This is a genomic window from Salinivibrio sp. PR6, assembly GCF_001995955.1.
Classification (GTDB): domain Bacteria; phylum Pseudomonadota; class Gammaproteobacteria; order Enterobacterales; family Vibrionaceae; genus Salinivibrio; species Salinivibrio siamensis.
This window is the reverse complement of record NZ_MUFA01000001.1, coordinates 173015-230685: the sequence shown is the minus strand read 5'-3', so window position 1 is coordinate 230685 and position 57671 is coordinate 173015. Positions and strand designations below refer to the sequence as shown.

The window sequence follows — 57671 nt, the reverse complement described above, 5'->3', positions numbered from 1 at the left end:
CCCGGCCAATGGTCAGAATACCCCTTTGCTAGGGCAGTTTTACTTGTTTTTGGCCGTGATGTTGTTTCTCGCCACGGATGGGCATCTAAAAATGCTTAACCTGGTAGTGATGAGTTTTGACACCTTACCGATTGGCGAAATGATTGGTGCCGCCGACTACCGTAGTTTGGCACAGTGGTTTGGCATCATGTTTAAAGTAGCACTCAGTATTTCCCTGGCCGGCGTCATTGCCTTGCTGGTGGTTAACTTGTCTTTTGGTGTGATGACGCGGGCTGCGCCGCAGCTAAACATTTTCTCTCTTGGCTTCGCTTTTGCATTGTTAATGGGGTTGCTGATCAGCTGGTATTTGCTGTTCGGTATGTTGACGCATTACAACAATCATTGGGAAACAGGGTTGAACCAAGTTTGTTCGCTGATTCGAATTAACTGTGGATAGAAGCTGATGGCAGAGAGCGACGGTCAGGAAAGAACAGAAGACGCCACGCCCCGAAGGCAGGAGCAGGCGCGGGAAAAGGGCCAAGTACCGCGCTCAAGAGAACTGGCTTCCGTGGCAGTGTTAGTGGTCGGGGCGATCAGTTTGATGTGGTTCGGGCAAGCGCTGGGTGAAGCCCTAATGGCATTGATGACGCGCCTATTCTCCTTGTCACGTGCAGAGATCTTTGATAGCTCAGAGCTGATGCTGGTGGTGGTCGGTGAGCTACTGCATTTGATTCTGCCACTTGGGCTGATCTTGATTGTGCTATTTATCTCCGGCCTCGTGGGGGCAGCCGGGCTCGGTGGTGTGAGTTTCTCTTGGGAAGCCGCACGGCCTAAGCTGTCGAAAATGAGTCCGCTTTCTGGGTTCAAGCGTATGTTTGGTACCCAAGGCTTGGTTGAGCTATTGAAGTCTGTCCTCAAAGTGCTGTTGGTCGCGGGCGTGGCAGCCTATCTGGTTTATGTGAACCTGGAAGACTTCTTTGAGCTGACCATTGATACCTTTCCCAGTAATCTCTATCACGCGCTCGACATTTTACTGAACTTCGTATTGCTCGTGTGTTGCTCACTGTTGGTTGTGGTGGTCATTGATGTGCCGTTTCAAATTTGGCAACACAATGAGCAGCTTAAAATGACCAAGCAAGAGGTAAAAGACGAGCACAAAGAAACTGAGGGTAGCCCAGAAGTGAAAGGGCGTATCCGAATGTTACAGCGTGAGATGGCGCAACGCCGGATGATGGCGGACGTTCCTCAAGCCGATGTGGTTGTGACTAACCCCGAACACTACTCCGTGGCGCTACGCTACAATAGTGATATCGATAGTGCGCCCGTCGTGATAGCCAAAGGCTCGGACTTTACTGCATTGAAAATACGAGAAATTGCGGCTGAATATGACATTGCCATTGTCCCCGCTCCCCCTCTGGCGAGGGCATTGTATTTTAGCACCGAGCTTGAGCAACAGATCCCTGACGGTTTGTTTACCGCCGTCGCGCAGGTCTTGGCGTATGTCTTCCAGCTTAAGCAATACAAAAAAGGACGGGGTCGACGACCCACTCGTCCTGATGACGCTTATTTACCTATCCCTTCCGACTTGCAACATGACTAAGCGTTGCCGAACGCGGCAATGTCAGCGCAGTGCCAAAATGCTGACACTTTATTGTCTTTTTTTGGCGTAAAACTTGCTTCCTCTGCATTCCCGTTTTGATTATACGCGGCACCAGGCCCGCGTTCACCAATCATGGATTTGAACGCTTAACATGTTAAAAGCCAACTGGCGATTGCCATTTTCTGACAAAGTGCCTTACCACAGGTTAGGAGCGATGCCGGCTATCGGCGCGCCAGCACTGGTATTAGCGACCTTAGCGATGGTGGTTCTGCCTGTCCCACCAATGCTGCTCGACTTAATGTTCTCATTTAACATTGCATTGTCGCTCGTGGTCTTGCTGGTCACCATTTATACACGGCGCCCACTTGAGTTTGCGGCTTTCCCAGCGGTGCTTTTGATTGCAACGTTAATGCGGCTGGCGCTTAACGTTGCTTCCACGCGTGTGGTTTTGCTTTATGGGCACGAGGGCCCGGATGCAGCAGGCCAAGTGATTGGTGCTTTTGGCTCGGTGGTCATTGGTGGTAACTATGCTGTGGGCTTGGTGGTCTTTCTTATCCTGATGATCATTAACTTCATGGTCGTCACCAAAGGTGCGGGCCGGATTTCAGAAGTGACCGCGCGTTTTACCTTGGATGCATTGCCGGGTAAACAAATGGCGATCGATGCCGACTTGAACGCAGGGCTTATCGACCAAGAACAAGCACGGTCACGACGCCAAGAAGTCACGCAAGAAGCGGACTTTTATGGCTCAATGGACGGTGCGTCTAAGTTCGTTAAAGGCGATGCCATCGCCGGTATTTTGATCCTTTTCATCAACATTGTGGGTGGCTTGTCTATCGGGATGGGCCAACATGGCTTGGGTTTTTCCGAGGCGTTGGAGGTATATACCTTACTGACCATTGGTGATGGTCTGGTTGCACAAATACCGTCGTTGCTGCTGTCGATAGGCGCCGCCATTATGGTGACGCGACAAAACACCGAAGAAGACATGGGACAACAGGTGGTATTCCAGCTGTTTGATAACCCGCGTGCGTTGATGATTGCCACCGGTATTTTGACGGTGATGGGGCTAGTACCGGGGATGCCTCATTTGCCTTTCTTGCTGCTGGCAGTGATTTGTGGTGGCCTGGCGTACTGGAAATACAAGCAATATCAAAAAGCACAGCAAGCGCCGGAGCAAACCGATCTTCCCGAAGCCGCGCCTGCTAAACCGAAAGAGTTATCGTGGGACGATGTGCAGCCGGTGGATGTTATCGGACTGGAGGTTGGATATCGTCTGATTGCCATGGTCGATCGTGATCAGGGCGGAGAGCTGCTCGACCGAGTCAAAGGCGTACGTAAAAAGCTCTCGCAAGATTTTGGTTTTTTGATCCCACCGGTACATATTCGCGACAACCTTGAACTGCCACCCCATAACTATCGCATCACCTTAATGGGGGTCGCTGTCGGAGAAGCCGAAGTCCACCCTCAACATGAACTCGCGATCAACCCAGGTCAAGTTTTTGGCCCTATCGACGGCGAGCCAACCCAGGATCCGGCTTTCGGCCTTGAGGCGGTTTGGATTGAGCCAAGCCAACGAGAGCATGCTCAAGCACTCGGTTACACCGTAGTTGACTCTGCCACTGTGTTGGCCACCCACCTTAGCCAGATGTTGACCAACAACGCCGAGCGTTTATTGGGTCACGAGGAAGCGCAAAATCTGGTCGATATGTTAGGTAAGCAAGTACCGCGCTTGGTTGAAGGACTGATCCCGGATCAAATTCCGCTCAGTGTGCTAGTCAAAGTACTGCAAAACTTACTGAGTGAAGCGATCCCTATTCGTGATATTCGCACTATCGTGCAAACCATGGCTGAGTATACCGGTAAGAGTCAAGATCCTGACATTTTAACCGCAGCGGTCAGGATTGCATTGCGTCGTCTGATCGTTCAAGAAATCAATGGCAGCGCCCCTGAACTGCCAGTCATTACGCTTGTTCCTGAACTGGAACAGATGTTGCATAAAACTATGCAGGCATCCGGTGGCGAGTCGACAGGGATTGAGCCGGGTCTGGCTGAGCGGTTGCAGTCTTCGTTGGCAGAAGCGACGCAACAACAAGAGTTGCAAGGAGAGCCGGCCGTATTGCTAACGTCTGGCGTGCTACGAGCGACATTGGCGAAATTTGTTAAAAACACAATACCGACGCTACGCGTCTTGTCTTATCAAGAAGTGCCTGATGAAAAACAAATTCGTATCGTCAATGCGGTTGGCAACAATTAACATCGTTTATGAGTAGGGCAGTGCTTTGAAAATAAAACGTTTTTTTGCAAAGGATATGAGAGCAGCGTTAAGCCAAGTGAAAGAAGAACTTGGCGCTGATGCGGTGATCATGTCTAACAAAAAAGTGACAGGCGGCGTAGAAATTGTCGCGGCGGTTGATGCGGATACAGAGCCAATGCCTGATAAGCCCGCACCAAAAGCGCAGCAACAATCTGCTCAGGCTTATTCTCAGGCTCACCGCCAACTTGCGGATGATCAAGTGCAACTGCGTCAACGGCAACAGGCAGGTGGTCGTCAAAACGGTCATACTAAGCGCCCACCTCGTTTTTCTGCCATGTTGGATGAGTACCGTGACCAATCTCAGCCCGCGGAACCAGAAACAGAAGCTGATTCGTTGAGCGCGTTGCTACAACGCCAACAAAAGCAGCCAGCACGGAGCCCATCGCCATCAGGTGCTGACGAGCGGCCCGCCGCGCTAGGACGCGGTTATGAGCCTCGTCGGCAACTTAAAAGTAGCAGTCGTTCTGGCTGGCAAACGGCTGCCAATAAGTCGAGCGGTCCGCATGCATCTCCGTCAACGTCCAAGCCTAAGCTAGATCCATCCCGGTTTGAGGCACGTCAATCTCAGGCTTCTCATCAAGAAATTGATGCAATGCGTCAGGAGATGGCATCAATTCGAAGCTTATTAGAACACCAATTGTCGGGGCTTATGTGGCAAGAGGTAGAGCGGCGAGAGCCGTTACGCGCCATGCTTATCAAACGCTTAGAGCGTATGGGACTGTCTTCTGAGCTGGCGGATCAACTGGCCTGTTATATCCCAGAAGAGACACCACCGAATGAGGCGTGGCAAGCGCTCCTTGACCTGGTTGCGGATCAGGTGATCACGGTTGACGAGAATATGCTAGAAACCGGCGGCGTGATTGCACTTCTTGGTCCGACAGGGGTCGGGAAAACCACCACGATTGCTAAGCTGGCGGCGCGAGCCGCGATGGAATTTGGCCCGGAAGATATTGCCTTGGTGACCACAGATACATTCCGTATCGGTGCCCATGAACAGTTAGCCACGTACGGCCGTATCCTTGGTTGCCCCGTTAAAGTGGCTAAAGATGCCGATGAGCTTGCCGACATCCTTTATCAGCTGCGTCATAGACGCTTGATATTGCTAGATACCGCCGGGATGGGGCAGCGTGATCTTCGCTTGTCGGAACAGCTCGATACCCTGATGCAAAATAGTGGCTCGCATATTCGTAGCCTACTGGTGTTACCGGCGACATCACAACGCCGCGTATTGCAAGAAACCATTGAACATTTTCGCCGCATCCCGTTATCGGGATGTGTTCTGACCAAACTCGATGAATCGCTCAGCCTCGGTGAACTGTTGTGTGTCACCATCGAAAATGCCCTGCCTGTGGCCTACTTAGCCGACGGGCAACGTGTGCCGGAAGATATCCGCCAAGCCACGGGACAGTTCCTGGTTGGCAAAGCCAGTGAAATGTTGGAGTCAGGTGCGGATCAGCACAATCACTTCTGGAACAGTGATGTCCCAGAGTCGAATGGGGCGGACTTTTATGATTGAGACAAGCATGCAAGATCAAGCAAGCGGCCTGCGCCGTTTAACCAATCCGTCACGCACCAAGGTTATTACCGTAACCGGGGGAAAAGGTGGCGTAGGAAAAACCAATGTCACGCTGGGAATGGCCGCGTCTATGGCTCGCCAAGGGAAAAAAGTCATGGTATTGGATGCCGACCTTGGCCTCGCCAATGTGGATGTGTTACTTGGCCTAAGAGCGGGCAAGAATTTGTCTCATGTACTTCAAGGCGTCTGTGATCTGAAAGATATTATTCTCGAAGGTCCGCACGGTATGAAAATCGTACCAGCATCGTCTGGTCTTCAAGGTATGACGGAGCTCACACCGGCGCAACATGCTGGTTTAATTCGCGCTTTTGGTACACTCGAAGAAGAGGTTGATGTACTCTTAGTGGATACTGCCGCGGGGATTTCAGACATGGTACTGAGTTTCTCGCGCGCCGCACAAGATGTCGTCATTGTGGTCTGTGATGAACCTACATCAATTACTGATGCGTATGCATTGATTAAAGTACTCAGCCGTGAACATGGTGTGACACGCTTTAAAGTTGTTGCAAATATGGTCAGAAGCTACCGTGAAGGACGAGACTTGTTCACAAAATTAACGCGAGTCACTGAAAGGTTTCTCAATGCTAATCTAGAATTAGTAGCATGTGTTCCCGTTGACGAAAGGGTGAGGCAAGCAGTGAGAAAACAAAAAGTTGTCATTGACGCATTTCCTCGCTCGCCCGCATCATTGGCAATGAATGCGCTGGCGAACAAAGCGCTGACTTGGCCGGTGCCACGAAATCCGGGAGGCCATCTGGAGTTTTTTGTTGAGCGGTTGCTTATCAAAAATGATGACGCAGGAGAGTTAGTTCGTGAATAGAGCGCTCACGTATAGCCGCACAGGGGCAGATCGCCAAGCGGTACTTGAGCGTTATTCGAGTTTGGTCAAGCGCATCGCGCATCACTTGATGGGGCGCTTGCCACCGAGTGTTCAAGTAGAAGATTTGATCCAAGCTGGTATGGTCGGCCTCCTTGAGGCACAGCAAAATTATGACCCCTCCAAAGGGGCGAGTTTTGAAACTTATGCCGGTATTCGAATTCGCGGTGCTATGCTGGATGATATGCGCCGCGGTGACTGGGTGCCACGGTCTGTCCACAAGGCGAGTCGTTCAATCAGTGATGCTATCGCATCGCTAGAAAAAGCGTTAGGTCGGGATCCAACCGACGTGGAGGTTGCAGAAAAGCTTGATATGAGCTTAGAGCAGTACCATCAGGCGCTTAACGATGTAAACTGTGGGCGTTTGATCGGGATGGATGATCTGGGCGTCTCTGAAGATGCATTCACAACAGAGAGTCGCCGTAATGACAACACTCCCTTTCAGGGTGTTGCGGAAGACAGTTTCAAAGCCGCATTAGCGGCGGCGATCAAAAGTCTTCCTGAAAGAGAGGCGCTGGTGCTATCTCTTTATTATGATGAGGAATTAAACCTCAAAGAGATAGGAGCAGTGATAGGGGTCAGTGAATCCCGGGTCTGTCAGATTCAAAGTCAGGCTACGCAACGTTTGAGAGCTAAGCTATCCGCTTGGCATAGTGAGTAAGTAACTGTTTCGACAATAAAACGAGACCTCACCGGAGGCAACCTTGGATAAAAACATGAAAATTCTCGTTGTTGATGATTTTTCAACAATGCGCCGTATCGTAAAGAATCTTCTTCGTGACTTAGGTTTCAACAATACCGTTGAAGCGGATGACGGCTTAACCGCGCTGCCAATCCTCAAAAAAGGCGGTATTGATTTTGTCGTGACCGATTGGAATATGCCTGGTATGCAGGGGATTGACTTGCTTAAAGAAATCCGTAAGGACGGCGATCTTAAGCACCTGCCTGTATTGATGATCACCGCTGAGGCGAAGCGCGAGCAAATTGTAGAAGCCGCGCAAGCAGGGGTGAACGGTTACATTGTTAAACCTTTTACTGCCGCTACGTTGAAAGAAAAGCTCGATAAGATTTTCGAGCGTATGTAATTCGCAAGCGCACAGTAAGAAGGAACCGCCATGATCAATCTGGACCAAGCGAAACAATTGGTCGCGTATCTTGAAAACGGAGAGCAAGATAACGCTAATACGCTTCTTACCGAAATAGCGAAAGAAGCGCGTGACCCACTGTTTAATGAAGTGGGGAAGCTCACCCGCCAATTACATGACTCAATTACTGACTTTCGTTTGGATCCTAGAGTGAGTGATTTGGCCAACGTGGACATCCCTGACGCTCGCGACAGGCTCACGTATGTCATGCAGAAAACCGAATTGGCCGCCAACAAAACCATGGATTCGGTTGAACGAACCATGCCGATAGCAAGCGAGCTGCAAGACAACTTGCAAGCTGTTCGTCCCAACTGGAACAGCCTGATGCGCGGTGAGATTGCCTTGGATGAGTTCAAGTCGTTGTGTCACAACATTGACGAACTCTTGACCCAAGTAGAAGGGGGCGCGACAGAATTGCACGCGCACCTGACTGAAATCCTCATGGCACAAGACTTTCAAGACTTAACCGGCCAAGTGATTCGGCGCGTGATTGAATTGGTGCAAGAAGTTGAGCAACAGCTGGTAGAAATACTTACCGCCTTTGGCATGGATAGCGCTGCGATTGACGCAGCACCGGCGAAAAAAGCAGATGATACCACCGATAAGTCAGCCCCTGAGGGTCCTGTGATTCACCCTGAAGAGCGCGATGACGTGGTTCACAGCCAAGATGATGTTGACGATTTATTATCGAGTTTGGGTTTTTAGAGGTGCGCTATGAGCTTTGAGATGGATGAAGAAATCCTTCAGGACTTTTTGATTGAAGCGGGAGAGATCCTCGAGCAGATGTCTGAGCAGCTGGTCGATTTGGAGCGTGCCCCTGATGATGCAGACTTACTAAACAGTATTTTCCGTGGCTTCCACACGGTAAAAGGTGGCGCGGGCTTTCTTGGCTTAAATGCGCTGGTCGATACGTGCCACGGTGCTGAAAACGTCTTTGACAACTTACGTAATCACGGACGTGAGCTGACATCAGATGTGATGGACACCATTTTGCAGGCGCTGGACACTGTCAATGATCAATTCGCCGCGGTACAAAACCGCGAAGAGCCAGTGCCAGCCGATAGTGCCTTGCTCGAAGCACTGCACCGCTATGCGAAACCCGCGAGTGAAGATGAGGCTGTGGCGGAAGAGCCTGCACCTGAACCAGACCCCGAGCCAGAACCCGAACCCGAACCTGAGGCGTCTGAAAGTGACGCATCAAGCCAGGACGACAGTGCGATCAGTGGCGACTCAGTGGATGAGATCACCCAAGATGAATTCGACAAGTTGCTCGATCAGCTCCATGGTGAGGGAAAAGCACCCACGGCGTCTGATTCAGCATCAGAAAAGCCTGAGGTGGTGGAAAGCACTGAGGCCGATAGCGGCGATATTACCGACGACGAGTTCGAAAAACTGCTTGATGATTTGCACGGTGCAGGTAAAGGCCCTGCTGGAGGGGCAAGCGACACCAGCAATGAAAGCCCATCAGCGCCATCGGATAAGCCCGCTTCGGCGTCGTCCCAATCTGGTGGTGATGAGCTGATTGATGACGACGAGTTTGAAAAGCTCTTGGATGATTTGCACGGTAAAGGCAAAGGCCCCGCCGCCGAAGCGGAGAAAGCGAAAGCGGATGCCGATAAGGTGGATGCACAAGCCAAACCTCAGCCAAAGTCGGAGCCTGCGCCCGCACAAAAAGCGAGCAAGCCTGAGCCCGCGAAAGAAAGCACACCGAAAAGTGCCGGCGCGGGTGCTAAAGCGCCTGCTGCGGCAGAAAAGGCACCTGAGAAGAAGCCACCGGCCGCCCCTCAACAAGAGCAAACGGTACGAGTTAATACCTCCACGCTTGACGGTATTATGAATATGGTCGGTGAGCTTGTGTTGGTGCGTAACCGCTTAGTGAGTCTGGGCCAAAGCAGCAACGATGAAAGCATGGCCAAGGCGGTTACCAACCTAGATGTGGTTACTGCCGACTTGCAAGGCGCGGTGATGAAAACGCGTATGCAGCCAATTAAAAAAGTATTTGGCCGCTTCCCCCGCGTTGTCCGTGACTTAGCACGTAGCTTGAAAAAAGAAATCGTCCTGGAAATGCAGGGCGAAGAAACCGATCTGGATAAAAACCTGGTCGAAGCGCTGGCTGACCCTATGGTCCACTTGGTACGTAACTCGGTGGATCACGGTATTGAAATGCCTGATGAGCGTGAAAAAGCGGGTAAACCTCGTGTCGGTACCATCACCCTCAAAGCGTCACAAGAAGGGGATCATATTCTCCTGACCATTGCTGATGACGGTGGCGGTATGGATGCTGAAAAGCTGAAGAGCATCGCGGTTGACCGTGGTGTCCTTGATGCAGAAGCGGCGGCTCGCTTAAGTAATAGTGAAGCGTACAACCTGATTTTTGCTCCTGGCTTTTCAACCAAAACCGAGATTTCCGATATTTCTGGTCGTGGTGTGGGGATGGATGTGGTGAAAACCGGCATCACCAAGCTTAATGGCTCGATTAATATCGACTCTGAGCTCGGCCGAGGGACGGTTCTGGAAATCAAGGTACCATTGACACTGGCGATATTGCCAACCCTCATGGTCGGCGTCGGTGATAACCCGTTTGCGTTCCCTCTGTCGAATGTCAGTGAAATTATCAGTTTGGATATGTCCAGAACCAATACGGTTGATGGCCAGCTAACCTTAATCGTACGCGATAAAGCGATCCCACTGTTCTTCTTGCAAGATTGGTTGTGTAAAGGATCAACTGATATCGATAAAACCAAGGGGCATGTGGTGATCGTGCAAATCGCGCATCAACGCATCGCGTTTGTGGTAGACACCTTGTTTGGTCAAGAGGAGGTGGTCATTAAGCCACTTGACGAACTACTTCAAGGGACGCCGGGAATGGCAGGGGCAACCATCACCAGTGATGGTCATATTGCTCTGATCTTGGATGTGCCCAACCTGTTGAAACATTACGCAGGTTAATTTGAGAAAAGGACGCCCATGGCAGTAAAAGTATTGGTGGTAGATGACTCCAGTTTCTTCCGTCGCCGTGTTAGTGAAATCATCAATGCCGATCCGAGAATGGAGGTCATTGATAGTGCAGTGAATGGCAAGGAAGCGGTGGAAAAAACCGCCCAACTCAAGCCTGACGTTGTCACTATGGATGTGGAGATGCCAGTACTTGATGGTATCTCGGCGGTGCGCCAGATCATGGCGCAAACGCCCACACCAATTTTGATGTTTTCATCGTTGACGCATGATGGGGCGAAAGCCACGTTAGATGCACTTGAAGCTGGGGCGCTCGACTTTCTTCCTAAAAAGTTTGAGGACATCGCTCGCAATCGCGAAGAAGCGACCAGTTTACTGCAACAGCGCGTACTCGAAATTGCGCGTAAACGGCCGGTACTTCGACGTGCGACGCGCCCATCCTCCCCAGGCAGTACTGGGCAAACGGCTTCGCCATCGGGCGGTGTGCGCACGCCTGCGCGCCCAGCGTCCCGCCCTGCGGTGGGGACGAGTGCGCCGTCTAAGGCGCCAGCGCGATTTACCGCCACAGGTAAACGTTACCAATTGATGGCGATTGGTACGTCGACCGGTGGCCCCGTTGCGCTGCAAAAAGTACTGACCAAGCTACCCGCAAATTTTCCGCTGCCGATTGTTTTGATTCAACATATGCCTGCCACATTCACATCGGCGTTTGCGCAGCGCCTGAATGGACTGAGCAAAATCACTGTCGTTGAAGCGAAAGATGGGGACACGCTCAAACCTGGGCACGCCTACCTGGCGCCGGGAGGGATGCAAATGATGATTGATGGCAGACCAGGCGCGGCACGTCTAAAAATTCTCGACGGCGGCGAGCGGATGAATTACAAGCCTTGTGTGGATGTGACCTTTGGCTCCGCCGCTAAAATATATGGCGATAAGGTTCTGTCGATGGTGCTCACCGGTATGGGCGCAGATGGTCGAGAGGGCGCACGTATGCTAAAAAGCGCGGGGTCAACTAYCTGGGCACAGGACGAGGAAAGCTGTGTCGTTTATGGCATGCCGCAAGCAGTGGCGAAAGCGGGTATCTCGTCGGAAGACTTACCGCTGGAGAGGATCGCCGAACGCATCATGGTTGAGCTGAATTTAAAATAAGGAGTGGGGCTTGATAGTCTGGAGTATCGCCAACCAAAAGGGCGGTGTTGGTAAGACAACCACCACGGTGACATTGGCAGGATTGATCAGTGAACGTAAGAAACGTGTCCTGCTAGTGGATACGGATCCACACGCTTCTCTCTCGACCTATTTGAATTTTGATTCAGAGCAGCTGCCAGCGAGCTTGTTTGATTTGTTTCAACTACAAACTGTCAATAAAGAGACGGTGAAGCCGCTCATTGTCAAAACACAGTTTGAGAATATGGACTTAATTCCTGCACACATGTCGCTGGCGACGTTAGACCGTGTGATGGGGAACCGGGGTGGCATGGGGTTGGTGCTAAAAAAAGCATTGGATGCATTGGCTGACGAATATGACTATGTGTTGATTGATTGTCCACCTATTTTGGGCGTGATGATGGTCAACGCGTTGGCGGCCAGTCATCGTGTATTGATCCCGGTTCAGACCGAGTTTTTGGCGATGAAAGGGTTGGAACGTATGATGCGCACGTTGCAGATCATGCAAAAGTCTCGTAGCTCTAACTTTAATCTCACTATCATTCCAACCATGTACGACAAGCGTACGCGGGCATCGCTGGAAACCCTACAGGAGCTTAAAATTCGCTATAGCGATCAGGTCTGGGCCTCAGCCGTGCCTATCGATACTAAGTTTCGAGATGCAAGCTTAAAGCATATGCCAGCGTCTTTCTATGCGAAAAATTGCCGTGGTGTATTTGCCTACAAAACTCTATTAACCTATTTGGAGCGACTGGAGCAGGATGAACAAGCATAATGCCCTATCCAGTGGTCAAGCGCTCGACGATTACTTTGAGGCCCTGCTGGATGACTTAGGTGAGGTAGCCCAACCAGGCAAACAGCCTGTAGAGCCCGCTCGTGCCACGCCGGAGGTGTCGTCTGCATCGTACCTCGGTGATGCTTCCCCACGGCTTCAGCCACAACCTGTCACGGAGGCAGTAACACCAGAACCGGTCGCGTATGCTGAACCAGAACGTGACTTGGCGGAAGTTGAGCGGTTACTTGCCCAGCTCAAAGTCGATGAAGAGGCGGAGCTGGAAGCGAAAACGGCGACCCAAACTGAGGAAGACGTTGCCCAAGAGACGGCCGAGCAGGTTGTCGATCCTGTTGTGGAAGAGGCACAAGAGCAAACCCTTGAAACCTATACCATGGCCGATTGGGGGCTTGATGTTGAGGAGCAGGTTCAGGTAGACGAGGCGGTCCCTGAGGTAGAAACTCTTACCGAGACCGAGACCGAGACCGAGACCGAGACCGAGACCGAGACCGAGACCGAGACCGAGACCGAGACCGAGACCGAGACCGAGACCGAGACCGAGACCGAGACCGAGACCGAGACCGAGGAAGAGGTCAGCGTAGAGGCCGACGCCGTTGCCCCTGAAGCCGATATCGGGGTGACTGAAGAGCTTGAGCAAGCAGCCCACACGCAGGAAACGGTGGAGGTTGACACCCAAGCGGGAGAAGATCTTCCTCCTACTCAATGGGAAAATGCTGAAACGGAAGCAGAGTTTCAGGTATTATTCTTTGAAAGCATGGGCGTGACCTACGCGGTCCCTTTAGCCGAACTTGGCGGTATTCATCAATTGGGCGAGTGCAATCGCCTTATCGGTCGGCCTGATTGGTATCTAGGATTACAGACAGAAAAGCAACAACAGCTTGATGTTGTCGATACCGCTCGCTGGGTGATGCCAGAAAAACTGGCAGATAATCAGCACAGGGACGACTATAATTATATTGTGATTCTGGGCGATAGTAAGTGGGGGCTGGCGTGTGATCAGTTACTCGGCACCCAGGCGCTCAGTGGCAAAGCGATTCGCTGGCGAAAACAAGCGGGAAAGCGGCCTTGGCTAGCGGGCATGGTAAAAGAAAAAATGTGTGCTCTGATCCATGTTCAAGCATTTATTGCTATGTTAAATCAGGGGATTGACGCCAAGGCGATGGCGTAATAACTAGTTACACAGCGCGTAAAGAGGAAAATCAATGTCTCAGGTAGCTGAAGTTCAAAAAGAAGGCGTCAATGACGAGGTGTTGCAGTGGGTTACTTTTCAGCTTGAAGAAGAGACCTACGGCATTAATGTGATGCAGGTGCGTGAAGTGCTGCGTTACACCGAAATTGCACCCGTACCGGGCGCCCCTGACTATGTATTAGGTATTATCAACTTGCGCGGCAACGTCGTCACCGTGATCGACACGCGTTCACGTTTTGGCTTAGCCTCTACCGAAGTGACGGATAATACCCGCGTGATCGTTATCGAAGCCGAGACCCAAGTGATTGGTATTATGGTTGATAGCGTCGCGGAAGTGGTGTATCTGAAAACATCAGAAATCGATACCACGCCAAGTGTTGGCACTGAAGAAAGCGCTAAGTTTATTCAAGGCGTGAGCAATCGCAATGGCGAGCTTCTTATCTTGGTTGATCTCAACAAGCTGTTGACCGACGAAGAATGGAATGAGATGGCAATGCTGTAATGATGGAGCTTGTGCTGACGTGGTCGCCTGTTGCTGTGACGGTGGTGTTTGCCATCGTTGCTTTATGGCGCCTTCGCGCAGAAAAGCGTGCCAGGCAGCGACTAGAGAATAAGCTGCAAGCTATGGAAACCGTGCTCAAGAGTGCGCGTCAACGCCATGACAGCTTAGCGAAGCAATTTAATGAATTGCGGGCAGGTAGCATGGGGATGGGGCAGAAGCTTGCCGATTTATCTGCCAATGTGGATGAGTTGTTAGAAAAGCATGTTGAGCTTGAAATGCAGGATTCGGAAAGCCGTCTCTATAGTCGAGCCAGTAAAATGGTTGATTTGGGCGCGGATGTTGACGAGTTAATGCAAGAGTGTGATCTCCCCAAAGCAGAGGCCGAATTGCTGCTTAATCTGCGTAAACGACAAGCTGCCAATCAGCAGCGCTAACCACCCAAGCTTTCCGATACCCTATACCAAGGTGTCTATCGGTGTATGTCCCTGCCAACCTGGCGGGGTCTTTCCTTCCAGTACCCAAGCGTACGCAATCAATTCGGCAATCACTCGATAGAGCTCAGGTGGAATCTCATCATCTTTATCTAATCGGTCTAGCCAGGTGAGTAAATGAGCATCTTGATGAATGAGTGCACCTTGTTCACTCAAGGCCTCAATCAGCTCCAGTGCGAGTTTATCCGTGGCTTTTGCTTTGACTTTTGGGGCATGGTAGCCGTCATACCCGAGAGCCACTGCTCGTTTTTTATCTTTCATCATTAAACCCTCATGGAAATGCCAGCGGCTGGCACATCACCCTCTGATTCTGGTCCGGTTTCATCGATCTCTTCACTGATCGCTATATCTAAGGCAATCGCTTGATGCGCAAACCGCTCACTGAGCCAGTCAAGCGTTTGATGAATGCGGTGTTTGAGTGTCGTTGTCGGTGCGGTCAGTGTGAGTGCTCTTTCGTGCTTGGACAAGGTTAAGTCGGCACGGACAAATTGGTGCCTAACGGGAAGATATAGGCGAACGTGCCACTGAACCGTTTCCTCAGTGGAGGGAGACGTTTGTTCACCTTGTTTTTTTGCCGTGACACGAACGGGCGGCCGCTGGAGATCGGAAAAAGGTAATACCCATTGCCACTCGCCAGGGCGTGATGACTCAGCCACTCTTTGCTCGGCCATCAGTCTTAATGCACCCGTAAGATGATCGCCCTCTGACTGGGGCGAGAGCCATTGCTTGAGTAGTGTGGCAAGCAACTTATCGGCAGGGCGTTGTGTGAGCCACTGGACAATGGTGTCTGAACTGGTTCCCTGTTGATGGCCGGGAGTGGGAAGCGTCCAAGCGGTAAGTAGTGATTGCATTAACGCTTGGGTTGATGCCGGTTGTTGTCTCATGGTGGTAGTCAGTGCAGGTAACAAATGTAACTGGGCTAACACATCGGCCAACCCTGTGCTGGCCGCGGTATGAATTAGGGTAAATTGTGCCTGCGACAGCGCGCGGCCATCGATTGATGGCAAGGACGGTGAGGCGATGGCTGCGGGTTTTACCATCAAATGCTGTAGATTGGTTGGTGCAATCTTCATGGTTTCTCACAATTATTTACGCGAGTCACACTTTGCAACCCTGTGGTAACTAACAGTCATTTTGACCATTGTGGTACTATGCGTCCACCTTTGTAACACAAGCAGGATGCAACATTTGTCATGTTGGAAGTGAAACAGCTTTGCTGTGTTCGTGATGACCGAGTGTTGTTTGATGCGCTGACATTCTCTCTGGCTCCTGGTGATCTCGTACAAGTAGAAGGCCCAAATGGAGCAGGCAAAACCACATTATTGCGTATCATCGCTGGCCTTGGGTTGGCGGACAGTGGCGAGGTCTGTTGGCAGCAGCAGGCGATCACCCAACAACGCGATGCCTTTTATCGCGATCTTCTTTTTTTAGGTCACACCACAGGGGTCAAGCGCGAACTCACCGCGTTTGAAAATCTGGCCTATTACATGCAGATGCATGGACGGTGTGATCATGATGCAATTTGGCAAGCACTTGCCAAGGTCGGTTTGGCGGGGCGTGAGGATATCCCCGCGGGACAGCTGTCTGCGGGACAAAACCGGCGCGTTGCCCTCGCACGGCTTTGGTTAAGTGACCGGCGATTATGGATTCTCGATGAGCCGCTGACGGCGATTGATAAACAAGGGGTGAAAGTGCTTGAAGCTGTGTTTGAGCGGCATGTGCAACAAGGCGGAATGGTGCTATTTACCACTCACCAGGACATGTTTGTGGGTCACCCGCTATTGCGTCGTATTCGTTTGGGGGCGCAATGATCAAAGCGATGTGGTTGATTATTCGCCGAGAGCTAAAAGTCGCTTTTCGTCAGCCGGCTGATAGTCTGAACCCTTTGTGGTTTTTTATTATTGTAATCACCTTATTCCCGCTCGGTGTTGGGCCAGGCCCTCAGTTACTGCAGACCATTGCCCCCGGCATTATCTGGGTCGCGGCATTACTGTCTGCACTGCTGTCACTTGAGCGCTTGTTCCGTGATGACTACCTTGATGGGTCGCTTGAGCAAATGATGCTGATGCCCGTCCCCTTGCCGCTGTTGGTGATCGCGAAAGTCATTGCCCACTGGTTATTGACCGGCTTGCCCTTGTTATTAGTCAGCCCTGTGTTGGCGTTATTGCTATCGCTAGATGGGGTCCAGTATCAAGCGGTGGTGATGACCCTATTGTTGGGCACGCCCACATTGAGTTTTGTTGGCGCGATCGGGGTTGCCTTAACAGTGGGTCTTCGCAAGGGAGGTGTTCTTCTGAGCTTGCTGATCCTCCCGCTTTATATTCCTGTACTGATTTTTGCCACCTCAGCAATTGATATGGCGGGATTCGGTGCAGACATCAATGGACAGCTGGCGATCCTTGGCGCCATGTTGGCCGGGTCCGTCACCCTGGCCCCCTTTGCTATCGCCGCCGCGTTGCGTGTGAGCGTGAACTAATTATTAATCAGGAAGTAGAGCAATTGTCATGTGGAAGTGGCTTCACCCTTACGCAAAGCCGGAAGTGAGCTACCGGCTGTGTGGAAAACTTCTCCCTTGGTTTGCTGTGTTGGCAGGCTTGAGCTTGGTTGTGGGCATGGTTTGGGGCTTAGCCTTCGCGCCAGCAGACTACCAACAAGGCGATAGTTTTCGCATTATCTATATTCATGTCCCTGCCGCTATTTGGTCGATGGGTGCCTATATGTCGATGGCCATCGCGGCGTTTATTGGTCGTGTTTGGCAGTTAAAAATGGCGGATTGGGCGGTGGGTGCTATTGCACCAGTGGGGGCCGTGTTCACCTTTATCGCCTTAGTCACTGGGGCCATTTGGGGCAAGCCCATGTGGGGCGCGTGGTGGGTGTGGGATGCACGCCTCACGTCTGAGTTAATTCTATTGTTCCTCTACATTGGTGTCATGGCTTTGTATAACGCGTTTGACGATGCACGCACGGCCTCGCAAGCGGCGGGGATCTTGGCGATGGTGGGGGTGATTAACCTGCCTATTATCCACTTTTCGGTTGAATGGTGGAACACGCTGCATCAAGGCGCCACGATCACTAAGTTTGCCCGCCCCTCGATCGACCCTGGGATGCTTTGGCCGTTACTTGTTTGTTTATTAGGCTTTGCCTGCTTTTTTGTCGCCTTGACCTTGATGGGACTGCGTAATCAAATTTTATTAAGAGAGTCTCACCGGCCTTGGGTACGTGCACTGGCGGAGGGGAAATAATGCATTTTGAGAGTTTTAGTGCGTTTTTAGCGATGGGAGGCTATGCCGCTTATGTCTGGAGCGCATTTGGTATCACGGCGGCTGCGATGCTGGCACTCATCCTCGGTTATCGACGGACACATAAAAAACGCCTGCAAGCGGTCAAACAGCAAATCGCCCGTGAGCAGCGAATAAAAGATGCACAAGCACTGGAGAACACATTATGACGCCCCGACGTAAAAAACGGTTGTGGATCACGTTAGCGTTGCTAATTGGTGTTTCGACCACTATCGGTTTGGTTTTGTATGCCTTGAACCAAAATATGGATCTGTTCTACACACCGACTGAAATCGTGCAAGGCAAGCCGGATGGAAGCAAGCCCGAGGTGGGCCAGCGCTTAAGAATTGGCGGCATGGTGGTGGAAGGTTCAGTGAAGCGCGATCAGGAGTCGTTGCAAATTCAGTTTGACGTCGCCGATGTGGGTCCCGCCGTCACCGTGACGTATGAAGGTATTTTGCCGGACCTTTTTCGCGAGGGGCAAGGTATTGTCGCCCAAGGCGTGCTGGTTAACTCACGCACTGTGAAAGCGAGTGAGGTGTTGGCTAAGCATGATGAAGAGTATATGCCGCCTGAGATAGCCGAGGCGATGGAAAAGAATCATCAGCCGCTTGAATACACAGAGGAGCAAAAACAAGGTAGTCAGTTATGATTGTTGAGCTCGGGCATTATGCGTTAATCCTGTCGTTGGGACTGGCGCTGTTATTGAGTTTCTATCCGCTGTATGGCGCCAATCAGGGCCATGAAGGGATGATGAAAATGGCGCGTCCTCTCTCTTTGGGGATGTTTGCCATGTTGCTGTTTTCTTTTATCGCGTTGAGTTGGGCATTTTATACCAACGACTTTACGGTGGCCTATGTCGCGAGCAACTCCAACAGTGCCTTGCCTTGGTACTATCGCTTAACTGCAGTTTGGGGGGCGCACGAGGGGTCACTGTTACTTTGGGTGCTGATTCAGGCGCTTTGGACCGTGGCGGTGGCGGTATTTAGCCGCGGCATGCCGTTGTCTTCGGTCGCACGGGTATTGGCCGTGATGGGAATGATTTCGGTCGGTTTCTTGTTGTTTATTATTCTTACCTCGAACCCGTTTGACCGCACCTTGCCTTATTTCCCCGTCGACGGGCGTGACCTCAACCCATTGTTGCAAGATCCGGGACTCATTGTGCATCCTCCTATTTTGTACATGGGATATGTAGGTTTTTCGGTCGCCTTTGCGTTTGCTATTGGTTCACTGCTCGCGGGACGTTTGGACACCGCGTGGGCGCGCTGGTCGCGTCCTTGGACCACCGCCGCATGGTTATTTTTAACCTTAGGCATCGCGCTCGGCTCTTGGTGGGCTTATTACGAGCTTGGCTGGGGCGGCTGGTGGTTTTGGGATCCAGTCGAAAATGCCTCATTCATGCCTTGGCTGGCGGGTACCGCTTTGATGCACTCATTGGCGGTGACTGAGAAACGGGGCACCTTTAAAGCGTGGACCGTATTACTCGCCATTTCTGCGTTCTCACTCAGCTTGTTAGGAACATTCTTGGTGCGCTCTGGGGTGTTGGTATCGGTGCATTCGTTCGCCTCCGATCCGGCGCGTGGCTTGTTTATTCTTGGCTTTCTTGTGGTGGTGATTGGCGGTTCATTGCTGCTTTATGCGATGCGCGCCTCTGAGATCAAAGGGCGCACAAAGGTGTCGTTCATTTCACGAGAAAATGCCTTGCTGGTTAACAATACCTTGTTAATGACAGCGCTTGTCATTGTTCTCATTGGCACCTTATTGCCGCTTGTGCACAAGCAGTTGGGCCTTGGCTCGGTGTCGATTGGCGAGCCCTTCTTTAACTTCCTATTTGCGTGGCTGATGCTACCGTTTGCCTTTTTCCTCGGCATTGGACCTTTGATTCGCTGGAAGCGTGACAAGCTGTCAACCTTAGCCAAACCGATGCTCGTGAGTGGTATTGCGGCTGTTGTTCTAGGTGTCTGTGCCATCGCAACCTTAGCGGACAGTTTCAAAGCGATGGCGGCAATGGGCGTAACCATGGCGCTGTGGATCACCTTTCTGCATGGCTATGAGCTTCACTTGCGTGCTACCCATCGTCATGCCTTTACGGTAGGGATTAAAAAACTGGGGCGCAGCCATTGGGCCATGGTGCTGGGTCATATCGGCCTTGCGATCACCATTATTGGGGTGGCAATGGTTGAGAATTATGACATTGAGCGTGATGTCAAAATGGCGCCGGGCAGCAGCGTCACTTTGCAAGGTTATACCTTTAAGTTTACCGACTTATCAGACAAGCAAGGGCCTAACTACCAGGGTTACGTGGCCTCGTTTGATGTATACCGTGGTGACACCTTTATCAACCATTTGGATGCCGAAAAACGGTTCTATTCCGTGCAGCGCTCGATGATGACTGAAGCGACCATCGATCGTGGCTTCACCCGTGATCTCTATATTGCCATGGGTGAAGAGCTGCCTGATGGCTCATGGGCAATGCGACTTTACTACAAACCCTTTGTGCGTTGGATTTGGTTTGGTGCCATTGTCATGGCGCTGGGTGGTGCGCTGGCGATCAGCGATAAGCGCTACCGGTTTCGTCGCAAGCGGGTACCCAAGCAGGAGGCCAGCGTATGAAGAAGGTACTGTGGTTTTTGCCATTATTGGCGTTTGCGGCACTGGCGGGCTTTTTTGTCGCTCAGCTCGACAACAACGCCAAAGGGGATGATCCGACTAAGCTGGAGTCAGTCTTGGTCGGTAAACCCGTGCCCGCTTTTCATCTCGAGGATCTACAAACGCCGAGCAAGGAGTATGACCAGGCCATTTTCACAGGCGAACCATTGCTGCTTAACGTGTGGGCAACCTGGTGTCCGACCTGTTATGCCGAACACCAGTTTTTGAATAAACTGGCGGCGCAAGGGGTAAAAATCATTGGGCTTAATTACAAAGATGATAGGCAAAAAGCGGTCAAATGGCTGAACAACCTGGGCAACCCCTATCAGATTAGTTTGTACGACGGTGATGGGATGTTAGGGCTTGATTTGGGTGTGTACGGTGCGCCTGAAACGTTTTTGATTGATGCTAACGGCGTGATTCAGTACCGGCACGTAGGTGATGTGAACGCTCGTAATTGGCAGGAGACCCTCAAGCCGAAGTTCGACGCATTGAAGGAGGTTGACGGATGAAGCGACTGATCCTACTCAGCGTGCTGTGGCTGAGCGCGACCTTGGCGTTAGCGAATGCGATTGACGTGTACCAATTCGACTCGGCCGAGCAAGAGGCTCGGTTTCGTGCCCTCACCAGTGAGTTACGCTGTCCCAAGTGTCAAAATAACAGCATTGCCGATTCTAACGCTGAGCTTGCGCAGGATTTACGCCAAAAAGTGCACCAAATGTTACAGCAAGGTCGGACGGATGAGGAAATTCGCAGCTTTATGGTCGCGCGTTACGGCAACTTTGTGACTTACAATCCGCCCGTCACCGCATCAACTGTAATTCTATGGCTGGCGCCTGCGCTGGTGCTGATGTCTGGCGTGGGGGTGATGATAGTGCGCAGCCGACGTGCCAAGCAGACCATCAATCACGCGTTGAGCGATGAGGAGCAGCAACGGCTCGATGCGCTGTTGTCATCGACAGAAGAAACCGATGCGTCGTCAAACGGCTCGTCAGCAACGAGCGTCGATGGACAAGCGGAACAACCGGCGTCATCTGAGCATGCGTCAACCCAGCAAAATAAGGAGCCAAAATGATTGAGTTTTGGGGCGCGACCTTGGTGTTTTTTGTCCTTGGCGCAGTGATGGTTTTGTGGCCCCTTTGGCAAAAAAGTGAGCACGATCATCAGGGGAGCCGTGATGCACTCAATAAAGCCTTTTACTTTGACCGTGTGGAAGAAATTGAAGCGGAAAGTGCTGAAGGCTTAATCGATAATGCACGCGATCTGAGGCAGGATCTGCAGCAGTCATTGCTGGACGATATCCCAGAAAAGGAGAAAGCCAAACAAGCGCGTCATTTGCGCCTGACGCCGATGCAGTGGGTGCCAGGTTTAGTCGTACTAGCGGTGGTCAGCTTCGGCTTGTATGGCATTGAGGGCAGTGCCAACCAAGTGGCACAGTGGCAACAAACTGCCCAACAGTTACCGTCATTGTCCAAGCGTCTACTGGACAATGAACAGCCGCTGACGCAACAAGAGATGCAAGACTTAACCTTGGCGCTGCGCACGCGCTTGCAGCATGAGCCGACCGATAGTACAGGGTGGCTGTTGCTGGGTCGTATTGGCCTTGCTAATCGAGACGGTGAAACGGCCAAGGGCGCAATGGAAAAAGCCTATGCCTTGGCGCCTTCACAACCTGATGTTCAAGTCGGGCTGGCGCAAGCCTTGTTGTTTGCCGGTGATGAGGCAGACAGTGTGCGGGCGCAGAATTTATTAAAATCCGTGGTGAAAGCGGATCCCTTTAATCTGCAGGCGATGTCGTTGCTAGCTTATCAAGCGTTCGAGCAAGGGCGATATCAAGATGCCATTGCCACGTGGAAGGCGATGAAAACCTTGATAGGCAGTGACGATCCGCGTAACCAGACGTTAGATCAGTCGATCGCACGTGCGAAGCTAGCGCTTAACAGCGCCGATGGTGCGAAAGTCGCGGTAACAGTGGCACTGGGTCAGCAAGTGCAGTTACCCCAGGACGGCGTGGTGATTATTTCCGCGCATGCATCGGCAAACTCACCGATGCCAATCGCGGCCAAGCGCCTGCCTTTATCGAAGTTTCCCTTGTCTGTAGATTTGGCAGACACTGACAGCTTAAATCCTAATCAGGCGTTATCTTCGTATGATAAGGTGGTGATTCGGGCGCGGATTGACCAAGACGGCAATGTGGCCACCAAGCAAGGTGATTGGATTGGGCAGAGTTCTGAGGTAAGCGTGGGCAGCCAGGCTGAACTGGTTATCGACAAACAGCAATAACCAAGACAGAATAGTCATCATTGTTAGCAAGGCTGGGCATTCCCAGCCTTTCATTATGTAGAGGAATGCCATTTAATGTGGAAACGTCTGTGTTTGATGGTGGCGGTACTTGGCCTGCTAACCGGTTGTGTATCACGTCCACCAGGGGCAGAGCCGCACCCTGAAGACCCGCTAGAAGGCTTTAACCGTGCGATGTGGACGGTCAATTACGATTACTTGGATCCCTATGTCGCGCGCCCCGTCTCGATTGCGTATGTCGATTATGTGCCGAGCCCCGTGCGTACCGGGATTTCTAACTTTTTGGGCAACCTCGAAGAGCCTGCCAGTTTTTTGAATAGTTTGATCATGCTGGAAGGTGAGAAAGCCGCGACCCATTTTAACCGCTTTTGGATAAATACTCTTTTTGGCTTGGGTGGCTTGATTGATATCGCGTCAGCGGCTGATATTCAAAAATATGATCAGCGCGAATTTGGTGATGCGATCGGACACTATGATGTGGGAACGGGCGCGTACATTATGCTGCCTGGCTATGGCCCCACCTCGGTGAGAGAAGGCGCGGGCGAAGTCGTTGATGGCCTGTATCCGCCGCTTGCGTTACTTACCCTGCCGCAGTCGGTTTTAAAATGGATGTTTGATGGGATGGAGTCGCGCGCCGCGTTAGTGTCTCAGGAGTCGCAATTGGATAACTCACCGGACCCTTACGCGTTTGCCCGTGAGGCTTACTTGCAAAACCGTCGCTATCGCGCCAAAGGGGATGAAGCGCTTGAGCAACAACCTGCTTTGGATGATGAGTTTCTCGACGATTTTATCGATGATATCGATGCCGCGCCGTAAATCAGCGTAAGCGAGTTAGGTAAAACGCGATAAAAAACACCACGGCCAAAGCCGTGGTGTTTTTGTTAGATAAGGCGTGATGCTTAGAAACGATAGCTGGCTTGCACGCCGACTAACCACACATTACCGGTGGTTTCGCCTTCAAAGTTACCACCAAACGCTGAGCCTGACTGGTCGGACTCAATACCATCACGCGGCTCTTTCACCGGGGCATCTTTGGCAAACACATAGGTAAACGCCGCATCTAGCGTGAGCTCGGGGGTCACGTTATAGCCGGCGCCCACACTCAACCACGTCCGGTCAGTTTCTGGGATAGTCAGGGTGCGGTTTTTATCGCTTACCGCCGACGTGTCATAGGCAACGCCTGAGCGCAACGTCAGTTTCTGATCCCACTGATAGGTGGTGCCGATGGCAAAGCGATAGTTATCTTCCCAGTTTTCTACTTTCACCATCTTTGGATCACTCGAAAGGGAGGGAATGCTCGCCTCGAGTTTGTCAAAGCTGCTCCACTCGGTCCAGTTAATACTGGTGTGTATCGCCCACTGCTCAGTCAGTTGATGCAACGAAGAGAGCTCGGCGGTCGCGGGGAGGGTGAGATCCATACTGCCTGAATAGTGACGGTTTGGATTACTTGAGTCATAGCTTAACCCTTCGGCATGCCCTTCAAGTGTTAGATCAACCTCTGAGCGATAGTTAACGCCGACCCGGTGCTTGTCATCGATGTCGTACACAGCACCCAATTGCCAACCCCATGCGCGGTCATCGCCTTCCATGTATTTAAGGGTAGTCCCTTTCGGATATGGGCCGTATTGCGCGCTACTTTTCGCTCCAATACTGCCTTCCCCCAACACATAGCGGATACCGGCGCCGAGGCATAATTGCTCGGTGGCTTTCCAAGCGATATTAGGGTTGATTTCAAAGGTAGTCACCGCCGCTTCGTTACCAAACTGAGTCCCAGTAAAGTCATTGCCTAAATCGGTTTCCATGCCAAAGTTGGTCGCCAGGGCTAAGCCTGCGGTAAAGCGATCGTCGATTTGATGGGCAAAATAGAAATTAGGGATCACGGCATCATGAGCAACATCATCGGTTGACGTTGCAGTCTTTTTACCATTCGAGATGTTTGTGTTTGTCCCATCAATATCAACGTTAGGGTTCACGTAGATGCCACCGGCTGATACTTGCGTGTCGGCAAGGTAGCTTAATAGCGCAGGGTTACGAAATTGCGCACTGGCGTTATCCGCCATTGCTGCTTCCCCTGCGAAAGCGCGGCCAAGGCCGGTTGCTGAGGTTTCTGCGAGCTGAAAACCGGCACTGTGTGCGGTCGTGGAAAGAGAGCCGAGCGCGGTGGCGACGGCAAGATAAACGATCTTATTATTTTTCATCTGCTTACTTGTTCGCTGTATAAAGGGAGGCCTAGAGTAAAAGCTCGCGTGCGTAAATCAATTTATCGCTACGATAAAGGGTAAAAACAAAATAATGAAACAACAAAAAACGAGTTTTTAGTGTTTTTATCTGCTGTGTTGGCGGGGATTTAAGCGACGAAGGATGAACTYAGCGCACACCTGTTACACATTAGGAGGCGAAAAGTCGTTGGCGCGGAAGGAAAAATCACAGCATGCGCCCTCTCTGCCTGCCGAGAGGGCGCACAATACGCGGTTAGATCGCTCTGGGGGTGAGTTGCTGTTGCAGTTGCTCAGCAATGGGGGCGGCAGCGCTTGTTGCCTCGCCGACCACGATCACGCTCGCCGATTGCACTGGACGGCTGATGGCTTGCATTTTGCCATCATTTTTCTGCGCGGGTGCCTGACTGGCAGACGGCACCACAAACACCGTATACGCTTGTCCATCCGTTTCCATCACCATGTGCAACGCATGGTGATCACCGAAACTACAATGGTTGATGTAAGTGACTTGGCCTGGTAGCGCATTAAAGGCCTTGCCAAACGGTTGTAACTTCGCATTGACTTGCTCAATGGTCGCCCCCTCGTTAATGCCTTCGATAAAAGCATGCTCGTGATAATAGTGCGCCAATGCCGTTTGATTAAGATCCAGCGTGGCACTGCCCCAGTTAAATTGACCGAGCGCGATGCCAAACACAAACGCAATAGAGGCCGCGATGGCAAGGTGCCAGCGAGGACGTTTTACCTGTTGCGCCACATCGGTGGTTTGTGAAAACAAAATTTTATCGGGCAAATCTTCAGGCACCTCAACGCGAAGCGCCTGGTCGATTTTACTGTCCAACTCCGCGATATCGTCCGCATAACGCTGGTGGTAGGTGGACTCAGTTTTGGCGGCTTGCAACTCAGGATCGGTATCATAAGGGTCTGCAAGTAGGCGGCGGCGAAATTCAAGATCGTCCATACTGTTGGCCTCCTGAGGTTGCGGCGGTATCCAGTGCTTCTTTAAGTTGGGCGCGAGCGCGAAAAAGACGAGTCATCACTGTGTTTTTGTTCAAATCCAAGATTTGGGCGATTTCGTCGCCGCTAAAACCGGCAATTACTTGTAAGACCAAGGGCTCGCGATATTCCGGTGATAAAGCGGCAATCTGCCGGTGTAGCCAGCGTTGTTCCATGGACGCTTCTTCGCTGGGTCGCGTTTTGTCTTCCAATTCGCCATCGTCAATGTCCACATGGTCAAACTGCTTCCGTTCGAAGCGCCTCGCATTCTCTCGGCGCAAAATGGTGATTAGCCAGGCTTTGGCTGCCTTGTCATCTTGCAAGCTGTCTAACGAGCGCCAAGCGCGTAAGCAGGTTTCTTGCACCAAGTCTTCCGCGATATGCGGGTCTTTTGCTAACCAGTAGGCATAGCGGTAGAGGTCACGATGCCATGCGCGCACCAATGCCTCGTATCGTGCTTGTCGGGTCATACCGGATGAGCCTTTATCCATGGATTAGTCAGCCTATAAAGACCGAGTGATTTGTCATTTTATTTCATCTTAGGTGAAAAATCGGTACAAGTTTGATCTGTTTCAATATTAGAACCCGACAAGTCGGTAAAGTGACTCCTGTCGTTATCGGCCATGTGTCGACACTCGTGAGGTTGAGTGAACGGCGTTTCCTTTTTGAATGATATGACTTTCTGTTCGGATCTGGGTGCGGGAAAAGCACTGCACACTTCCCAGATTATCGTTTTGCTTTCCAATATTTTTGGGGCCTGCGTTCGCGCAAGGCCCCTTTTTTTATTTTTCTTTTTGCTTTTTCGTTTGTTTACCATGAACCATTGTGGTGACACGGGTAGCGGATCTGTGCGCCTGTTGGCAATCTTACCAATCAATTAAAACGGATGTTTTAAGCTGGTAACAATTTGGTTACACTCGTGGTCAGACCTGTAGAACATCCTAAGGAGCAGTGATGACGTCTCAGCAACACCTCAAAACCAGCAATGGTGATCGCATTGCTATTGTGTCTGGGCTACGCACACCCTTTGCCCGCCAATCAACCGCTTATACTGACGTGCCAGCGGTCGATCTCGGCAAAATGGTGGTACAAGAGATGCTCAACCGAAGCAGTATTTCCCCGAAAGACATTGATCAAGTGGTGTTTGGTCAGGTGGTGCAAATGCCTGAAGCGCCAAACATTGCTCGCGAAATCGTGCTAGGTACTGGCATGGATATTCACACCGATGCCTACAGTGTTACGCGTGCCTGTGCCACCAGCTTTCAGGCGGTCGCCAATGTGGCAGAGAGTATGGTTGCAGGCACTATTCAAGTGGGTATTGCCGGCGGGGCGGATTCATCATCCGTACTGCCCATCGGCGTTAGCAAAAAACTGGCGCGGACATTACTAGACTTGAGCAAGGCGAAAACCATGAGCAAGCGATTAAAGTTGCTCAGTAAGCTTTCAGTGAAAGATCTGGCACCGGTTCCGCCCGCCGTGGCTGAATATTCGACGGGGCTGAGCATGGGGCAAACGGCCGAGCAAATGGCAAAGTCGCATCAGATCCCACGCAAAGAGCAAGATGCGCTAGCGCTGCGCTCCCATCAACTGGCGAGCAAAGCTTGGGATGAAGGCTTGCTCAGCGATGAAGTGATGACGGCCTATCCCGAACCTTACAAAACATGGATTGCACAAGATAATAACCTGCGCCCCGACTCCACGCTGGAGGACTACGCTAAGTTGCGTCCTGCATTCGACCGTAAGCATGGCTCGGTCACAGCGGCCAATAGCACGCCGCTGACTGATGGTGCGGCTGCGGTATTGATGATGCCAGAAAGTCGCGCGAAAGCATTGGGTCTTGAGGTGCTCGGTTACATTCGCTCGTATGCGTTCTCCGCCATCGGGGTGGAAAAAGACATGCTGATGGGCCCTTCTTACGCCACACCACTTGCGCTTGATCGTGCGGGGATTTCTCTTGCGGACTTAACCTTGATTGATATGCACGAGGCGTTCGCTGCGCAAACCTTATCCAATGTTAAAATGTTTGCCTCTGACGCCTTTGCTCGTGAGCATTTAAATCGTGACCGCGCGATTGGTGACATCGATATGGATAAATTCAACGTGTTAGGGGGGTCAATCGCCTACGGCCATCCATTTGCCGCGACAGGCGCGCGGATGATCACCCAAACCTTACGTGAATTAAAACGTCGTGGCGGCGGTTTAGCATTGAACACAGCCTGTGCAGCAGGTGGCCTAGGCGCAGCAATGATCTTGGAGGCAGAATAATGACCACAGAAACCCATCAAGCCTTTCATTTAACGGTTGCTGATAACCAAATAGCCTGGCTGACCATTGATGTGCCGGGCGAGAGCATGAATACGCTGCAGGCAAGCTTTGTTGAGGGCGTTTCCGCGGTATTAGACCAACTCGAAAACGATAAAAGCGTGAAAGGGCTAGTGATTCACTCTGGTAAGCCAGATAACTTTGTGGCCGGTGCAGACGTGCGCATGCTCGAAGCCTGTGACAGCGCCGAGCAAGCCCGCGATATTGCCGCGCAAGGTCAGGCTCTGTTTTCACGCATTGAAAAGCTTCCATTTCACGTGGTGGCAGCCATTCACGGCCCTTGCCTAGGTGGTGGGCTGGAGCTCGCGCTTGCCTGTCACAGCCGTGTGGCCACAGATTGGGATAAAACGCGCCTTGGCTTGCCAGAAGTACAACTAGGCTTGTTGCCAGGGTCGGGCGGTACACAGCGACTCCCTCGCCTTATCGGTGTGCCTGACGCACTCGATATGATGCTAACAGGCAAACAGTTACGCGCCAAAAAAGCGAAAAAGCTTGGTGTGGTGGATGACTGTGTGCCAGATACCGTTTTGCTCGACGTGGCCGAGCAGCTGGCGCAGAAATCGAAACCAAAACGCAACCGCAGCTGGCAAAGCTGGATGCTGAGTGGGAATGCGGTTGGGCGTAACATCGTCTTTGATCAAGCAGGCAAAAAAGCGCGAGCGAAAACCCGTGGTAATTACCCTGCCGCCGATGCCATTTTATCCGTGGTGAAAAAGGGCCTCGATAAAGGTTTGAAAGCCGGCTTTGAGGAAGAAGCGCGCCAGTTTGGTGAGCTGGTGATGACGTCGGAGTCTAAAGCACTTCGTAGCATTTTCTTCGCGACCACCGCGATGAAAAAAGAAAACGGTGCCGATGCAGAGCCCAGCGATATCAGTCGTATTGGTGTGCTTGGCGGTGGCTTGATGGGCGCGGGAATTGCGCATGTTTCGGTCGCAAAAGCGGGTTATCCCGTACGCGTGAAAGATGTGAGCGAAGATGGCATTTTGAATGCTCTGCGGTATAGCTACCAACTGCTGGACAAAAAACGCAAGCGTAAACAGCTTAGTAAGGCCGAGCTGCAAGCGACGATGATGCAGCTATCGGGCGATACACAGGCGACGACCCTCTCTAACTCGGATGTGGTGATCGAAGCGGTATTTGAAGATTTATCGCTTAAACACCGCATGGTGGAAGAGATGGAGTCCATCACCGAGAAGGACGCGATTTTTGCTACCAATACCTCGTCATTGCCTATCCACCAAATCGCTGAAGGCAGCCAGCGCCCGGAAAACATTGTGGGCTTGCACTACTTTAGCCCGGTAGAAAAAATGCCACTGGTGGAGGTGATCCCCCATAAAAACACCAGTGATAAGACGATTTCGACTGTAGTTAAGCTGGCGCGCCAGCAAGGTAAAACGCCGATTGTGGTCGGTGATAGCGCAGGCTTTTACGTCAACCGGATCCTTGCCCCTTATATGAATGAGGCCGCGCGCGTGTTGTTGGCTGGAGAAAGCATTGAGCATATCGACACCGCGCTATTGGACTTTGGCTTCCCTGTTGGGCCTATCACCTTACTTGATGAGGTGGGCATTGATATTGGCGCTAAGATAGCGCCTATCCTGACGCAAGAGCTTGGGGAGCGTTTTGAAGCGCCGGATGTTTTCGATGTGCTGCTGAATGACGACCGCAAAGGGCGTAAAACAGGTAAGGGCTTCTATCGCTACGATGCCAGCAAAAAAGGCAGCAAGGCTAAGCAGGCCGACAAGAAAGTCTACAGCTTGCTCAATATTACCCTTAACGCCCAGTTGTCCGGTCATGAGGTGGCGCAGCGCTGCGTATTGATGATGCTCAATGAAGCGGCACGATGCCTCGATGAGGGCGTGATTCGTTCTGCACGTGACGGTGACATCGGTGCGATCTTTGGTATCGGCTTCCCGCCGTTCTTGGGCGGACCTTTCCGCTATATGGACCATATCGGCATTGACCGTGTGGTCAACTTGCTCAACGAGCATCAAAATCGTTACGGTGAACGATTTGCTCCTTGTGAGCGCTTAACCGTGATGGCCAAAGAAGGGCAGGTGTTTTACCCCGAAAGCTAACCGTTAGCCAGCCAATGATAGAAAGGGCAGCCAGTGGCTGCCCTTTCTATTGATTGGGAGATTAGTCCTCACTACGCTGACATAAAGCGCGGAAGGCAGCGATATCCGCAATCGGATAGGCACCGTCTAGGTGTGCATCTTGTTGATGTTCAGTCCCGCAACTGTGCATGACTAATCTATCTGCGGTTCTCGGTTTGAGTGTATTGACCACAAACCGCACCATATCCGCGCGACTGAGTGTCGCCATCGCCTCTGCAACCTGCTCGCGACGTTGGTATTGATAGTCTTTGTTGCCAATACTGATCCAGTAACGTTGAGCGCGAGCTCGTAGGTTATTATCCGGCTCTCTCACTTGTGCCAATAAGCTTTGCTTGCTGCTTTGCCAGCTTGCCTCCGTCATTTCTAACAGCACCATGAAAAAAGCATTGAGAAAGTCGTCAATCGCTGCCATTAACTGGTTGGGGCCTGCCATGGGGGACTGCACATAAAAAATCAGTCCAGGGTGGCGGTTTAGCGGTAAGTTATTAGCACCAACCATATAACCTAATTGCTGTTTGGTGCGCAGTTCGTTGAAAAAAGTCGCCGACATCAGGTGGTTGGCCAAGGTGTAGGTCGCCACGGCTTGAGGGTCGGTCGATGGGCTTTGGTAATACACTAAAAGCGCTGACTCAGCATGCGCAAGAGGGCGCTCAAAACTGACGGTACCGACGCCCTCGAGTAAGGTCAACGGACGCACAGACTCCTGATACGCTTGTCCTTTCACGCGCAAACTGTCTTTGACAGTTTCTGCTAAGGCCTTGGCATGATGGCGGTGCCAATTACCATACATAAACATATCGACATGCAAGGTGGCGAGCATGGCATCGACAAAGTCAGGTAAGTCACTCAGGGTCACCGTTTCCAATGCCGCTAAAAGGGCGTGATACGGTGGGTTATTAGGCTGAAGCAGCCCGGTCATGCTGTTATATAATTGGCTCAGCGGCTTGTTCTTTTCTGCGTTTTCCCAGCTGCGTTGCAGCTGCGCTTTTATGGTCTCGAAGCGATCAGGGTTGAAACTGCGCTGAGAGAAGGTTTTCAAGATAAGTTCGAGCAATAGCGGCTGCTTGTCATTGAAGCCACTGAGTGTCAGCGTTACCCCACCTTGGTGCGCGTATAAATTGTAATTTATTCCCGCAATTTCAGCCTGATAGGCTTGCTCATTTAGGGCTTCGAGCAACATTTCAACACTTAAACGGGTCATGACAATGTTTTTCACCGTCGCCACGGCATGTGGGCTATCGATGGCGATATAGATGTGGCCTTTAGGCACGCGAAAGTGGGGTTCTTGGCCATGCCAAAGGCGGAAACCAGGTAGCGCTTCAATTAAGCTTGGTACCTCGCTGGCATCTTGCTCGATAGCCAGTGGATGCAGGGCATCGGCAATATAAGGGTTGGGGTCAGGCAGTGTCAGTGCCGGTGAAATGTAATCGGTTTTCCATTTGGCAATTTGTTGCGTAGAAAAGCGTTTCACCGCGTAGGGCGTGTGATACCAATCGGCGCACTGATCGTAACTTAGCCCTTTGGCAACCAGCATCACGCGAAGATTATCGACGCTCATATGTTGTAGCATGGCTTGAATCTGGTGGCGATCAAACCCTGTCATCATGTAGTCGCCATACAGAAGATCGGCTGGCGCATAATGCTGCATGTTCATCACCAAATGACTGACGGTATCAATGGGTCGGTGCGGGTCTTGGTAATGAAATGCCAGCTCTTGGACTTGTCGTTTTTCTTGATAACGCCAAGGTTGTAATCCATCGCGCCGAATGAGGGCAATGGCTTGAAAAACATAGGCAATAATGTCGTCGAGATGGCTAAGCCCTAATGGCGTCAACGAAAAACCGAGGGTAAATTCACGAAAATCTCGCCCGCTGATCCCACCACCCGCAGACAAGGTGTTGATATAGCCCTTATTTTTTAATAGTGACATTAAACTCCCTGGCCCCTCATACCCCAATAAATGGGCAATGTAAGACAAAGGCTTAGTGCGGTATTGCTCGGGACTTTCAGGGACAGAAAACGCCAAGGTGAGCTTACGAACGTCTTTTAAAGGTTCAATGCTCACCCATTGATGCTGCTCATTTTTGGTGACTAAGGGCGCATTGATGGCAAGTTCGGGGTAGTGATGGTTGGCAATGGCGGAAAAATATTGTTTCGCGAAGCGCTCAAGCTCATCCAATGACTGTGGCCCGGTCAATGCCAGTGTCATAAGATTGGCGCTGTAGTTAGCTTGGTAAAAGGCGATGAGATCATCACGCACATTGGAGTCATCGCGGTCCGCGAGCGTCTCGACACTGCCAACGGAGAACTTGGCAAATGGATGGTTGGGGTTGATGGTTTCTTTATGAACTTGATAGATACGTCGCACGTCGTCATTGAGCTTCATGCGATACTCGGCGTCGACCGATTGGCGCTCTTTATCCACGGCATCAGCATCAAAACGCGGTGAAATGAAAAATGCGCTGAAGCGATCTAAGCTCGCGGCGAACTGGCGGGGGCGAATATCGAAAAAGAAGGTAGTGTGTTCTGTGCCTGTCCACGCGTTATTGTGGCCACCATGCTGGCTAATAAAGCGCTGAAAGTCACCGATGACGGGGTACTGCTCAGTCCCCAAAAAAAGCATATGCTCAAGAAAGTGGGCCAGCCCTTGTCGCTCGTCTGGATCGTGGAAGTGACCGACATTCACTGACAATGCTGCGGCACTACGATGCGCATATGGGTCATTCACCAATAAGACACGTAATGCGTTAGGAAGCGTGATATAACGGTAGTGTTTATGGTCGTTAGGGCTAACGTGCACAAGCATCTCACTATCAGAGTAAATAAGTTAGTAGTAAGTATGACTACCAGTGACCAGAGTCGCAAACCACTTATTTGGTCTTTTGCGGTTCATCTTGATAGCATGCAGCCAATCTTGGCATATGATGTGGGTATTAAGGCGATGAAAGTAATCATAATGCGTCATGGCGAAGCGCAAGCATTTGCGGCCAGTGATAGCGACCGCGCGCTAACTGCCAATGGTGAACAACAAAGTAAACAGATGGCGACGTGGCTGAACCAGCAATTAGATGGAAAAGTGATTGATAAAGTGTTGGTGAGCCCTTACTTACGTGCGCAACAGACATGGCAGGTATGTGCGCCTTTGTTACCCGATGCAAAAGAGGTGATCACGGAAGAAGAGATCACCCCTTATGGGCAAAGTGATCGTGTCTATGATTATGTCAATGCAATGATAGAGGTTGAGATGCTCGACGTGGTCTTGGTCGTCTCTCATCTGCCCTTAGTCGGATACCTCACTAACGAGTGGGTGCAAGAGGGGCAACCGCCAATGTTTGCGACCTCAGCCATGGCCATGATAGAAGTGGACGTCACGACCCACCAGGCGTCGCTGAGTGCGCATATGTCACCACGACAGCTTTTGAATCCGAAATAGATAAAGCGGCTTGATGCTGACCTGTTTCTTTAGCGACAGGTTGCTTTAGCGTTCAGGCACTTCAATCAACACCAGCAAGGCGGCATCCCCACCAAACTCACGTGGGGCTTGGTGAAACGCCATCACATTGGGGTGTTGTGCTAGCCACAGTGGAATTTTTTCTTTGAGTACGCGTTTACCAATCCCGTGCATTACGCTGGCGCAACGAATACCGTCTTTCACACAGGCCGCGAGCATCGCCCCCAGCTCTCGTTTGGCTTCTGTTTGGGTCATCCCGTGTAAATCGAGATAGATATCGGGCACATACACACCACGGCGAAGCCGCTTGACCTCGTATTTAGAGACATCCTGGCGGGCGTACTGCATCGGACCCGATTCACTGAGCAGCGGCTCGAACTCATCGGAAAAGTAAAACGCATGATCGCTACTCTGTCGCTCAAACTGACGTTGTTTGCGCGTTTTGGTCGTCTGGCGTTGTGGCGGGTTTATGGTATCCTGCTTCAACTTTTTTGCGCCTTTGACGGCATCACGGAATAGCGCCAAGTCCTCTTCCGTCATCGATGGTTTTTTGCTCATAAAAACTGTCCCCGAGGTGATGACCTGAATTGTACATTCAGCCAGCTCAAAATGCTGCTTATTGTACTGACCTCGCGTCAAAGGGCGACCCCCAATTGCATGAAGCCGATGGAGGCCAATGTGGATACGATTTTTACTGAAGAAGTGGTCAGCGAGTTACATACGCTGCAAGACATGCTGCGCTGGACCGTCAGTCGTTTCAATGCGGCAGGCTTGTTTTATGGCCACGGCACCGATAACGCGTGGGATGAGGCGGTACAGCTGGTCTTACCGACACTCTACTTGCCGATCGATGTGCCCTCAGAAACGCGCTTTTCGCGTCTGACCACCAGTGAAAAGCATCGTATTGTTGAGCGTGTCATTGCACGTATCAATGATAAAACACCGGTTGCCTATCTGACCAACAAAGCGTATTTCTGTGGCTTAGAGTTTTTTGTCGACGAGCGCGTGCTCGTTCCACGTTCACCGATTGGTGAGCTTATCCAGCAAGAATTCGCTGGCATCTTGCCTCACCCGCCTCGCCGGATTATGGATTTGTGCACGGGCAGTGGTTGTATCGCTATCGCGTGTGCTTATGCGTTCCCAGAGGCAGAGATCGATGCGGTGGATATTTCCACCGACGCGCTGGATGTGGCTGAAATCAATATTCAGGATCATGGCTTGGAAGAGCAAGTGATCCCGATGCGATCGGATTTACTAAAAGATGTCCCGCACGATAAATACGACTTAATTGTGAGCAACCCACCGTATGTTGACGCGGAGGATATGGACGACTTACCGGATGAGTTTCGCCATGAACCTGAGCTGGGGCTTGCCGCCGGCACGGATGGCTTAAAGTTAGTACGGCGTATGCTTGCTAATGCCCCCGATTATCTCACAGAAGAGGGCGTATTGGTCTGTGAAGTCGGCAACTCGATCGTGCATATGCAAGAGCAGTATGGTCATTTGCCTTTGCACTGGATTGAGTTCGAAAACGGCGGTCATGGCGTGTTTATGATCAGCCGCCAAGACCTCGTTGCATGTGCCGATGAATTTGCCCTTTATCGCGACTAGAGGCAGTACCCACCGATCATGATATAAAGCCAGCCTCGTGCTGGCTTTTTAGTCTCTAACACTTGCAGTCGCTCCGTTGCTCACCTGGATTTTCTTTGCGTATTTGATTGCTTTATGGTTAATTGCTAACAAAGTACGCAAAAATACAACAATGCCGATCAGGCAAATAGAGGAAGGCATGGCAGGCAACACGATAGGACAGATATTTCGCGTCACGACCTTTGGAGAAAGCCACGGCGTTGCGTTGGGGGCGATTATTGACGGCTGCCCGCCGGGGTTAGCACTGAGCGAAGCGGATATGCAGCATGATCTCGATCGCCGTCGTCCCGGCACGTCGAAATATACCACACAGCGCCGTGAACCGGATGCGGTGAAAATCCTTTCTGGGGTGTTTGAGGGGAAAACCACGGGGACATCGATCGGGTTGATGATCGAAAACACCGACCAGCGCTCGAAAGACTACTCCAAAATCAAAGATGTGTTTCGTCCCGGTCATGCGGACTTTACCTACCATCACAAATACGGCATCCGCGACTACCGCGGCGGTGGTCGCTCGTCAGCGCGTGAAACGGCGATGCGCGTGGCTGCAGGCGCGGTGGCTAAAAAATACCTCGCGCAAGTACATGGCATTCAAGTGCGTGCTTACTTGGCGCAGATGGGAGAGGTGACCATAGACACGGTCGATTGGGCGCAAGTCGAGCAAAATCCCTTTTTCTGCCCGGACGCAAATAAGCTCGAGGAGTTAGATGCACTTATCCGTCAGCTCAAAAAAGACGGCGACTCAATTGGTGCCAAACTGACCGTGGTGGCGGAGAACCTGCCGGTAGGCCTAGGTGAGCCGGTATTTGATCGCTTAGATGCAGATATTGCCCATGCGCTAATGGGGATCAATGCGGTAAAAGGGGTCGAAATTGGTGATGGTTTTGATGTGGTGCAGCAGCGTGGCAGTGAACATCGCGATGAAATTCACCCTGAAGGGTTTGCCTCAAACCATGCTGGTGGCATTCTCGGTGGGATCTCTTCAGGCCAGCCATTGGTGGCACATTTAGCGCTCAAACCCACTTCGAGCATTACCGTGCCGGGCAAGAGTATTGATGTTCATGGTGAATCCGCGGATGTGGTGACGCGTGGTCGTCATGACCCGTGTGTGGGTATCCGTGCCGTGCCGATTGCCGAAGCGATGGTGGCGATTGTGTTGATGGACCACTTGCTGCGTCATCGTGGCCAAATGGGCGAAAGCCCCAGCACTTAACAGCGCGTTCTTCTCACGCGACAGACAAAAACCGCACTACGTTGTGCGGTTTTTTTATCAGTGTAGAGAGGAAGGGGCTTCAAAGCGGAAAACCGGTAACGACCAGCTAAAGCGAACAGCCGCCATTCGGAATCCAAAACCAATCACTAAACTGGCGACGGTCGCAATCAGTTCACCGACATCAAGTCGAATCAAACTAAAGTAGAGCGCACCGGTGACAAAGGCGACCAAGGCATACAGCTCTTTGTGCAATACCATAGGCGATTGACGACAGATCAAGTCGCGCAATAGCCCACCAAAAATACCGGTAATCAAGGATGAAACCATGCAAATTAACGGGTGTAACCCCATATCCATCGCCACACGGCAACCGATAATACTAAAAGCGGCAAGGCCCAGTGCATCTAGGGTAACAAAGAGTTTATAATTGCGAGCAACCCAACTGGCAATCCATGGCGTGATCAAGCCGGCGAGGCAGGTGATCACGAGAAAGTGTGGGTTAGCGACCCAGGTTAGAGGGTAGTGGCCAAAAAGAATATCGCGGACTGTCCCGCCTCCGATAGCGGTGGCACTAGCGACAAACATCACCCCAAACCAGTCCATGTGTTTTCGCCCGGCACTGAGCGCGCCTGTCATGGCTTCCGCGGTAATGCCTATGACATAAAGCGTCAATAACAACATACAACCCGACACCTTACATTGAGATTAGAAATTGACGCGCATTGTAGTGGCCTTATTTGCCTTTCACAATCAAATTTGTAGTAAAAAATACATTAAAAAGAATGTGTATATTGAAAGGTTTAGCCGAGGTATGTGCGGCTTTTTATCGCTAAGAGCGTGTTTTTGTTTTCTTATTGATATTTGATCTTATTAAAGAGCAGTATGACCCACGATTATCACGACTTGATCCAACTTTTTAACCAAACCTTTCTTGCCTCTTTCAATACTGAGCTGGTGCGTGGCGGGGATGAACCTATTTACTTACCTGCGGATGCGGCGCACCCGCATCACCGCGTGATCTTTGCCCGCGGATTTTTTGCCTCTGCCTTACACGAAATTGCACACTGGACCATTGCCGGTGAGCAGCGCCGTCAATGGGAAGACTATGGCTATTGGTATCATCCGGATGGCCGTGACGCTGACACGCAAGCGGCCTTCGAGGCGGTCGAAGTGAAGCCGCAAGCGATTGAATGGATCCTCTCTGCAAGCTGTGGGTTTCGCTTTCAAGTGAGCTGCGACAATTTAAGTGGTGTTGAGCCCGATCGCCACGCGTTTACTGATAAAGTTCGGCAACAAGTCGTACAATATGTCTCGGATGCATCGACAAGCGCCGCTTTGCCCGTGCGCGCCAAGCAGTTTTCTGATACCTTGCGAGACTTTTATGGTGTTGCACCGTTGACGCCAGATACCTTTACGTTGCCAAGCCAAGGTTAAAAAGATGAAAGTTCAAGACTACGAAGCACGCATTCTAGCGTTAATCGATGAGATGGTAGAAACCGCCTCAGACGATGAATTGTTTGCCAGTGGCTATTTACGTGGCCACGTTTCTTTAGCGGCAGCGGACTGTGAGTTGGAAGGCGTTGATGAGGTGCCAGCATTGAAAGCGCGCGTCGATGCCAGTCTCAATGACAATGCCAGTGAGCTGTCACCCGGCGACCAACGTCTCGTCGGAGCGCTGTGGGATCTATTGCAGCAGCAAGTGGAAAAAGACGCGTAACGTGCTGTTTTAAGTGGAACATTAAGCGGTATCACAAACGATACGTCTTGGAAAAAGAAAGCCATCGCCTCGACGATGGCTTTTTTGTTGACCTTATCCGAAGGGCTACAGTGCTTTACCTTTTAGCAGCTTACGAACCCACATTCGCCCTGGATGCAGAGTGTCTAGGACCGACTGAGGTAAAGGTAAAGGCTCGTCACACAGCTGTGCTGCTAGCACTTCTGCCGCCAATGGCGCTGAGGTGAGGCCGCGAGAGCCGAGCCCCAGTAAGCAAAATAATCCTGGGTAAACGGGAACGGCGTCCGCCTTTTCTTTGTCTTTTTGCAAGGTTTGGTAGGTGGAAACCAAGGCGTTGTAATCACAGACGTTGCCCACAAAGGGTAAATGGTCGCGACTGGCGCAGCGCACCCCAACGCGTCCTTCTTCCGCCAGTGGCACCGCGCGTGCCCACTCAGTGTCGATACAATCGGTTAAGCGTTGTTGATTTTCTAGCTGATCGGCAGCTTGGAACGCTAAGTCAGCATTATTGCGACGATAGCTGGCGCCTAGACAATGTTCCTCCCCCTGATTAGCCGGTGTTAAATAGCCCTCGAAACACAATACAGTGTTGAGCTTACTGAGTTCGGTATTGGTGGGCACATGGCTGACTTGACCGCGCACGGGGTAAACCGGAATAGGCTGTGTTTGGCTGAAGCTATCTGCTTGGTGGCCATTGGCGATCACCACATTTTGATGACAAACCTGACCCATGCTGGTATCGAGTGTCCAACCATTGTCCGATTGCGTCAGCGCATTCACATGACAACCAAAATAAGCATCAAGCTGCCCGCTGGCTATCGCTGCATCAATCACGCCCGCGGTAAACTGTTGCGGGCTCATCCAGCCGCCAAGCGGATAAAACACGCCGGCATGTCCGGTTTCTAAACCGACTTTCTCGCTCACGCCATCGACATTTAACGGTGTGACCAATGCTTCAGGAAAGGCACCATCGACCATCTTAGCGAGCTTAGCGGCACTTTTTTCGTCGTAGCCGAGTTGCGTGACGCCACACCAGTCGTGTTCAAATGGGATACCTCGCGTGCGTTGCTGATCGATAAATTGGCGAGAAAACAAAAAGGCGGGGGCAAAAAACTGGCTTAAATTATCGTTATTGCCATTTAAAAGCGGATAAATGGCGCCTTGATGGTTCCCAGATGCGCCAGCCGCAGGGCGCGGGTCTTGGCAATACAGCGTGACTTGCTTGCCCCGTTGTAGCAATGCGGTGATTAAGGCGGCACTGGCAATGCCACCGCCAATAATGGCGATGTCGTCCGCTGTTGAGGCGGGGGTGCGTGCATACCAAGGTGAGTAGCTTGCAGCGGCTTGGCGAGCAGGTAATGTGCCTGACAACATGTCGCGTTTGAAGCCGAAGCCTTTTACTTTTTTCATCTCAAAACCGGCCTCGATAAGGCCACGGCGCACAAATCCCGCCGCTGTGAAGGTGGCGCAGGTACATTGCTCGCGCGCAAGTCGTGCCATGCCATTAAACAAGGCTTGATTCCACATCTCTGGGTTTTTGCTTGGGGCAAAGCCGTCTAAATACCAAGCATCCACGATCCCTTCAGGGCCCGTTGGCACTTGTGGTAACCAATCTTTAATATCACCAAACCACAAATCGAGTGTAATCTGACCTTGAGCCAAGACGATACGTTGACAACCCGCGAGCGGGACGGGGTAATAGGCACGTAATTGCTCAGCATAGCTTGCCAGCTCTGGCCAAGCTTGATGTGCACGGGCTAGATCCTCTACTGTCAGGGGGTACTTCTCAAAACTGATAAAGTGAAGCTGGGTCACAGGTGCATTTGGATGGGTTTGACGGAACTGCTCGAAAGCTGCCCAAGTAGCCAGAAAGTTGAGCCCAGTGCCAAAGCCGGTTTCCGCAATCACAAACCGGGACGATGTGGCGGTTTGCCAACGTGCGGGAAGTTGGTTTTGTTCGATGAACACATAGCGGGTCTCGGCCAAACCGTCGTGATTGGAAAAGTAGACGTCATCAAATTGTTCCGCGACGGGGGTGCCCGTATCATTCCAGCTGATTTTTGCGTGGTCGATCGAGGGAGTGCTCACAAATGCCTCTTACACAGGAAAGGAAAAAGCAAATTGTACTGGCTCTAAGGAAAGCTGACCACTTATCAGCTTTAAAAACGCTATCATCCACTGCGAAATTAACGTCTAGGAAAGAATCATGAAACGAGCTGTCATTACAGGCATGGGGATTGTTTCCAGTATTGGTAACAACGTCAAAGAAGTGCTGGAGTCGCTCAAAGCGGGAAAATCTGGCATTAACTTTTCTCAGCAGTTTGCAGATATGAAGCTGCGCAGCAATGTTTGGGGTGATCTCAAACTCAACCCCGCCGACCATATTGATCGCAAAAGAATGCGCTTTATGGGTGACGCGGCGGGTTTTGCCTACCTAGCGATGGAACAGGCAATCGAAGACTCGGGCTTAGCCCGTGAGCAGGTTTCTAACCCACGAACTGGTTTAGTTGCCGGGTCGGGGGGCGCGTCATCCGTTAACCAAGTTACCGCCGTTGATACATTGCGCGAGAAAGGGGTTAAACGTGTTGGCCCTTACATGGTGCCGCGCACCATGTCATCAACTGTTTCAGCGTGTTTGGCGACTCCGTTCCAAATCAAAGGGGTGAACTACACCATGAGCTCTGCATGTGCGACTTCGGCACATTGTATTGGCCATGCCCTAGAGCTGATTCAACTGGGTAAACAAGATGTGGTGTTTGCCGGTGGCGGTGAAGAGTTGGATTGGTCGCTTACCATGATGTTTGACGCGATGGGAGCCCTTTCAACCAAATACAATGATGATCCGCAAAAGGCATCACGCACCTATGACGCGGACCGGGACGGTTTCGTCATTTCAGGTGGCGGCGGCATGCTGGTCGTGGAAGAGCTGGAGCATGCGTTGGCGCGTGGTGCGACCATCTACGGTGAAATTGTCGGTTACGGTGCAACGTCTGACGGGTATGACATGGTGGCACCGTCGGGTGAAGGCGCTGTGCGCTGTATGAATATGGCGATGCAAGATGTGGATGGCGAGGTTGATTACATCAATACGCATGGTACATCAACGCCTGTGGGTGATGTGAAAGAGCTAGGCGCAATTCAAGAAGTGTTTGGCGGTAAGAGCCCAGCCATTTCTGCGACTAAGTCAATGACAGGTCACGCGCTCGGTGCTGCTGGTGTGCACGAAGCCATCTATTCAACCTTGATGCTTGAACAAGGCTTTGTCGCGCCAAGTATCAATGTGGAGAACTTGGATCCCGCGGCTGAAGGGTTAGATATTGTGACCCAACCGCGAGAGCAAGCACTGACGCGCGTGATGTCGAACAGCTTTGGGTTCGGTGGTACCAACGCCACCTTGGTGATTGAAAAGTATCGCGGCTGATCCCGCGCCTGTTTCCAGGTTTGCAGAGAGACTCTGCCATCAGACACGGATCATTATCGTTGAGAGCCGTTAATGGTCTTTTCAGGTCCTGGATTTACCCGGCTTCGGCCGGGTTTTTTTATGCCTGAGGCCACCCGGTAAGCGGGGTAACCCGCTCAGCTGAAGGGTGTTTTCTTACCGTGAGACAGATACAATAACCTTCTCGCATTTAGCATCCGATAAGCGATGCACCGACTCACATAGGACGTTGAACGTGAAAATTGTCGTAGACGAAAACATGCCTTATGCCCAAACCTTGTTTAGTCAATTGGGTGAGGTGGTTGCATTACCCGGGCGCGCAATCCGTGCCGCGGATTTAATCGATGCTGATGCATTAATGGTGAGAAGCGTCACGCAAGTGAACCATGCGCTGATTGACGGTGCCACCCGTCTGCGTTTTGTCGGTTCAGCCACCGCTGGTGAAGATCATCTTGATTTTAACGCCTTGCACGCACAAGGCATCCATGGCACGGCAGCGCCAGGTTGTAATAAGGTTGGGGTCGCGGAGTATGTGATCAGTGCTTTATTGGTATTGGCACAACAGCAAGGGTTTAAATTGACCGACCGCACAGTCGGTATTATTGGCGTGGGTCATGTGGGGGACTACTTGGCTGCGCGGCTTGCGGCACTTGGGATTAAAACCTTACTTTGCGACCCACCTCGTCAGGCTCGAGAGAACCTTGCTGACATGGTGGACATTGACACTCTGATCGCAAAATCGGACGTGGTCACTTTCCATACGCCTTTGACCACGACTGGTGAGCACCCCACTTACCACCTCATGAATCAAGCTCGGCTAGAGGCGCTTGCGTCAGGCAGCATTTTGATAAATGCTGCGCGTGGCCCGATTGTTGACAACCACGCACTTAAAGCGCGGTTAGCACGAGGCGACATTGATGCGGTCTTGGATGTTTATGAACATGAGCCCGAGGTCGACCTTGCCCTTATGGACCAGCTCACGTTTGCCACTCCTCATATTGCAGGCTATGGTCTGGAAGGAAAAGCCCGTGGTACCACCATGGTCTTTAACGCACTGTGTGAACACCTTGACCTGCCTCATCGTGTGCATGCCAGTGAGCTGCTGCCCACGGCGCCGATTCCACAGGTTGCCTTGGCACAGCCGTGGCAACAAAGCGATCTGATGGCACTGACCCAATTGGTCTACGATATTCGCCGAGATGACAGTGATTTTCGTCGTGCCATGCATACCGCAGGTGATGACAAACAGGCTCAGCGTACAGCCTTTGACCAATTGCGAAAAAATTACTGGGATCGACGCGAGTACAGTGCGATCACGGTAGCCGGACAGGCTGATTTCGGGTTACAGTCGCTGGCTAAGCTGGGCTTTAGTATTGAGGAGCATGCATGACACAAGCATTTGACGTTGCCATTTTGGGCGCAACCGGTGCGGTAGGGCGCACCATGATCGAGATTTTAGAAGAGCGCGATTTTCCCATTGGCACGCTACACCTCCTCGCCAGTGAGCGAAGTGCAGGTGAAACCATTAGCTTCAAAGGTGAGAGCTTGCGTGTGCAAAATGTCGACAAGTTTGATTGGACACAGGTTCAGCTTGGCTTGTTCTCGGCGGGCGCACAGGCTTCTGCGCACTGGGCGCCGATTGCAGCAGATGCGGGGGTCGTCGTTATCGATAACACGTCGCAGTTCCGCTATGACTTCGATGTACCCTTGGTGGTGCCTGAGGTGAACGCCGCCGCGATTGGTGACTTTCGTAACCGTAATATTATTGCTAACCCAAATTGCTCGACGATTCAGATGCTGGTGGCATTAAAACCTATTTACGATGCCGTCGGTATCGAACGCTTAAATGTATCTACCTACCAATCGGTTTCTGGGTCAGGGAAAGCAGGCGTCGATGAGCTTGCCGGACAGACGGTTAAATTGCTTAACAGCCAAGATGCGGAGCCTGCGTTATACAGCAAGCAAATTGCTTTTAATTGTTTGCCCCAGATTGATCAGTTTATGGAAAATGGCTACACCAAAGAAGAAATGAAAATGGTGTGGGAAACCCAGAAAATTCTTGCCGATGAGATGATAGGGGTTAACCCTACTTGTGTGAGAGTGCCCGTGTTTTACGGTCATGCTGAAGCTGTGCACCTTGAGTGCCGTCAACCGATTGACGCGACGGAAGCGGTGGCGATCTTGAGTCAGCATGAACATATCGAGGTCTTTGAAGGGGAAGACTATCCCACCCAGGTGAAAGAAGGCACTGGCTCAGATAAAGTGCTCGTCGGGCGTATTCGCAATGATATCAGCCACCCCAATGGACTTAACCTCTGGGTGGTGGCAGACAATGTGCGTAAAGGCGCAGCGACGAACTCAGTGCAAATTGCTGAAGTACTGGTTCGCGATTACCTTTAATCAACAAGCCTATGATCCGTAAAAGAGCGTGATAGCCCGCCCATCACCATACTAGGTTGATTGATACCCCATCCGTTGATGGGGTATTTTTTTAGGCATTAAATTTGCAAAGATGGACGATACGCGACGTGTGACGATGCTATCATCGAGTCAAAACTGAGGCAGAGCGCCCACAGTTTGATCGCGCAACACACTTTTATATCACCAAACTACAGTTTTTAGCATGGCTTCCGATATAGTTAGATATTTAGTGAGGCCATTTTTGCCATAAGGGAGTGCGGGTGTGTCCAACGCACAGCAAAGTGAACAGTCTTCTTCTCAAACTCGATTGACCAAAACCCCGCATCGCGTTAAGCGGCATCTCATTGCCGTCGCAGGGGTATTGGCGGTTGCGCTTGTCAGTGTTTCAACGGTGCCGGTCGAAGCGGCAATACGCATTCTTGGTCCGCAAGATGAAATGGCGGCCGAAACCGCCTCGCCCCAACCGACGCCAGCGGTTGCATCGGCACAACAATATGGCCCAACTGGGGCCAACGAAACCTTGTGGTCGATTGCGACTCAAATGCGTCCTAATACGCAAGTAAGTGTGTATCAGACGCTCGGTGCGATTTTTCGTCTTAATACCGACGCATTCACCAACAACAATATTCATAGCTTGCAGCCGGGTAGCACCTTAGTGATGCCGACGCTGACGCAAATTGAGCGAGAAAGCACCCAGGACGTGATCAATCGGCTTGAAATTGATGAAGCGCGTAAGCAAGCCCAAAATACCACGCCCCTGAGCGAACAGGTTGAGCAACCGAGCCCACAACCACAGTCAGCACAAGCCGATAATAACCAAGCTGCGCAGACCCAACCAGCACCAAATAGCGAAGACGCGTCAGACGCCCAACCTAGTGGTGAAAGCTCGACAGCGAGCGCCCCAGAGCCACAAGTGGTACAAAACCTACAGTCTCAGCTGCAAGCCTCTGATCAAGAGATGACTCGCCTGGTTGAGAGCAATCATGTGCTCAAGGTCCGTCTGTCTGAAGTGCAGCACGAGTTGAGCGCGTTAAAAGAACAGGTAAGTGGTGATGCCGAGCTTAATAAAGAGATCCGAGCATTTTTAGAAACCCAGCGTCAGCAACAGGTGGCAAAGGATACTCAACCCCCATCCGCGGTTGAGTCTTTACTTGATAGCCCATTATTGCTTGCCATGTTGGCCATCATTCCTGGGGCCTTGATTGCAGGCGCGATATTCTTCTTCCTCGCACGTCGTAGAAAGCAAGAGGAAGACGCGGAAGAGCCTGCGGCGCTGGATCATGATGATATGGACGATATGCCTGTGGTCATGGTGCCCGATCCGGATGACGATGAAGGCGATGTTGACGATCCGCAAGATGACGATGAGCTAGAGATCACCGATGACGATAAGGGATACGAGGATGTCGCGTTTGGCGATGATACCGACCTGGACGATCTGGATCTTGATGACGAACTCGATGACATGGCTGGCAATGAATCGAGTGTCGCGCCCACCAGCGATGATGCTATCGGTCTTGAAGACATGGAGCGCGCGCTGGATGAACTGGCAGATGCGCCGCCGGCTGATACGGAAAGCGCCGCCGATGACACATCATCCGATGATGACAGCGAATTAGAAACGGGCGAGGCAGAGCAACCTGAAGAGGAAATGAGTGCTGATGAAGCACTTGCCGCAGAGTGGGCCAAAGCGCTCGAAGAAGGCAATGACAGTGATGTCGACGATATCGATGCCTTGTTGGCAGGCGAAACGGGTGAAGACACGACTGCCGATGAGGTCTCCGCTGCTGATGAGCCTGAGGACGAAAATACCGAGACCAAAGAACAGGCTTCACAAGAGAACGAAGACAATGACGAGCAAGCGCCTAATGACGCCTTGTTTGACTCGGTGCTGGACGATGAGCCTGAGCTGGATTTAAGCCAAGATATTGACTTATCAGATGATGATAACGATGACGATGCCGTTTCTCTTGATAACACGACAGAGTTGCTTGATGAACTTGTCGGTGATGAAGAAGACGAGGACAGCTGGCTAAATGAAGGGGATGATACCGAGGACGAATTCGATGAAAGTAGTGATGCATTACTGGATGAAGTCTTAGACAAAGATGATGATCCTCATCTAGAAGATTCTGACGCTTTACTAGAAGAAGTGTTGGGGGATGACGATGAACCAGACCCACTCGCTGACGAGGACGATCCGGCACTGTGGGGAGAAGAAGATGACAGTGATCCGAACGAAGCGGAGCTCGAGCAACTTCTTTACGCGTCGGATGAGCAAGCAGAAGAAACACCTACAAGTGATCAAGGCTCAGAGACGCGCGTCGAGCAAGACAACGATGCCGACGACGAGCCGCAAGCAGAGTTAAATGAAGAYGACGCWCYRGCGGACGAGCCAGCTGAGCCAGAGGCTACTSGCGAGGCAGATGAAACGGCTGACGAGGACRCTGAYGACGAGCCGCAARCAGAGYTAAACGAAGACGACGCAGTGGCGGACGAGCCAGCTGCACCAGAAGCGACTAGCGAGGCAGATGAAACGGCTGACGAGGACGCTGACGACGAACCGCAAGCCGAGTTAAACGAAGACGACGCACCGGCGGACGAATCGGGCACGCCAGAAGTTAGCGGCGAGGAAGATGAAACGACTGACGAGGACGCTGACGACGAACCGCAAGCCGAGTTAAACGAAGACGACGCACCGGCGGACGAATCGGCCGCGTCAGAAGCGTCTAGCGAGGCAGATGAAGCGGCTGACGAGGACACTGACGACGAGCTGCAAGCCGAGTTAAACGAAGACGACGCACCGGCGGACGAATCGGCCGTGCCAGAAGCGACTAGCGAGGAAGATGAAACGGCTGACGATGACGCTGACGACGAACCGCAAGCCGAGTTAAATGAGGACGATGCACCGGCGGACGAGCCAGCTGCGCCAGAAGCTACTCGCGAGGCAGATGAAACGGCTGACGACGACCCGCAAGCCGAGTTAAACGAAGACGACGCACCGGCGGACGAGCCAGCTGCGCCAGAAGCTACCGGCGAGGCAGATGAAGCGACTGACGAGGGCGCTGACGACGAGCTGCAAGCCGAGTTAAACGAAGACGACGCAACGGCGGACGAATCGGCCGCGCCAGAAGCTACCGGCGAGGYAGATGAAACGGCTGACGAKGACRCTGAYGACGARCCGCAARCAGAGTTAAACGAAGACGATGCTCTAGCGGACGAGCYAGCTGAGCCAGAGGCTACTSGCGAGGCAGATCAGAGCCAGAGCCAGAGCCAGAGCCAGAGCCAGAGCCAGAGCCAGAGCCAGAGCCAGAGCCAGAGCCAGAGCCAGAGCCAAGCAATGAGCGTGACTATGAGTTTGACTCCTTCTCACTTGATGAGTTGGGCGAGTTTGGCGAGGATGACGCACTAAGCGCTGCGCTTGAAGAGCAGCGCGAGCTAGAATCTTATTTAGATGAGCAGCAAGAGGGTGACGCCGCCAAGGAAACGGAAACGCCTGAGCGTGATGAGCGAGATATCAGTGATCTCGACGATGACGATCACCAAGTGGGTGGCTTAAACATGGAGGCACTGCTCTCCGAGTCAGACGATGACACGCCACTGGATCTTTCCTCACTGTCCGATGAAGAAGCGGCAGTGTGGCAGGCTGATAATGAACCTGAGCCTGAAGCAGAGAGTGAAGACTGGAGTCAGCAACCCGCAATAGATCCTGCCTCACTGGAAACCTTTGAACTCGAAGAAGCCTTAGACGAGGATCTACTGGGTGAGGGGGAAGCAGAAAGTGAGCTGATTGGTGAAGAGCAAGAAGAAGATGACTACATCAGCATTGAAGAGCTTATGCGAGATGATGGTTCTACGCCAGATATCGATCCTGATAAAGCGGAAATGAACCTGAATGTGGGTTTAGATGAGTTTCCTGATGTGTTAGAAGATATTAGTGCCATTGATGTGGACGGTGATACTGCAAGTACTGAAGCATCAACGAATCTTGACCTCGCCAAAGCGTATTTGGAAATGAACGATGTCGATGGGGCGATTTCTTTGCTTGAAAAAGTGATGCAATCGGGCAACAAGACCTTGCAGCAAGAAGCGCGTCAGTTGTTAGAACAGCTGAGGTAGTGAAAAAAACAGGTAGCGAGAGCTGCCTGTTTCTTTATGACGGCAGTGATGGCGAAGCACGCGCTTTTAACCTGCAACTCGAAGGCTTTATGGGTATAATGCGGCGCCTTATAGACGAGTAACGAGAAGGCAGGGCATGAGATTCGCGTTAGGCATTGAGTATGATGGTGCTCAGTTTTACGGTTGGCAGAGGCAACGAGAAGTCACCAGTGTGCAGGAACACCTCGAGCGTGCTTTATCGACGGTTGCCAATCACCCTGTCGCCGTACAGTGTGCGGGACGTACCGACTCTGGCGTGCATGGAACAGGACAGGTGGTGCACTTTGACACTGACAATCAACGTCCTTTAAAAGCTTGGACGATGGGTGTCAATGCGAATTTGCCGGATCCGATTGCAGTGCGATGGGCTAAGCCCGTGACAGACGAGTTTCATGCCCGTTTTAGTGCCACTGCGCGACGCTATCGTTATGTGATTTATAATCATCCCTTGCGCCCGGCGATCTTAGCCAAGGGAGTCAGTCACTATCACGCTGAACTTGATGAAACCTTAATGCACCGAGCCGGTCAGTATCTACTTGGGGAGAATGATTTTTCCTCATTCCGTGCCGCTCAGTGTCAATCGAAATCCCCTTGGCGGAATTTGATGCATTTATCGGTCAACCGTCAAGGGCGCTTTATCGTGATTGATATTAAAGCCAATGCGTTTGTGCATCATATGGTGCGCAACATCGTGGGGAGTTTAATGGCGGTCGGTCGTCAAGAGCAGCCTCCTGAGTGGGTGGCTTGGCTGCTGGCACAAAAAGATCGAACCCAGGCTGCTGCGACCGCGAAAGCTGAAGGCTTGTATTTGGTTGAGGTGGACTACCCCGAAACATTTGGGTTGCCTCGCTCACCCATTGGCCCCTTGTTTTTGCCGGATTAGGTGATTGTGTCGGCAAGTACGCTGTACGCATACAGCACGGAGACAGAATAGGTAGTACCAGTTTTTTATCCCAAGTCTGACGGACTTGTGATTTAATTCGGTCTAATTTGTTACGAATCCAAGATAGCTGTCCGTTCGCGAGAGCTATCACTAAGTAAAGGTTGTCCATGAGCTGGCTAGAAAAAATATTAACCAAAAGTAATATTGGTTCATCACGCAAGGCGTCGATTCCAGAAGGTGTGTGGACCAAGTGTACGTCGTGTGATCAAGTCCTCTATCACGCTGATGTCGAGCGTAACTTGGAAGTATGTCCAAAGTGTGAACACCATATGCGCATGCCAGCACGCCGCCGGCTCGACGTGTTTTTGGATAAAGACGGGCGTGAAGAGATTGCCAGTGAGCTTGAACCTAAAGATGTGTTGAAGTTTCGCGATTCGAAAAAGTACAAAGATCGCTTAGTGTCGGCGCAAAAAGCGAGTGGTGAAAAAGACGCCCTTGTGGTCATGAAAGGCAGCGTGTTTGATGTACCCGTGGTGGCCTGTGCCTTTGAATTTAAATTCATGGGCGGCTCGATGGGGGCCGTTGTGGGCGCTCGCTTTGTGAAAGCGGTGGATGCTGCGATCGAAAACAACTGCGGTTTGGTGTGTTTTTCTGCCAGTGGCGGTGCGCGTATGCAGGAAGCGCTAATGTCACTGATGCAAATGGCAAAAACAAGTGCCGCATTGGAACGCCTTTCTCGCCACAACCTGCCGTTTATCTCGGTATTAACTGATCCGACATACGGTGGTGTGACGGCAAGTTTTGCCATGTTAGGTGATATCAATGTGGCCGAGCCTAAAGCGATTATCGGTTTCGCGGGGCGCCGAGTCATTGAACAGACCGTGCGTGAGAACCTCCCTGAAGATTTCCAAACCAGTGAGTTCTTGCTTGAGCATGGCGCGATTGACATGATTGTCGACCGCCGAGAAATGCGTCAACGCTTGGCGGGGCTGCTTGCCAAATTGAATAATATTCACTCACCGCTTGTGGTCGATGTAGAGCAAGACAAGCCTGATCTTGAGCCCGAAGCGGCACCGCCTTCTCAAGACCAATAATTGACCGTGTCCCACGGCGCTATCCTTGGTATCATTTGCCCATCATGGAGTAACTGACCAAGTCAATGTCTGAACTACAACATCCAACAGCCACGTCCTCTTTAACGACGTGGCTGTCTTATCTCGAAAGTATCCATACCAGTGCCATCGATCTTGGCCTTGAACGCGTCGCCGCTGTGGCTGATCGCGCGCAACTGACTAAGCCTGCGCCGATAGTGATTACCGTCGCGGGAACCAATGGTAAGGGCACAACCTGTGCGCTGCTGGAATCAATTTTGCAGCATGCGGGTTATCGCACAGGTGTCTATAGCTCCCCGCATCTCATTCACTATAATGAGCGAGTACGCATTGATGGCAAATGGCTCGACGATGCTGCGCACAGTAAAGCGTTCGCGACGATTGAAAAAGTGCGTGGTGAGACTAGCCTGAGCTTTTTCGAGTTCGGCACCTTGGCTGCATTGCAGCTGTTCAAGCAGCACGCATTGGACGTCGTGATTTTAGAAGTTGGCCTTGGTGGACGCCTTGATGCTACCAATGTGGTTGAGCATGACGTATCGGTGATCACCAGCCTTGCGCTCGACCACTGTGATTGGTTAGGTGATGATATTAACCAAATCGGCTACGAAAAAGCAGGTATCTTCCGAGCGGATAAACCTGCTGTTTGCGGTCAGCCTTCTCCACCGGCGAGCGTGGCTGCACACGCTGACAGTATTGGCGCCGAGCTACACCAGCTGGGTTATCAATATCACTATACGCTCACTGATGATACCTGGTGTTGGGCGGCAGGGGCGTTTGAACTGACTGCGTTGCCTATCCCTGCAATACCATTACAAAATGCCGCCACTGCATTGATGGCTTTGGGCGTTGCCGATTTGGAGATTGCAGACACGCACATCTCTGACGGGTTAGCCTCGGTGTCGGTACCGGGGCGAATGCAGGTTGTCGCCAAGGCGCCTTACACTGTGTTTGACGTTGCTCATAATCCGCACGCGGCCGCTTATTTGGCAGAGAAGTTGGCTGAGTGCAAAGCGGAACGCGGCGGGCACGTGCATGCGGTGGTGGCCATGTTATCCGATAAAGACATGGCGGGTACCTTAGCCTGCCTGGACGGTATCGTGGATCACTGGTATCCCGCATCGTTATCTGTGCCCCGAGGCGCCCCCGCCGACAGCTTGCCTGTATCGGCATCACAACAGTTTACGTCACCCAGCGAGGCCTATCAGCAGGCGTTAAAACACGCTGAACCTGCGCGAGACTGTGTGGTCGTATTTGGGTCGTTTCATACCGTTGGACAGGTAATGAGCGAGCTTAACTAAAACGGAGTCATTGTGGCCAGTAAGTTACAAAAAAGAATCGTTGGTACCTTGGTGTTGGTGTCTATCGGTGTGATAGTGCTGCCAGATGTGCTTGATGGCAAAAAAGAGCATTATCAAGAGAGCTATGAGAGTATCCCGCTACGGGATGATTTTGACAGTGAGGTGAGCCAAACACCGATTCAAGCACCACAAGTGGTTGAGGTCGAGGCGCCAGACACCAAGGTTAAAGAGCATCAAACAAACGCAACGGACAGCGAGCCTGCGTCTAAACCGGTGTCTAGTGAAACAGCCTCTTCGTCAGTCAGTGACCAAAAAGGGGCGTGGATGATCCGGCTCGGTACCTTTCGCAACCAAGACAACGCACGACGTTTGGTCAAACAATTACGCGAAAAAGGTTACCAAGCACATATCTTACCCAAAGACATTCAGCCAGATGACTTAGCCAAGGTGGTCGTAGGGCCTCACGTCTCCAAATCGGCGCTAGAATCGCAACTGACTGATTTGCAATCTTTGACAGGATTGAAGGGTCAATTGCGTAAATTTGACCCACTCACCCAATAAGAAAACGTTTGCGTGAGCATTTTTTCTGTTAGAATGCGCACGTCTCGAGCAAGTGAATACGATGAATTGGATTGATTACCTCATTATTGGCGTCATTGGTTTTTCGGCGCTAGTTAGTGTGATTCGAGGCTTTGTTAAAGAAGCATTGTCATTGGTGATATGGTTTGGTGCGTTTTTTATCGCCAGTCAGTTTTATACGCAACTGGCGGTTTACCTGACCAATATCGAAGATGCCGTTATTCGTAATGGTAGCGCAATAGCCTTGTTGTTCATTGCCACCTTAATTGTGGGGGCGGTGGTCAATTATGTGATTGCTCAGTTGGTAGAGAAAACCGGGTTGTCTGGTACCGATAGGGTGCTGGGTATGGTGTTTGGGAGTGTGCGTGGTGTACTCATTATTGCCGCGATGCTCTTCTTTTTGGATGCCTTTACGTCGGTGGCTCACACCCAAGCATGGGGGCGGTCGCAACTTATTCCTAACTTTGCGGTAGTGATTGAATGGTTTTTCCACTATCTCGAGAACAGTTCCAGTTTCTTACCTGAGATCGCCGGATCTTAGGATGATATTCGCGTAACAAGGAATCGCTGACATGTGTGGTATTGTTGGAATCGTTGGTAACACCCCGGTCAATCAGTCCATTTATGATGCACTGACGGTGCTACAACACCGGGGACAGGATGCAGCCGGGATTGTCACTATTGACGACAATCGTTTCCGGCTTAGAAAAGCCAATGGCCTCGTAAAGGATGTGTTTCAACTTAAGCATATGCAGCGCTTACAAGGCCAAGTTGGCATTGGGCATGTGCGTTATCCAACCGCGGGGAGTTCGAGTGCGTCAGAAGCGCAGCCTTTTTATGTGAATTCTCCTTACGGTATTACCCTGGCGCACAATGGCAACCTCACCAACGCGCAAGACTTGCGTCAGTCGCTATTCGAGAAAGATCGTCGCCACCTTAATACCACCTCTGATTCTGAAATCCTTCTTAACGTCCTTGCCCACCAGTTATCAACCGCGACATCGCATCCATTAACGGTTGACGATATGTTTGCCGCGGTGGCGTCAGTGCATCGACAAGTGTCGGGGGCTTATGCGGTCGTGGCCATGGTCATTGGTCACGGTGTGATAGCGTTTCGTGATCCTAAGGGCATTCGGCCACTCTGTTTAGGTAAACGTGATACGGAGGCCGGCACTGAATACATGGTGGCGTCGGAGACAGTGGCGTTGGATGCGGTCGGGTTTGATTTTGTCCGTGATGTGGCACCCGGTGAAGCTATCTATATCACGCTTGATGGACAACTGCATACCAGTCAATGTGCGGATGCGCCGAGTTTAAACCCCTGCATCTTTGAATTTGTCTACTTCTCTCGCCCGGACTCCTTTATAGATAAGGTTTCCGTATACGGTGCACGCATCCGTATGGGACAAAAACTGGGGGCTAAAATCCAACGAGAGTGGGATGATGTTGATATTGATGTAGTGATCCCCATTCCGGAGACCTCCTGTGACATCGCCTTGGAGATTGCCCAAGTGCTCGGTAAGCCTTACCGCCAAGGCTTTGTCAAAAACCGTTATGTCGGTCGGACCTTTATTATGCCCGGGCAACAAATGCGTCGGAAATCGGTGCGCCGTAAACTCAATGCTATTCGTTCTGAATTTAAAGACAAACGCGTTCTGTTAGTCGATGATTCGATAGTCCGCGGCACCACCTCGGAGCAAATTATTGAAATGGCGCGCGAGGCCGGGGCAAAAGAAGTGTATATGGCATCAGCCGCCCCCGAAGTGCGTTTTCCTAACGTCTATGGCATCGACATGCCCAGCGTTAACGAGCTGATCGCCCATGGTCGTGAAGTCGATGAAATTGGTCAATTGATTGGTGCGGACGGCTTGGTCTACCAAGATCTTTCTGACTTGGTGGCAGCGGTTGGCGAAGCGAACCCGGCTATTGAGCGCTTTGAGACGTCCGTATTCAGCGGTGAATACGTCACTCAGGATGTCGATCAAGCTTACCTCGAGTATATACAAAGCTTGCGGAACGACGATGCGAAAACGGTACGCGAGCAGCAGCAAGAGCTGGCTAACTTAGAGATACATAACGAGGATTAATTGAAAACGCCGCGATATCTATCGCGGCGTTTTTCAGTGTTAGCCCGTTGAGTGTATGTCGATTAATGGGTAAAGACTGGGCCCATGCCGACATTCCAAAGGATGACAGAGGCAGCAAGGATCGCGACCAGCAGTACTAACCCGCAAGTGACGACAGAGCTCGCATAGATAAAGCCTCTCTCTTCAGGGATCTCCATCAATATCGGTACCCCCGTGTAGAGGAGGTAGACAGAGTAGGCAATGCCAATCAAGCCGACGATCATCACAAACCACACCACCGGGTAGAGCGTGGCCAGTCCTACCATAAAAATGGGCGTCGCGGTATAGGCCGCCAGTTCAAGACACTGAGTGTAAGTTGGGGCAGAGCCAAACGTGCGACTCATCCACAATGTGAGATAGGCCAACGCGGCCACACCACCCAATAACGCAAGATACATGGCACTGGCGATGAACAGTGCGCTTTGTGGGGTCATAAAGATGGGATCCCCTGCGCCGATCTGCCAGCCAATGTGGACGCTCGCGTAATAGGCACAAACAGGCGGGATTAACGCAAGTAACAACGCGTGACCAATGCTGTTTGAGGCGGCCTCGTGGCGCTCGCCAATCGCTTTCCATTCCTTTTTGGGATGGGTATATAACCCCAATAAATGACTTAATATCATAGTAACCCCGCTCGTTATTCCCTCAGTGAAGTCAGGTGCAACGGTCGGCGCACGACGCCTCAAGTAAAACGTCTTCTCTGCTGGCGTGCGGAGACAGATGCCGTATACACTCTCCTTTAATAAGGAATAGTTGTTGGTGTCTCAATTGGCAAGTTTTCCTCCCGACAAAAAATCGCCTTGCTGCGCTTTTCTGACTGGCTCGATATTTAGACAATACCGATATACATTCTTGTGATAGACATCATGTATTAATTGTTATAAGTCTTACTTTTAATACAGAGTAGCGTACTCTTATAGTGTCATTGATTTTCAAGCCTTTTTTATGCTGCCGATAAATGGCTTTGACGATTCACCTGCTTGAATGCTAAGAAAATTATTATTTTAAACAGCTGTTTATAGAGCGCTACTGAATTAAATCTCATTAGCGGTCACAGGTGTGTCTGAATTCAACTACGATTAGTGCAGTGAGAATGAAAACAGCCGCTGCTTTGCAGTCCTGGAGGAGAGCGTCGTGTTGCATAATAAAGAGATCTTAATCGTTGAAGATGATCCCGTCTTCAGTCGGATGATTGCGTCTTTTCTCGAAAGAGAAGGAGCGGCAGTACGTGAGGTTGAAAATGGTTTAGAAGGGTTGCAAGCGCTAAGACAGTCGATTCCTGACCTATTGATCAGTGACCTGTCGATGCCAGTGATGACAGGCTTAGAATTCGTTGAGGAGGTGAGCCTTGAATATCCAATGCTACCTATGATCGTGATCTCTGGCACTGGGGGGATGGCTGACGTCGCCCAAGCGCTTCGCTTTGGGGTGAAAGACTTTCTGATCAAACCGATTGAAGATATTAATGTGGTTAAAAAAGCCATCGAGGCGGTGGTTGATGATGCGAACGACGATGTTCACGCCAGCGATGATTTTAGTCAGCAATGGTTTAAAGTGAGCGAGGATACGGATCGCGGGGCATCAGAGACAGAGCTCAAGTGGCACCTTGATGCCTTACGCCATAACCCAGGCAGCGCACGTGAGTTATTAATGGGGCTGATGCCAGAGCCCGATTCGCAACAAGGTGCTTGGCGTCTTTCTTACCACTCACTGCAATCGGCAGATGCCAACCCCATTGTATTGGATTATGCGTGGTTGATGGGCGGAAAAATGGCCTTTTATGTGGTCGACTCTGCCTCCGCAGAGGAAGACGGCACCGCGACCACCTTGATGATCCGTGCGTTTTTTAATGATTTTGTCCGCTCAGGTGATGTCAATGAAAGGGGATTTCTCACCTTGGTAAAACGGATCGAGGATGCGATTCGAGCCTCAGCCTACACATCGCCGGTTCGTGCGATGTTCGGTGTATTAAACACCACCGATAATCAGCTTGATATTTTACCGGCGGGGATAAAAGCCACGGTCGATAGCTGTGGAGCGACAAGCCTTGTTCACAGTGATCATTGGTTGGGGCGCGATGCGTTCTCGAGCCAATTTCAAAGCGTCGATCTTCAATCCGGTGATGCGCGTGTGTCGCTGAATGAAGTTGGCTTGAACAGTTTTAGCGTCGATATTCAAAAAATCGCCTAACGATTCAGCGGTACCATGTCGAATCGTTAACCCTAAGCAAAGGTGAGTGGCTTTGATTAGCGCTCGCCTTTGTTGCTGTGTGGGCCTAACATCCGTATACTCTCGTCGCTCTGGACAGGCTGCCACTGTCGATAGACATCAGGGACAGAACGACATGAAACATTGGTATTTACTTTATTGTAAGCGCGCGGAACAGCAACGCGCAGAGCAAAATTTGAAGCGCCAAGGCGTTGATTGTTACTACCCGACCGTGACGGTGGAAAAGTTGCGTCGAGGCAAGTGTCAGCAAGTTGAAGAGCCACTCTTCCCCAACTATGTGTTTGCCCGCTTTGATCCCGACCTTGTGCAGTATACAAGTGTTCGCTCCACGCGTGGTGTGGTTGATTTCGTTCGCCAAGGTGCGTACCCGGTCAAGGTCGACTTGGCGTTGATCCAACAGCTGATGACGATGGAAGATTGTGACGAACAACGTGACGCACTCTACCAAGGCTTCAAGCCTGGACAGTCGGTGATGATTGAGCAGGGGCAGTTTGCTGGAACGGAAGCGATCTTCAAAGAAAAAGACGGCGAGAAACGCTGCATTTTGCTGATAAATATACTTAGCAAGCAAACTGAACTTTGTATCAATAACTCCGATATCAGCGCCTCCAGTTAACACGCTCTCCCGGTTTGGCTGCTACACTCATCAAGGTATAGCTTTGAATGAGGGAGGCAGTCGTTGGAGTCGGTGCTTATCGTTGAAGACAGCCGGTCGTTTCGCATGCTGGCTGAACAACAGGTGAGAAAAGCGGGTTTTGCCACTGTGACCTGTACCTGCCTAGCAGAAACGAGGGATGTGCTAGATCACCACACAACCTTTCTCTGTGCGATCCTCGACTATAATTTGCCGGATGCTCACCACGGCGAAGTCATCGATATCTGTTTAGCCGTCGGGCTTAAAGTGGTT

General features: G+C 51.4%; 55 protein-coding genes (2 of these 55 running past the window's edge). 45 read left to right on the top strand and 10 right to left on the bottom strand.

Annotated features, from left to right (window positions below; genetic code table 11):
* The 14 genes from fliR to BZG72_RS00990 form a co-directional block, all read left to right on the top strand.
* Positions 1-436, top strand: the 3' portion of a protein-coding gene (gene fliR, locus BZG72_RS01055; protein WP_046074937.1) for a flagellar biosynthetic protein FliR. It extends 347 nt beyond the left edge of the window; only the last 436 of its 783 coding nucleotides appear in the window; the start codon falls outside the window, past its left edge; it ends in the stop codon at positions 434-436.
* Between the two features lie 6 nt (positions 437-442).
* The gene (gene flhB, locus BZG72_RS01050; protein WP_077578011.1) at positions 443-1579 is read left to right on the top strand and encodes a flagellar biosynthesis protein FlhB; all 1137 of its coding nucleotides are present in this window, start codon (positions 443-445) and stop codon (positions 1577-1579) included.
* A gap of 151 nt (positions 1580-1730) precedes the next feature.
* Positions 1731-3836: a flagellar biosynthesis protein FlhA gene (gene flhA, locus BZG72_RS01045; RefSeq protein ID WP_077578012.1), complete on the top strand. Its 2106-nt coding sequence runs from the start codon at positions 1731-1733 to the stop codon at positions 3834-3836.
* Between the two features lie 25 nt (positions 3837-3861).
* Complete coding sequence (gene flhF / locus BZG72_RS01040) at positions 3862-5412, top strand: flagellar biosynthesis protein FlhF (RefSeq protein ID WP_077665892.1); 1551 nt, start codon at positions 3862-3864, stop codon at positions 5410-5412.
* Entirely contained in the window at positions 5405-6292 is an 888-nt protein-coding gene (locus BZG72_RS01035) for a MinD/ParA family protein (RefSeq protein WP_046074933.1), read from the top strand. Before flhF ends, BZG72_RS01035 begins: the two co-directional genes overlap by 8 nt.
* Positions 6285-7010 carry an RNA polymerase sigma factor FliA gene (locus BZG72_RS01030; RefSeq protein ID WP_077578014.1) on the top strand — a complete coding sequence of 242 codons (726 nt, stop codon included), beginning with the start codon at positions 6285-6287 and terminating at the stop codon, positions 7008-7010. Before BZG72_RS01035 ends, BZG72_RS01030 begins: the two co-directional genes overlap by 8 nt.
* 55 nt (positions 7011-7065) lie before the next feature.
* Positions 7066-7434 (top strand): chemotaxis response regulator CheY, encoded by a 369-nt coding sequence (gene cheY / locus BZG72_RS01025; RefSeq protein ID WP_046074931.1) that lies wholly within the window; start codon positions 7066-7068, stop codon positions 7432-7434.
* A gap of 30 nt (positions 7435-7464) precedes the next feature.
* Entirely contained in the window at positions 7465-8199 is a 735-nt protein-coding gene (locus BZG72_RS01020; protein WP_046074930.1) for a protein phosphatase CheZ, read from the top strand.
* A gap of 9 nt (positions 8200-8208) precedes the next feature.
* The gene (locus tag BZG72_RS01015; RefSeq protein ID WP_077578015.1) at positions 8209-10443 is read left to right on the top strand and encodes a chemotaxis protein CheA; all 2235 of its coding nucleotides are present in this window, start codon (positions 8209-8211) and stop codon (positions 10441-10443) included.
* An 18-nt stretch (positions 10444-10461) separates the two neighbouring features.
* Positions 10462-11598, top strand: coding sequence for a protein-glutamate methylesterase/protein-glutamine glutaminase (locus BZG72_RS01010; RefSeq protein WP_077665891.1), 1137 nt, complete (start codon positions 10462-10464; stop codon positions 11596-11598).
* A 10-nt stretch (positions 11599-11608) separates the two neighbouring features.
* The gene (locus tag BZG72_RS01005; RefSeq protein ID WP_046074927.1) at positions 11609-12391 is read left to right on the top strand and encodes a ParA family protein; all 783 of its coding nucleotides are present in this window, start codon (positions 11609-11611) and stop codon (positions 12389-12391) included.
* The gene (locus BZG72_RS01000; RefSeq protein WP_077665890.1) at positions 12378-13577 is read left to right on the top strand and encodes a chemotaxis protein CheW; all 1200 of its coding nucleotides are present in this window, start codon (positions 12378-12380) and stop codon (positions 13575-13577) included. Before BZG72_RS01005 ends, BZG72_RS01000 begins: the two co-directional genes overlap by 14 nt.
* 34 nt (positions 13578-13611) lie before the next feature.
* Complete coding sequence (locus BZG72_RS00995) at positions 13612-14100, top strand: chemotaxis protein CheW (protein WP_046074925.1); 489 nt, start codon at positions 13612-13614, stop codon at positions 14098-14100.
* Positions 14100-14534 (top strand): DUF2802 domain-containing protein, encoded by a 435-nt coding sequence (locus tag BZG72_RS00990; RefSeq protein ID WP_046074924.1) that lies wholly within the window; start codon positions 14100-14102, stop codon positions 14532-14534. Before BZG72_RS00995 ends, BZG72_RS00990 begins: the two co-directional genes overlap by 1 nt.
* Before the next feature lie 21 nt (positions 14535-14555).
* On the opposite strand, the gene BZG72_RS00985 is transcribed toward BZG72_RS00990, so the two are convergent.
* Together BZG72_RS00985 and BZG72_RS00980 are read right to left on the bottom strand one after the other, a co-directional pair.
* A complete protein-coding gene (locus BZG72_RS00985; RefSeq protein ID WP_338013100.1) occupies positions 14556-14855 on the bottom strand; it encodes an EscU/YscU/HrcU family type III secretion system export apparatus switch protein in 300 nt (99 codons plus the stop codon).
* The gene (locus tag BZG72_RS00980) at positions 14855-15664 is read right to left on the bottom strand and encodes a hypothetical protein (RefSeq protein WP_077665889.1); all 810 of its coding nucleotides are present in this window, start codon (positions 15662-15664) and stop codon (positions 14855-14857) included. The genes BZG72_RS00985 and BZG72_RS00980 overlap by 1 nt, the downstream gene beginning before the upstream one ends.
* A 120-nt stretch (positions 15665-15784) precedes the next feature.
* Between BZG72_RS00980 and ccmA the strand changes: the two genes are divergently transcribed.
* From ccmA to BZG72_RS00930, 10 genes are all read left to right on the top strand, one after another.
* Positions 15785-16402, top strand: a complete 618-nt coding sequence (ccmA, locus tag BZG72_RS00975) for a cytochrome c biogenesis heme-transporting ATPase CcmA (RefSeq protein ID WP_077578018.1) — start codon at positions 15785-15787, stop codon at positions 16400-16402.
* Entirely contained in the window at positions 16399-17067 is a 669-nt protein-coding gene (gene ccmB / locus BZG72_RS00970; RefSeq protein WP_077578019.1) for a heme exporter protein CcmB, read from the top strand. The genes ccmA and ccmB overlap by 4 nt, the downstream gene beginning before the upstream one ends.
* A gap of 28 nt (positions 17068-17095) precedes the next feature.
* Positions 17096-17833: a heme ABC transporter permease gene (locus tag BZG72_RS00965; protein WP_046074920.1), complete on the top strand. Its 738-nt coding sequence runs from the start codon at positions 17096-17098 to the stop codon at positions 17831-17833.
* Positions 17833-18039: a heme exporter protein CcmD gene (gene ccmD / locus BZG72_RS00960; RefSeq protein ID WP_077638738.1), complete on the top strand. Its 207-nt coding sequence runs from the start codon at positions 17833-17835 to the stop codon at positions 18037-18039. Before BZG72_RS00965 ends, ccmD begins: the two co-directional genes overlap by 1 nt.
* Entirely contained in the window at positions 18036-18521 is a 486-nt protein-coding gene (gene ccmE / locus BZG72_RS00955; protein WP_046074918.1) for a cytochrome c maturation protein CcmE, read from the top strand. The genes ccmD and ccmE overlap by 4 nt, the downstream gene beginning before the upstream one ends.
* Entirely contained in the window at positions 18518-20482 is a 1965-nt protein-coding gene (locus BZG72_RS00950) for a heme lyase CcmF/NrfE family subunit (RefSeq protein ID WP_077665888.1), read from the top strand. Before ccmE ends, BZG72_RS00950 begins: the two co-directional genes overlap by 4 nt.
* Positions 20479-21030 (top strand): DsbE family thiol:disulfide interchange protein, encoded by a 552-nt coding sequence (locus BZG72_RS00945; RefSeq protein WP_077665887.1) that lies wholly within the window; start codon positions 20479-20481, stop codon positions 21028-21030. Before BZG72_RS00950 ends, BZG72_RS00945 begins: the two co-directional genes overlap by 4 nt.
* Complete coding sequence (locus BZG72_RS00940) at positions 21027-21593, top strand: cytochrome c-type biogenesis protein (RefSeq protein ID WP_046074915.1); 567 nt, start codon at positions 21027-21029, stop codon at positions 21591-21593. Before BZG72_RS00945 ends, BZG72_RS00940 begins: the two co-directional genes overlap by 4 nt.
* Positions 21590-22801: a c-type cytochrome biogenesis protein CcmI gene (gene ccmI, locus BZG72_RS00935; protein WP_077665886.1), complete on the top strand. Its 1212-nt coding sequence runs from the start codon at positions 21590-21592 to the stop codon at positions 22799-22801. The genes BZG72_RS00940 and ccmI overlap by 4 nt, the downstream gene beginning before the upstream one ends.
* Positions 22802-22876: 75 nt before the next feature.
* Complete coding sequence (locus BZG72_RS00930) at positions 22877-23635, top strand: MlaA family lipoprotein (protein ID WP_046074913.1); 759 nt, start codon at positions 22877-22879, stop codon at positions 23633-23635.
* Positions 23636-23718: 83 nt separating this feature from the next.
* Here the strand turns inward: BZG72_RS00930 and BZG72_RS00925 are convergent, their stop codons facing one another.
* From BZG72_RS00925 to BZG72_RS00915, 3 genes are all read right to left on the bottom strand, one after another.
* The gene (locus BZG72_RS00925; RefSeq protein ID WP_077665885.1) at positions 23719-25017 is read right to left on the bottom strand and encodes an outer membrane protein transport protein; all 1299 of its coding nucleotides are present in this window, start codon (positions 25015-25017) and stop codon (positions 23719-23721) included.
* Between the two features lie 274 nt (positions 25018-25291).
* Positions 25292-25996 (bottom strand): DUF3379 family protein, encoded by a 705-nt coding sequence (locus BZG72_RS00920; RefSeq protein ID WP_077665884.1) that lies wholly within the window; start codon positions 25994-25996, stop codon positions 25292-25294.
* Positions 25983-26522, bottom strand: coding sequence for a sigma-70 family RNA polymerase sigma factor (locus BZG72_RS00915; RefSeq protein WP_077578026.1), 540 nt, complete (start codon positions 26520-26522; stop codon positions 25983-25985). Before BZG72_RS00915 ends, BZG72_RS00920 begins: the two co-directional genes overlap by 14 nt.
* A gap of 463 nt (positions 26523-26985) precedes the next feature.
* Here BZG72_RS00915 and fadI point away from each other — a divergent pair, with 463 nt between their 5' ends.
* The gene (gene fadI, locus BZG72_RS00905) at positions 26986-28296 is read left to right on the top strand and encodes an acetyl-CoA C-acyltransferase FadI (RefSeq protein WP_077578027.1); all 1311 of its coding nucleotides are present in this window, start codon (positions 26986-26988) and stop codon (positions 28294-28296) included.
* Entirely contained in the window at positions 28296-30431 is a 2136-nt protein-coding gene (gene fadJ, locus BZG72_RS00900; RefSeq protein WP_077665883.1) for a fatty acid oxidation complex subunit alpha FadJ, read from the top strand. Before fadI ends, fadJ begins: the two co-directional genes overlap by 1 nt.
* A gap of 61 nt (positions 30432-30492) precedes the next feature.
* Here the strand turns inward: fadJ and BZG72_RS00895 are convergent, their stop codons facing one another.
* Entirely contained in the window at positions 30493-33270 is a 2778-nt protein-coding gene (locus BZG72_RS00895) for an insulinase family protein (RefSeq protein ID WP_077665925.1), read from the bottom strand.
* A 141-nt stretch (positions 33271-33411) separates the two neighbouring features.
* Between BZG72_RS00895 and sixA the strand changes: the two genes are divergently transcribed.
* Positions 33412-33903, top strand: a complete 492-nt coding sequence (gene sixA / locus BZG72_RS00890) for a phosphohistidine phosphatase SixA (protein ID WP_077606552.1) — start codon at positions 33412-33414, stop codon at positions 33901-33903.
* A gap of 45 nt (positions 33904-33948) precedes the next feature.
* Here sixA and smrB read toward each other — a convergent pair whose 3' ends face one another.
* Positions 33949-34479: an endonuclease SmrB gene (gene smrB, locus BZG72_RS00885; protein ID WP_077665882.1), complete on the bottom strand. Its 531-nt coding sequence runs from the start codon at positions 34477-34479 to the stop codon at positions 33949-33951.
* A gap of 120 nt (positions 34480-34599) precedes the next feature.
* Here smrB and prmB point away from each other — a divergent pair, with 120 nt between their 5' ends.
* Positions 34600-35532 (top strand): 50S ribosomal protein L3 N(5)-glutamine methyltransferase, encoded by a 933-nt coding sequence (prmB, locus tag BZG72_RS00880; RefSeq protein WP_046075040.1) that lies wholly within the window; start codon positions 34600-34602, stop codon positions 35530-35532.
* A gap of 178 nt (positions 35533-35710) precedes the next feature.
* Positions 35711-36784: a chorismate synthase gene (gene aroC, locus BZG72_RS00875; RefSeq protein WP_077665881.1), complete on the top strand. Its 1074-nt coding sequence runs from the start codon at positions 35711-35713 to the stop codon at positions 36782-36784.
* A gap of 57 nt (positions 36785-36841) precedes the next feature.
* Here aroC and BZG72_RS00870 read toward each other — a convergent pair whose 3' ends face one another.
* Entirely contained in the window at positions 36842-37465 is a 624-nt protein-coding gene (locus BZG72_RS00870; protein ID WP_046074903.1) for a trimeric intracellular cation channel family protein, read from the bottom strand.
* Positions 37466-37666: 201 nt separating this feature from the next.
* Between BZG72_RS00870 and BZG72_RS00865 the strand changes: the two genes are divergently transcribed.
* On the top strand, positions 37667-38218 hold the full coding sequence (locus tag BZG72_RS00865) for an elongation factor P hydroxylase (RefSeq protein ID WP_077578031.1): 552 nt from the start codon (positions 37667-37669) through the stop codon (positions 38216-38218).
* A 4-nt stretch (positions 38219-38222) separates the two neighbouring features.
* Complete coding sequence (locus tag BZG72_RS00860; protein WP_046074901.1) at positions 38223-38501, top strand: YfcL family protein; 279 nt, start codon at positions 38223-38225, stop codon at positions 38499-38501.
* A 105-nt stretch (positions 38502-38606) separates the two neighbouring features.
* On the opposite strand, the gene mnmC is transcribed toward BZG72_RS00860, so the two are convergent.
* On the bottom strand, positions 38607-40607 hold the full coding sequence (mnmC, locus tag BZG72_RS00855) for a bifunctional tRNA (5-methylaminomethyl-2-thiouridine)(34)-methyltransferase MnmD/FAD-dependent 5-carboxymethylaminomethyl-2-thiouridine(34) oxidoreductase MnmC (RefSeq protein WP_077665880.1): 2001 nt from the start codon (positions 40605-40607) through the stop codon (positions 38607-38609).
* A 118-nt stretch (positions 40608-40725) separates the two neighbouring features.
* On the opposite strand from mnmC, the gene fabB reads away from it, so the two are divergent.
* From fabB to purF, 11 genes are all read left to right on the top strand, one after another.
* Positions 40726-41940 (top strand): beta-ketoacyl-ACP synthase I, encoded by a 1215-nt coding sequence (gene fabB / locus BZG72_RS00850; protein WP_077665879.1) that lies wholly within the window; start codon positions 40726-40728, stop codon positions 41938-41940.
* A gap of 253 nt (positions 41941-42193) precedes the next feature.
* Complete coding sequence (locus BZG72_RS00845) at positions 42194-43348, top strand: 4-phosphoerythronate dehydrogenase (RefSeq protein ID WP_046074898.1); 1155 nt, start codon at positions 42194-42196, stop codon at positions 43346-43348.
* Positions 43345-44358, top strand: coding sequence for an aspartate-semialdehyde dehydrogenase (locus tag BZG72_RS00840; RefSeq protein ID WP_046074897.1), 1014 nt, complete (start codon positions 43345-43347; stop codon positions 44356-44358). The genes BZG72_RS00845 and BZG72_RS00840 overlap by 4 nt, the downstream gene beginning before the upstream one ends.
* A gap of 283 nt (positions 44359-44641) precedes the next feature.
* Positions 44642-47791, top strand: a complete 3150-nt coding sequence (locus BZG72_RS16185) for a FimV/HubP family polar landmark protein (protein WP_077665878.1) — start codon at positions 44642-44644, stop codon at positions 47789-47791.
* The gene (locus tag BZG72_RS00830; protein WP_077638777.1) at positions 47761-48498 is read left to right on the top strand and encodes a FimV/HubP family polar landmark protein; all 738 of its coding nucleotides are present in this window, start codon (positions 47761-47763) and stop codon (positions 48496-48498) included. Before BZG72_RS16185 ends, BZG72_RS00830 begins: the two co-directional genes overlap by 31 nt.
* A gap of 136 nt (positions 48499-48634) precedes the next feature.
* Entirely contained in the window at positions 48635-49420 is a 786-nt protein-coding gene (gene truA / locus BZG72_RS00825; protein ID WP_077638778.1) for a tRNA pseudouridine(38-40) synthase TruA, read from the top strand.
* Between the two features lie 167 nt (positions 49421-49587).
* The gene (gene accD, locus BZG72_RS00820; RefSeq protein WP_046075243.1) at positions 49588-50514 is read left to right on the top strand and encodes an acetyl-CoA carboxylase, carboxyltransferase subunit beta; all 927 of its coding nucleotides are present in this window, start codon (positions 49588-49590) and stop codon (positions 50512-50514) included.
* Between the two features lie 65 nt (positions 50515-50579).
* Positions 50580-51830: a bifunctional tetrahydrofolate synthase/dihydrofolate synthase gene (gene folC, locus BZG72_RS00815; RefSeq protein ID WP_077665877.1), complete on the top strand. Its 1251-nt coding sequence runs from the start codon at positions 50580-50582 to the stop codon at positions 51828-51830.
* Positions 51831-51842: 12 nt separating this feature from the next.
* Complete coding sequence (locus tag BZG72_RS00810; RefSeq protein ID WP_077665876.1) at positions 51843-52391, top strand: SPOR domain-containing protein; 549 nt, start codon at positions 51843-51845, stop codon at positions 52389-52391.
* Positions 52392-52452: 61 nt separating this feature from the next.
* Entirely contained in the window at positions 52453-52950 is a 498-nt protein-coding gene (locus tag BZG72_RS00805) for a CvpA family protein (RefSeq protein WP_046075246.1), read from the top strand.
* Between the two features lie 31 nt (positions 52951-52981).
* Positions 52982-54496: an amidophosphoribosyltransferase gene (purF, locus tag BZG72_RS00800; protein WP_046075247.1), complete on the top strand. Its 1515-nt coding sequence runs from the start codon at positions 52982-52984 to the stop codon at positions 54494-54496.
* Between the two features lie 62 nt (positions 54497-54558).
* On the opposite strand, the gene BZG72_RS00795 is transcribed toward purF, so the two are convergent.
* Positions 54559-55158, bottom strand: a complete 600-nt coding sequence (locus tag BZG72_RS00795) for a Yip1 family protein (RefSeq protein WP_046075248.1) — start codon at positions 55156-55158, stop codon at positions 54559-54561.
* A 511-nt stretch (positions 55159-55669) separates the two neighbouring features.
* Here BZG72_RS00795 and BZG72_RS00790 point away from each other — a divergent pair.
* The 3 genes from BZG72_RS00790 to BZG72_RS00780 form a co-directional block, all read left to right on the top strand.
* Positions 55670-56725: a response regulator gene (locus BZG72_RS00790; protein WP_077665875.1), complete on the top strand. Its 1056-nt coding sequence runs from the start codon at positions 55670-55672 to the stop codon at positions 56723-56725.
* 154 nt (positions 56726-56879) lie between these two features.
* Positions 56880-57380, top strand: a complete 501-nt coding sequence (gene rfaH / locus BZG72_RS00785) for a transcription/translation regulatory transformer protein RfaH (protein WP_077665874.1) — start codon at positions 56880-56882, stop codon at positions 57378-57380.
* Between the two features lie 72 nt (positions 57381-57452).
* On the top strand, positions 57453-57671 hold the beginning of the coding sequence (locus BZG72_RS00780; RefSeq protein ID WP_241832503.1) for a GGDEF domain-containing response regulator. Its footprint extends 996 nt past the window's final position; the window shows 219 of its 1215 coding nt (coding positions 1-219); its start codon is at positions 57453-57455; its stop codon lies beyond the right edge, outside the window.

Excerpts from the sequence above, each read along its gene's own strand:
- accD (WP_046075243.1), top strand. The coding sequence starts at position 49,588 with ATGAGCTGGCTAGAAAAAATATTAACCAAAAGTAATATTGGTTCATCA.
- BZG72_RS00980 (WP_077665889.1), bottom strand. The coding sequence starts at position 15,664 with ATGAAGATTGCACCAACCAATCTACAGCATTTGATGGTAAAACCCGCA.
- aroC (WP_077665881.1), top strand. The coding sequence starts at position 35,711 with ATGGCAGGCAACACGATAGGACAGATATTTCGCGTCACGACCTTTGGA.
- BZG72_RS00860 (WP_046074901.1), top strand. The coding sequence starts at position 38,223 with ATGAAAGTTCAAGACTACGAAGCACGCATTCTAGCGTTAATCGATGAG.
- BZG72_RS00925 (WP_077665885.1), bottom strand. The coding sequence starts at position 25,017 with ATGAAAAATAATAAGATCGTTTATCTTGCCGTCGCCACCGCGCTCGGC.
- BZG72_RS00930 (WP_046074913.1), top strand. The coding sequence starts at position 22,877 with ATGTGGAAACGTCTGTGTTTGATGGTGGCGGTACTTGGCCTGCTAACC.
- BZG72_RS00840 (WP_046074897.1), top strand. The coding sequence starts at position 43,345 with ATGACACAAGCATTTGACGTTGCCATTTTGGGCGCAACCGGTGCGGTA.
- BZG72_RS00995 (WP_046074925.1), top strand. The coding sequence starts at position 13,612 with ATGTCTCAGGTAGCTGAAGTTCAAAAAGAAGGCGTCAATGACGAGGTG.
- BZG72_RS00870 (WP_046074903.1), bottom strand. The coding sequence starts at position 37,465 with ATGTTGTTATTGACGCTTTATGTCATAGGCATTACCGCGGAAGCCATG.
- smrB (WP_077665882.1), bottom strand. The coding sequence starts at position 34,479 with ATGAGCAAAAAACCATCGATGACGGAAGAGGACTTGGCGCTATTCCGT.
- fabB (WP_077665879.1), top strand. The coding sequence starts at position 40,726 with ATGAAACGAGCTGTCATTACAGGCATGGGGATTGTTTCCAGTATTGGT.
- fadI (WP_077578027.1), top strand. The coding sequence starts at position 26,986 with ATGACGTCTCAGCAACACCTCAAAACCAGCAATGGTGATCGCATTGCT.
- BZG72_RS00985 (WP_338013100.1), bottom strand. The coding sequence starts at position 14,855 with ATGATGAAAGATAAAAAACGAGCAGTGGCTCTCGGGTATGACGGCTAC.
- truA (WP_077638778.1), top strand. The coding sequence starts at position 48,635 with ATGAGATTCGCGTTAGGCATTGAGTATGATGGTGCTCAGTTTTACGGT.
- BZG72_RS01020 (WP_046074930.1), top strand. The coding sequence starts at position 7,465 with ATGATCAATCTGGACCAAGCGAAACAATTGGTCGCGTATCTTGAAAAC.
- sixA (WP_077606552.1), top strand. The coding sequence starts at position 33,412 with ATGAAAGTAATCATAATGCGTCATGGCGAAGCGCAAGCATTTGCGGCC.
- ccmB (WP_077578019.1), top strand. The coding sequence starts at position 16,399 with ATGATCAAAGCGATGTGGTTGATTATTCGCCGAGAGCTAAAAGTCGCT.
- BZG72_RS00940 (WP_046074915.1), top strand. The coding sequence starts at position 21,027 with ATGAAGCGACTGATCCTACTCAGCGTGCTGTGGCTGAGCGCGACCTTG.
- BZG72_RS00915 (WP_077578026.1), bottom strand. The coding sequence starts at position 26,522 with ATGGATAAAGGCTCATCCGGTATGACCCGACAAGCACGATACGAGGCA.
- BZG72_RS00805 (WP_046075246.1), top strand. The coding sequence starts at position 52,453 with ATGAATTGGATTGATTACCTCATTATTGGCGTCATTGGTTTTTCGGCG.
- purF (WP_046075247.1), top strand. The coding sequence starts at position 52,982 with ATGTGTGGTATTGTTGGAATCGTTGGTAACACCCCGGTCAATCAGTCC.
- flhB (WP_077578011.1), top strand. The coding sequence starts at position 443 with ATGGCAGAGAGCGACGGTCAGGAAAGAACAGAAGACGCCACGCCCCGA.
- BZG72_RS00950 (WP_077665888.1), top strand. The coding sequence starts at position 18,518 with ATGATTGTTGAGCTCGGGCATTATGCGTTAATCCTGTCGTTGGGACTG.
- BZG72_RS01000 (WP_077665890.1), top strand. The coding sequence starts at position 12,378 with ATGAACAAGCATAATGCCCTATCCAGTGGTCAAGCGCTCGACGATTAC.
- rfaH (WP_077665874.1), top strand. The coding sequence starts at position 56,880 with ATGAAACATTGGTATTTACTTTATTGTAAGCGCGCGGAACAGCAACGC.
- BZG72_RS00990 (WP_046074924.1), top strand. The coding sequence starts at position 14,100 with ATGATGGAGCTTGTGCTGACGTGGTCGCCTGTTGCTGTGACGGTGGTG.
- BZG72_RS00795 (WP_046075248.1), bottom strand. The coding sequence starts at position 55,158 with ATGATATTAAGTCATTTATTGGGGTTATATACCCATCCCAAAAAGGAA.
- flhA (WP_077578012.1), top strand. The coding sequence starts at position 1,731 with ATGTTAAAAGCCAACTGGCGATTGCCATTTTCTGACAAAGTGCCTTAC.
- BZG72_RS00945 (WP_077665887.1), top strand. The coding sequence starts at position 20,479 with ATGAAGAAGGTACTGTGGTTTTTGCCATTATTGGCGTTTGCGGCACTG.
- ccmI (WP_077665886.1), top strand. The coding sequence starts at position 21,590 with ATGATTGAGTTTTGGGGCGCGACCTTGGTGTTTTTTGTCCTTGGCGCA.
- fadJ (WP_077665883.1), top strand. The coding sequence starts at position 28,296 with ATGACCACAGAAACCCATCAAGCCTTTCATTTAACGGTTGCTGATAAC.
- BZG72_RS00865 (WP_077578031.1), top strand. The coding sequence starts at position 37,667 with ATGACCCACGATTATCACGACTTGATCCAACTTTTTAACCAAACCTTT.
- BZG72_RS01015 (WP_077578015.1), top strand. The coding sequence starts at position 8,209 with ATGAGCTTTGAGATGGATGAAGAAATCCTTCAGGACTTTTTGATTGAA.
- BZG72_RS01035 (WP_046074933.1), top strand. The coding sequence starts at position 5,405 with ATGATTGAGACAAGCATGCAAGATCAAGCAAGCGGCCTGCGCCGTTTA.
- ccmA (WP_077578018.1), top strand. The coding sequence starts at position 15,785 with ATGTTGGAAGTGAAACAGCTTTGCTGTGTTCGTGATGACCGAGTGTTG.
- BZG72_RS00965 (WP_046074920.1), top strand. The coding sequence starts at position 17,096 with ATGTGGAAGTGGCTTCACCCTTACGCAAAGCCGGAAGTGAGCTACCGG.
- ccmE (WP_046074918.1), top strand. The coding sequence starts at position 18,036 with ATGACGCCCCGACGTAAAAAACGGTTGTGGATCACGTTAGCGTTGCTA.
- cheY (WP_046074931.1), top strand. The coding sequence starts at position 7,066 with ATGAAAATTCTCGTTGTTGATGATTTTTCAACAATGCGCCGTATCGTA.
- BZG72_RS00920 (WP_077665884.1), bottom strand. The coding sequence starts at position 25,996 with ATGGACGATCTTGAATTTCGCCGCCGCCTACTTGCAGACCCTTATGAT.
- ccmD (WP_077638738.1), top strand. The coding sequence starts at position 17,833 with ATGCATTTTGAGAGTTTTAGTGCGTTTTTAGCGATGGGAGGCTATGCC.
- folC (WP_077665877.1), top strand. The coding sequence starts at position 50,580 with ATGTCTGAACTACAACATCCAACAGCCACGTCCTCTTTAACGACGTGG.